52 protein-coding genes and 1 tRNA gene (1 of these 53 only partly in view) are annotated in these 56,143 nt (G+C 69.6%); 27 read left to right on the top strand and 26 right to left on the bottom strand.

Annotated features, from left to right (window positions below):
• Positions 1–267: 267 nt before the first annotated feature.
• The 11 genes from BKK79_RS29905 to BKK79_RS29855 form a co-directional block, all read right to left on the bottom strand.
• Positions 268–2,289, bottom strand: a complete 2,022-nt coding sequence (locus BKK79_RS29905; protein ID WP_071039624.1) for a DNA topoisomerase III — start codon at positions 2,287–2,289, stop codon at positions 268–270.
• Positions 2,290–2,562: 273 nt separating this feature from the next.
• Positions 2,563–3,015 carry a single-stranded DNA-binding protein gene (locus BKK79_RS29900; RefSeq protein WP_071039623.1) on the bottom strand — a complete coding sequence of 151 codons (453 nt, stop codon included), beginning with the start codon at positions 3,013–3,015 and terminating at the stop codon, positions 2,563–2,565.
• A 73-nt stretch (positions 3,016–3,088) separates the two neighbouring features.
• Positions 3,089–3,622, bottom strand: coding sequence for a DUF3158 family protein (locus tag BKK79_RS29895; protein ID WP_071039622.1), 534 nt, complete (start codon positions 3,620–3,622; stop codon positions 3,089–3,091).
• On the bottom strand, positions 3,619–4,401 hold the full coding sequence (locus tag BKK79_RS29890; protein WP_071039621.1) for a PFL_4669 family integrating conjugative element protein: 783 nt from the start codon (positions 4,399–4,401) through the stop codon (positions 3,619–3,621). Before BKK79_RS29890 ends, BKK79_RS29895 begins: the two co-directional genes overlap by 4 nt.
• Before the next feature lie 318 nt (positions 4,402–4,719).
• The gene (locus BKK79_RS29885) at positions 4,720–5,967 is read right to left on the bottom strand and encodes an STY4528 family pathogenicity island replication protein (RefSeq protein ID WP_071039620.1); all 1,248 of its coding nucleotides are present in this window, start codon (positions 5,965–5,967) and stop codon (positions 4,720–4,722) included.
• A gap of 2 nt (positions 5,968–5,969) precedes the next feature.
• Entirely contained in the window at positions 5,970–6,530 is a 561-nt protein-coding gene (locus BKK79_RS29880; RefSeq protein WP_071039619.1) for a DUF2857 domain-containing protein, read from the bottom strand.
• A 15-nt stretch (positions 6,531–6,545) separates the two neighbouring features.
• Positions 6,546–8,201, bottom strand: a complete 1,656-nt coding sequence (locus BKK79_RS29875; RefSeq protein WP_071039618.1) for a ParB family protein — start codon at positions 8,199–8,201, stop codon at positions 6,546–6,548.
• A complete protein-coding gene (locus BKK79_RS29870; RefSeq protein ID WP_071039617.1) occupies positions 8,194–8,442 on the bottom strand; it encodes a hypothetical protein in 249 nt (82 codons plus the stop codon). Before BKK79_RS29870 ends, BKK79_RS29875 begins: the two co-directional genes overlap by 8 nt.
• On the bottom strand, positions 8,426–9,301 hold the full coding sequence (locus tag BKK79_RS29865) for a ParA family protein (RefSeq protein ID WP_071039616.1): 876 nt from the start codon (positions 9,299–9,301) through the stop codon (positions 8,426–8,428). The genes BKK79_RS29870 and BKK79_RS29865 overlap by 17 nt, the downstream gene beginning before the upstream one ends.
• 42 nt (positions 9,302–9,343) lie before the next feature.
• Positions 9,344–9,556, bottom strand: coding sequence for an AlpA family transcriptional regulator (locus BKK79_RS29860; protein ID WP_071039615.1), 213 nt, complete (start codon positions 9,554–9,556; stop codon positions 9,344–9,346).
• 119 nt (positions 9,557–9,675) lie between these two features.
• Positions 9,676–10,431: a hypothetical protein gene (locus BKK79_RS29855; RefSeq protein WP_071039614.1), complete on the bottom strand. Its 756-nt coding sequence runs from the start codon at positions 10,429–10,431 to the stop codon at positions 9,676–9,678.
• 29 nt (positions 10,432–10,460) lie between these two features.
• Here BKK79_RS29855 and BKK79_RS41270 point away from each other — a divergent pair, with 29 nt between their 5' ends.
• From BKK79_RS41270 to BKK79_RS29830, 6 genes are all read left to right on the top strand, one after another.
• Entirely contained in the window at positions 10,461–10,601 is a 141-nt protein-coding gene (locus tag BKK79_RS41270) for a hypothetical protein (protein WP_198173343.1), read from the top strand.
• A 651-nt stretch (positions 10,602–11,252) separates the two neighbouring features.
• Positions 11,253–11,327 (top strand) — tRNA-Thr (locus tag BKK79_RS29850).
• Positions 11,328–11,589: 262 nt separating this feature from the next.
• The gene (gene pdhA / locus BKK79_RS29845) at positions 11,590–12,672 is read left to right on the top strand and encodes a pyruvate dehydrogenase (acetyl-transferring) E1 component subunit alpha (RefSeq protein ID WP_071021300.1); all 1,083 of its coding nucleotides are present in this window, start codon (positions 11,590–11,592) and stop codon (positions 12,670–12,672) included.
• Positions 12,673–12,781: 109 nt separating this feature from the next.
• Complete coding sequence (locus BKK79_RS29840; RefSeq protein ID WP_071039613.1) at positions 12,782–13,759, top strand: alpha-ketoacid dehydrogenase subunit beta; 978 nt, start codon at positions 12,782–12,784, stop codon at positions 13,757–13,759.
• A 79-nt stretch (positions 13,760–13,838) separates the two neighbouring features.
• Positions 13,839–14,942: a dihydrolipoamide acetyltransferase family protein gene (locus BKK79_RS29835; RefSeq protein ID WP_071039612.1), complete on the top strand. Its 1,104-nt coding sequence runs from the start codon at positions 13,839–13,841 to the stop codon at positions 14,940–14,942.
• A gap of 858 nt (positions 14,943–15,800) precedes the next feature.
• Positions 15,801–16,004: a CopG family transcriptional regulator gene (locus tag BKK79_RS29830; protein WP_071021308.1), complete on the top strand. Its 204-nt coding sequence runs from the start codon at positions 15,801–15,803 to the stop codon at positions 16,002–16,004.
• A gap of 54 nt (positions 16,005–16,058) precedes the next feature.
• Here BKK79_RS29830 and BKK79_RS29825 read toward each other — a convergent pair whose 3' ends face one another.
• The 4 genes from BKK79_RS29825 to BKK79_RS29810 form a co-directional block, all read right to left on the bottom strand.
• The gene (locus tag BKK79_RS29825) at positions 16,059–17,708 is read right to left on the bottom strand and encodes a SulP family inorganic anion transporter (protein ID WP_071021310.1); all 1,650 of its coding nucleotides are present in this window, start codon (positions 17,706–17,708) and stop codon (positions 16,059–16,061) included.
• A 570-nt stretch (positions 17,709–18,278) separates the two neighbouring features.
• Positions 18,279–19,247 carry a chemotaxis protein gene (locus BKK79_RS29820; RefSeq protein WP_071021312.1) on the bottom strand — a complete coding sequence of 323 codons (969 nt, stop codon included), beginning with the start codon at positions 19,245–19,247 and terminating at the stop codon, positions 18,279–18,281.
• A gap of 189 nt (positions 19,248–19,436) precedes the next feature.
• Positions 19,437–19,697, bottom strand: a complete 261-nt coding sequence (locus tag BKK79_RS29815) for a MoaD/ThiS family protein (RefSeq protein ID WP_071021315.1) — start codon at positions 19,695–19,697, stop codon at positions 19,437–19,439.
• Between the two features lie 41 nt (positions 19,698–19,738).
• Complete coding sequence (locus BKK79_RS29810) at positions 19,739–20,902, bottom strand: glycosyl hydrolase (RefSeq protein ID WP_071039611.1); 1,164 nt, start codon at positions 20,900–20,902, stop codon at positions 19,739–19,741.
• Positions 20,903–21,268: 366 nt separating this feature from the next.
• On the opposite strand from BKK79_RS29810, the gene BKK79_RS40675 reads away from it, so the two are divergent.
• From BKK79_RS40675 to BKK79_RS29800, 3 genes are all read left to right on the top strand, one after another.
• Complete coding sequence (locus BKK79_RS40675) at positions 21,269–21,412, top strand: hypothetical protein (protein WP_157128552.1); 144 nt, start codon at positions 21,269–21,271, stop codon at positions 21,410–21,412.
• Between the two features lie 268 nt (positions 21,413–21,680).
• Positions 21,681–22,544, top strand: coding sequence for a hypothetical protein (locus BKK79_RS29805; protein WP_071039610.1), 864 nt, complete (start codon positions 21,681–21,683; stop codon positions 22,542–22,544).
• A gap of 125 nt (positions 22,545–22,669) precedes the next feature.
• A complete protein-coding gene (locus tag BKK79_RS29800) occupies positions 22,670–23,263 on the top strand; it encodes an N-acetyltransferase (protein ID WP_071040448.1) in 594 nt (197 codons plus the stop codon).
• Positions 23,264–23,399: 136 nt separating this feature from the next.
• On the opposite strand, the gene BKK79_RS29795 is transcribed toward BKK79_RS29800, so the two are convergent.
• Positions 23,400–23,918 carry a multidrug/biocide efflux PACE transporter gene (locus BKK79_RS29795; RefSeq protein ID WP_071040446.1) on the bottom strand — a complete coding sequence of 173 codons (519 nt, stop codon included), beginning with the start codon at positions 23,916–23,918 and terminating at the stop codon, positions 23,400–23,402.
• 202 nt (positions 23,919–24,120) lie between these two features.
• Here BKK79_RS29795 and BKK79_RS29790 point away from each other — a divergent pair, with 202 nt between their 5' ends.
• Positions 24,121–25,005, top strand: a complete 885-nt coding sequence (locus tag BKK79_RS29790) for a LysR family transcriptional regulator (protein WP_071021324.1) — start codon at positions 24,121–24,123, stop codon at positions 25,003–25,005.
• 34 nt (positions 25,006–25,039) lie between these two features.
• Here BKK79_RS29790 and BKK79_RS29785 read toward each other — a convergent pair whose 3' ends face one another.
• Complete coding sequence (locus BKK79_RS29785; RefSeq protein ID WP_071039609.1) at positions 25,040–26,398, bottom strand: MFS transporter; 1,359 nt, start codon at positions 26,396–26,398, stop codon at positions 25,040–25,042.
• Between the two features lie 314 nt (positions 26,399–26,712).
• Between BKK79_RS29785 and BKK79_RS29780 the strand changes: the two genes are divergently transcribed.
• Positions 26,713–27,609, top strand: coding sequence for a LysR family transcriptional regulator (locus tag BKK79_RS29780; RefSeq protein WP_232346351.1), 897 nt, complete (start codon positions 26,713–26,715; stop codon positions 27,607–27,609).
• Positions 27,610–27,713: 104 nt separating this feature from the next.
• Here BKK79_RS29780 and BKK79_RS40670 read toward each other — a convergent pair whose 3' ends face one another.
• Positions 27,714–27,884, bottom strand: coding sequence for a hypothetical protein (locus BKK79_RS40670; RefSeq protein WP_157128550.1), 171 nt, complete (start codon positions 27,882–27,884; stop codon positions 27,714–27,716).
• Positions 27,885–28,316: 432 nt separating this feature from the next.
• Between BKK79_RS40670 and BKK79_RS29775 the strand changes: the two genes are divergently transcribed.
• Both BKK79_RS29775 and BKK79_RS29770 read left to right on the top strand, forming a co-directional pair.
• On the top strand, positions 28,317–29,699 hold the full coding sequence (locus BKK79_RS29775) for an NCS2 family permease (RefSeq protein ID WP_071039608.1): 1,383 nt from the start codon (positions 28,317–28,319) through the stop codon (positions 29,697–29,699).
• A gap of 167 nt (positions 29,700–29,866) precedes the next feature.
• The gene (locus BKK79_RS29770) at positions 29,867–30,448 is read left to right on the top strand and encodes a class I SAM-dependent methyltransferase (protein ID WP_071021333.1); all 582 of its coding nucleotides are present in this window, start codon (positions 29,867–29,869) and stop codon (positions 30,446–30,448) included.
• 127 nt (positions 30,449–30,575) lie between these two features.
• Here BKK79_RS29770 and BKK79_RS29765 read toward each other — a convergent pair whose 3' ends face one another.
• The gene (locus tag BKK79_RS29765; protein ID WP_071039607.1) at positions 30,576–32,093 is read right to left on the bottom strand and encodes a CoA-acylating methylmalonate-semialdehyde dehydrogenase; all 1,518 of its coding nucleotides are present in this window, start codon (positions 32,091–32,093) and stop codon (positions 30,576–30,578) included.
• Between the two features lie 107 nt (positions 32,094–32,200).
• Here BKK79_RS29765 and BKK79_RS29760 point away from each other — a divergent pair, with 107 nt between their 5' ends.
• On the top strand, positions 32,201–33,169 hold the full coding sequence (locus BKK79_RS29760; RefSeq protein ID WP_071039606.1) for a LysR family transcriptional regulator: 969 nt from the start codon (positions 32,201–32,203) through the stop codon (positions 33,167–33,169).
• 27 nt (positions 33,170–33,196) lie between these two features.
• On the opposite strand, the gene BKK79_RS29755 is transcribed toward BKK79_RS29760, so the two are convergent.
• The 6 genes from BKK79_RS29755 to BKK79_RS29730 form a co-directional block, all read right to left on the bottom strand.
• Positions 33,197–34,273, bottom strand: a complete 1,077-nt coding sequence (locus BKK79_RS29755) for a porin (RefSeq protein WP_071021341.1) — start codon at positions 34,271–34,273, stop codon at positions 33,197–33,199.
• Between the two features lie 114 nt (positions 34,274–34,387).
• The gene (locus BKK79_RS29750; RefSeq protein WP_071021344.1) at positions 34,388–35,365 is read right to left on the bottom strand and encodes a PDR/VanB family oxidoreductase; all 978 of its coding nucleotides are present in this window, start codon (positions 35,363–35,365) and stop codon (positions 34,388–34,390) included.
• Between the two features lie 106 nt (positions 35,366–35,471).
• Positions 35,472–36,923: an NAD-dependent succinate-semialdehyde dehydrogenase gene (locus tag BKK79_RS29745; RefSeq protein WP_418235912.1), complete on the bottom strand. Its 1,452-nt coding sequence runs from the start codon at positions 36,921–36,923 to the stop codon at positions 35,472–35,474.
• Between the two features lie 18 nt (positions 36,924–36,941).
• A complete protein-coding gene (locus tag BKK79_RS29740) occupies positions 36,942–38,063 on the bottom strand; it encodes an aromatic ring-hydroxylating oxygenase subunit alpha (RefSeq protein WP_071039605.1) in 1,122 nt (373 codons plus the stop codon).
• Positions 38,064–38,168: 105 nt separating this feature from the next.
• Positions 38,169–39,785 carry a BCCT family transporter gene (locus tag BKK79_RS29735; RefSeq protein ID WP_269466358.1) on the bottom strand — a complete coding sequence of 539 codons (1,617 nt, stop codon included), beginning with the start codon at positions 39,783–39,785 and terminating at the stop codon, positions 38,169–38,171.
• Between the two features lie 294 nt (positions 39,786–40,079).
• Positions 40,080–41,153, bottom strand: coding sequence for a tartrate dehydrogenase (locus tag BKK79_RS29730; RefSeq protein WP_071021353.1), 1,074 nt, complete (start codon positions 41,151–41,153; stop codon positions 40,080–40,082).
• Positions 41,154–41,254: 101 nt separating this feature from the next.
• On the opposite strand from BKK79_RS29730, the gene BKK79_RS29725 reads away from it, so the two are divergent.
• A complete protein-coding gene (locus BKK79_RS29725; RefSeq protein ID WP_071021355.1) occupies positions 41,255–42,172 on the top strand; it encodes a LysR substrate-binding domain-containing protein in 918 nt (305 codons plus the stop codon).
• Entirely contained in the window at positions 42,169–43,176 is a 1,008-nt protein-coding gene (locus BKK79_RS29720; protein WP_071039603.1) for a PAS domain-containing protein, read from the top strand. The genes BKK79_RS29725 and BKK79_RS29720 overlap by 4 nt, the downstream gene beginning before the upstream one ends.
• A gap of 39 nt (positions 43,177–43,215) precedes the next feature.
• On the opposite strand, the gene BKK79_RS29715 is transcribed toward BKK79_RS29720, so the two are convergent.
• Positions 43,216–43,890: a TetR/AcrR family transcriptional regulator gene (locus BKK79_RS29715; protein WP_071021359.1), complete on the bottom strand. Its 675-nt coding sequence runs from the start codon at positions 43,888–43,890 to the stop codon at positions 43,216–43,218.
• Between the two features lie 182 nt (positions 43,891–44,072).
• On the opposite strand from BKK79_RS29715, the gene BKK79_RS29710 reads away from it, so the two are divergent.
• The 11 genes from BKK79_RS29710 to BKK79_RS29660 form a co-directional block, all read left to right on the top strand.
• On the top strand, positions 44,073–45,347 hold the full coding sequence (locus BKK79_RS29710) for an MFS transporter (RefSeq protein WP_071039602.1): 1,275 nt from the start codon (positions 44,073–44,075) through the stop codon (positions 45,345–45,347).
• A gap of 43 nt (positions 45,348–45,390) precedes the next feature.
• On the top strand, positions 45,391–46,221 hold the full coding sequence (locus BKK79_RS29705) for a cyclase family protein (protein ID WP_071021364.1): 831 nt from the start codon (positions 45,391–45,393) through the stop codon (positions 46,219–46,221).
• 14 nt (positions 46,222–46,235) lie between these two features.
• On the top strand, positions 46,236–47,555 hold the full coding sequence (gene fahA, locus BKK79_RS29700) for a fumarylacetoacetase (protein ID WP_084085667.1): 1,320 nt from the start codon (positions 46,236–46,238) through the stop codon (positions 47,553–47,555).
• A 100-nt stretch (positions 47,556–47,655) separates the two neighbouring features.
• Positions 47,656–48,588, top strand: coding sequence for a LysR family transcriptional regulator (locus BKK79_RS29695; protein ID WP_071039600.1), 933 nt, complete (start codon positions 47,656–47,658; stop codon positions 48,586–48,588).
• Positions 48,589–48,727: 139 nt separating this feature from the next.
• On the top strand, positions 48,728–49,981 hold the full coding sequence (locus BKK79_RS29690; RefSeq protein WP_071039599.1) for a D-amino acid dehydrogenase: 1,254 nt from the start codon (positions 48,728–48,730) through the stop codon (positions 49,979–49,981).
• Between the two features lie 73 nt (positions 49,982–50,054).
• Positions 50,055–50,429: a RidA family protein gene (locus BKK79_RS29685; protein ID WP_071021375.1), complete on the top strand. Its 375-nt coding sequence runs from the start codon at positions 50,055–50,057 to the stop codon at positions 50,427–50,429.
• 62 nt (positions 50,430–50,491) lie between these two features.
• The gene (locus tag BKK79_RS29680) at positions 50,492–51,925 is read left to right on the top strand and encodes an N-acyl-D-amino-acid deacylase family protein (protein WP_071039598.1); all 1,434 of its coding nucleotides are present in this window, start codon (positions 50,492–50,494) and stop codon (positions 51,923–51,925) included.
• Between the two features lie 105 nt (positions 51,926–52,030).
• Positions 52,031–53,005 carry a Bug family tripartite tricarboxylate transporter substrate binding protein gene (locus tag BKK79_RS29675; protein ID WP_071039597.1) on the top strand — a complete coding sequence of 325 codons (975 nt, stop codon included), beginning with the start codon at positions 52,031–52,033 and terminating at the stop codon, positions 53,003–53,005.
• Between the two features lie 67 nt (positions 53,006–53,072).
• Positions 53,073–54,518 (top strand): gluconate:proton symporter, encoded by a 1,446-nt coding sequence (locus BKK79_RS29670; protein WP_071021384.1) that lies wholly within the window; start codon positions 53,073–53,075, stop codon positions 54,516–54,518.
• Between the two features lie 14 nt (positions 54,519–54,532).
• Positions 54,533–55,531, top strand: coding sequence for a serine hydrolase (locus tag BKK79_RS29665; RefSeq protein WP_198173342.1), 999 nt, complete (start codon positions 54,533–54,535; stop codon positions 55,529–55,531).
• Positions 55,528–56,143: the 5' portion of a carbon-nitrogen hydrolase family protein gene (locus BKK79_RS29660; RefSeq protein ID WP_084085325.1), read on the top strand. 221 nt of this gene lie beyond the right edge of the window; the window shows 616 of its 837 coding nt (coding positions 1–616); it begins with the start codon at positions 55,528–55,530; its stop codon lies off the right edge, out of view. The genes BKK79_RS29665 and BKK79_RS29660 overlap by 4 nt, the downstream gene beginning before the upstream one ends.

Here is a 56,143-nt window from a genome sequence, read left to right as displayed (position 1 = left end):
GACCGCGAAGGGTCTCCGGGTAGCTCGCGGGCTGGCAAGCCATCGGGGGACCCTTCGCAGAGGCGGAAAAATGCAGATCAGCAGAACACGCCGGGAAACCCCGGACATGGTTCGCGGAGAAGCTACCTTCAGGCCCCGCAGCCGGGGACGGCTGGGCGGGACGCGCACACGGACAGAGAAGGCGTTGCGCGCTGGGCGTCCCGCAGGGCGTGCGGGACATGGGCCACGCCGCCGATGGCGGGCACGGCTCTCGGGGAGCAGGATCGGTCAGGAGCCTTTGCGGTCGCTGCTGTTCTTGCGTGGGGGGCGCGAGGCACCACGCTTGGACGTGCCGGTTTCGACCGGCAGCGTACCTTTGCAGTCAGGGTAACGACTGCACGACCAGAAGGGGCCGGTCTTGCCGGTGCGCTGGCGCGTGGGTGCGCCGCACTGCGGGCAAGCGGGTCCCTGGGGAACCTTGATGGACAGCGAGGTGCTGCCATACTGCGCGATCAGTTGCGAAATCCATGCGGCCTGCTTGCTGATGAACACGTCCAGGGTGAGCTGTCCGGTCTCGATCATGTCGAGCGCCTGTTCCCAGACAGCGGTAGTGCCTGGGTCGGCAATCGCCGCAGGTACGGCGTCGATCACAGTAAATGCTACATCCGATGCACGGACGGCGCGCCCCTTCTTGACGAGGTAGCCGCGGACGATCAGTCCACTGATGATGTTGGCCCGTGTCGCCTCGGTGCCGATGCCGACCGTATCCTTGAGCTTCTGCTTCAGGCGCGGGTCCGTCACCAGCTTGGCGACCCCCTTCATGGCTTTGACCAGCTCGCCTTGCGTGTACGGCCTGGGCGGCAACGTCTTGAGTGCCTTCAGATCGAGGTCGGCCACCTGGCACGCCAGGCCTTCGTGCAGTGCGGGAAGCACCTGGCTGCGTGTCGTGGCATCGCCGTCCTCGTCGGGCTGATCTTCTGCGAACACCAAGCGCCAGCCCTTGACGACAACCTGCTTGCCCGTCGCAGTCAGCGTTTGCTGGCCGCAGGCGAGTTTCGCCACGGTGCGATCGAACTCGTGATGCGGCAGGAACTGAGCCAGGTAGTGCGCCCGGATAAGCCCGTACACCGCCAGTTCCTTCTCGCTCATGGCCGAGAGGTTCGCCGGTTCGAGTGTTGGGATGATGCCGTGGTGCGCCGAGACCTTGCCATCGTTCCATGCACGCGAGCGCTGGGAGGGGTCGAGTTGGCTCATGATCGGGCACAGCGAGGGATCGGTCTTGAGCAGGCTGTCGAGAACCGTGGGTGCCTCTGCGAACATGCTCTCGGGCAGGTAGCCGGAGTCAGAGCGTGGGTAGGTCGTTGCCTTGTGCGTTTCGTAGAGTGCCTGGGCGATCTCAAGTGTCTCTTGCACGTCCAGCCCGAACTGCTTGGAACAAACCTCTTGGAGCGTCCCCAGGTCGAACAGCAGTGGCGGGCCTTCACGCACGCGCTCGGTCTCGACAGAAGCCACCTGGGCGCTGCCCACAGCGCGGATCTGCTGCGCAGCCTGCTGTGCAACCGGCTGCCGCAGGCAGCGGCTCGCGTCGTCGGTGCTGGATTCGGGCGGAACCCACTGCGCGGTGAAAGCTTGGCCGCTGGCCGACAGGGACACGTCGATGGCCCAGTAGGGCACGGACACGAAAGCCGCGATTTCTCGGTCGCGGTCCACCACGAGCTTCAGCGTAGGTGTCTGGACTCGACCGACCGACAACACGCCGCCATAGCCTGCCAGCCGCCCTAACACTGTGAACAGTTGAGTGAGGTTCACGCCCACGAGCCAGTCGGCGTGAGAGCGCGCTAGTGCCGCGTAGTACATCGGCAGCGTCTCGGCCGAGGGCCGTAGCTTGCCGAGCGCGGCGCGGATTGACGCATCGTTGAGCGCCGACAGCCACAGGCGTTCAATTGGGCCGCGGTAGTCGCATAGCTCGATGATCTCGCGAGCGATCAACTCGCCCTCGCGGTCGGCGTCGGTAGCGATGACAAGGTGGGTAGCCTTCGCCAGCAACGCTTGGACGACCTTGAACTGCTTGGCGGTCTTCGGTTTGACCTCGACCTGCCAGTGCTGAGGAATGATGGGTAGATTCTCGATGGCCCAGCGCTTCAACCGCTTGTCGTAGGCTTCGGGTGGAGCAGCCTCTACGAGGTGACCGATGCACCAGGTGACGATGACACCGGAGCCGCTGAGACAGCCTTCACCGCGCTGCGTCGCGCCGAGAATCCGGCCAATGTCTTTGCCCTGGGAGGGCTTCTCGCACAAGAACAGCCGCATGTCCGTCCATCCGATTTCCGTGGTTCATTGAGTTGCTGGAATCGAGGATGCCGAGCACCGCCAGGGGCGGCAGCAAACAAGCCGCATGCGGTGGCGACCACTTTCACGGGATGGAATGGCGGGGACGGGAGTGGCGTGCGACCGGGGATGCGCGGGTCGGAAGCCGCGATTTTCGGGCGCGTGTGGAAGCCGGTGGAGGTTGATGGAGCTATCCCCTGGGGATAGCTCGCGAGGGTATGGGGCGACGGACGACTGCGGCCGCCCCATGCCGGGTCACTTCCTGCGCTTAGGTTCCTTCGGCGCGGTAGGCTCCTGGGCGGTCTGGGGTTTCGGCTGCGCGTCCTGCGCGGTCTCCTGCTGCCTCGGGCTGAGGGTCACGGATTCGATGCGGAACGGCAGGATGCCGACGCTGCGCGCGTTGATCTGCCAGGTCTCGCGCGGCTGATCTTCGTTGTCCGTCCAGGGTTCGCGCTCCATGCGGCCGACGACCAGCACGCGCATGCCTTTCTGGTACAGGTCTTTCCAGTGCGCCGCGTCGCGGTGCCAGATTTCCACTGGTGCCCAGAAGCCGCCGCGATCCTCAAAGTCCCCGCCCTTGGTGGGGACTGGGTTGTCGAAGTACACATTCAGCCGCAGCAAGCGCCGCGGCTCATCATTGCCGTTGGGAAACTCCCGGTACTCGGGGGGAGAGCCGATGTTGCCCTCGCCAGAAAAATGCGTGCTCATGTTGCAATCTCCGTGGTGGTTGAAATACCCGCACCTGGTTGGCGGCGGGCGCGTGCTGGGATGCCCTGCGCGATCACCGATCGCGAAGGGTGGGCGGTGTGGACTTGAGCCGGCGCAGGTAGGCGTCTTCCGCCTCGGCGGCCTTGCTGGCGCACTCCTGCGCCTGCCTGCCCAAGGTGTGCAACAGACTGATCTGCATGTTGAGCGTGATGCGCTGAAGCTCGATGGCGTGCAGGTCGGCGAGCAGGTTGACTGGCGTGCTGGTGCTGGCCATTAGCTCCTGCCACAGCGCCACGCCCATGGCCGAGCGGTCGTGCTTGCGCCAGCGCAAAAATGCCGTTCCCGCGCCAGTGGTCTGCAGGGCCAGTTCGATGGGGAGCAGGTGGAAGGGATGCCCGACTGCCTGTTGCAGCACCTGTCGCTGTGCCAAGCCAATCAACTCGTCGCGCATGGCAAAGCACTGGCTGGCCCAGTCCTCCAGACTCCCCTTACCTTTAAAAGGAAAAGGTCTTAAAAAGCCTTTTAGAGAGCCTGCGTGTTCCAGCCGCATGAAGGCTGTCTGGTGCAGTGGGCGGAAGTAGCGGGTGTCGGGTGTCGGGTCGCTCATGTCTGCTCGTCCTCGCCAACCGCCGCTTCGGGGGCCTCGGGGGCGGCAGCCTCGTCGGTGGGCGATGCGGCTGCGGCAGGGCCGTCACCGCGCTGCTGCAGGCCACGGCGCACGATGGGCGGCGCGAACTTCGAGCGGCGCGTGCCTTCCAGCACGTCCTGCGGCAACTCGCCGAACTTCTCCAGCGCCGCCCGTGCTGCGGCATTCTTGGCGGCGAAGTCGTCGCGGGTGCAGCCCGAGTAGCGGTATTGCTGGGCCAGCGAGAACAGGCTGCGCAGCGCATGTGCGCCTTCGTTGAGCCAGCGTTCGAGCGTCGAGCGATCGATCAGCGCCGTATGGTGCGCGAGGATCAGCTTGCGGGCGATGTCGTCGTAGTCGGCGAGCAGATACACGGCGGCAAAGCCGAGCTGCGCATTGACGAACAGCGGCAGCTTGACGGGCTGTACGTTGAGGTTCTCGCCCAGTGTGAGTGCCGGCGGCACGCTCGCCAGGGCCTGGTCCACCTGCTCGCGCAGCGATTGCAGCGTGGCCTTGGTCTGGTCGAGCTTGTCTTCGATGCGCAGCATCCAGAAGTCGCTGTACGGGTCATCCTGCTCCGAGCCACGCCGCATCTTGTTCATCTGGGCGATGTAGCCGTTCAGGCCGACGATGCCGGGTCGCCCCTCGACGGCGGCGCGGCCGTGCCAGATGCGCGAGGCGTGGTGCGTGTGCAGCGTCAGCGACATCGCGCTGCGCAAGGAGCCGAGATTCAGTTGCAAGGGTTCGTTGGTCGTTGCCATGGTGTCCGCTCGTTGTTTGGAAAAAGAGCGGCCAGCATCCGCGTGCAGCGGAAGGCGGTCAGTCAACAAACCGAAACCCGCCAGTCCCCGGTTCACGGCGCGGCGGGTGCATGCGGCGCGAGCTATCCCCAGGGGATAGCTCCATGGAGCGCCAAGGAACGCTGCACGCCCGGGTCAGCGTGGATAAGGCCGATCCCGGGGCAGGCGATCGAGGCCTGGCGTGCAGCGGTTCGACGTCGTAGCTGTCAGTGGAACTATCCCCAGGGGATAGTTCTGCTGACAGCTACCTGCATCCACTTCACCGCCTTGCACACCTGATCACTTGCTGGCGAGCAGATTGCGCAGTCGCTCGATGTGCTGCTTGGCGACTTCTGGCGGCACAGGCTTGCCCTGCGGCTGGGATGGTGGCGGTGCTGGTGGTGGCCGCTCATTGGGTGGAGCAGGTGCCGACGGCGCGTCTTTCTTGGCCCAGGCGTTGAACTCACCATGGATGGCCCGCTGGATGATGCCGAACAGATACCCCGCAGGATTGCGGATGCCGTGGCTGCTGCATCGCATGGCCCATTCGTCCAGCACGGCCTGCCTCAGCGAGGCATCGACTTGCTGCAACGCCACCCTGGCACCTGTCTGCTGCTCTGCCTTCAGTTCCGCGAAGCGATTGGGCCATTGCAGATCGCCCAGCGCGCGCGCCTGCGCGGTAGTACGTACTTCATTAATACGACTACTACGTACTGTACGGGCCTGCTTCGGATTCCGAAGAGAGGCGTCTGACGCGGGTTTCGGGCCTGCTTCGGATTCCGAAGTGGGGTCATCGCGATTCCGAAGAAGGCTCGTCGGCCCTTCTTCGGAATCGTGAGTGGCATCCTCTTGTGGATAACTTTCGATCGGCGCGATGCCTTGGCTGGTGAGGCGTTCGGCCAGGACCTGCAGCCGTGACGGCAGCGTGCGGCCGGACAGCAGCGGGTCTTCCGCGATTTCCTTGAGCGTGTTCAGGCCGACCATCTGCACGGCCTTGGCCGAGTGGCCGAGGGACTGGCTGACCAGCGCCAGGTAGTCGGCGTCGAGCTGCATCGCTTCAAAGGGCATCAGCGGCTCGTCGTGCAGGACATAGAGGTTGCCGAGGATGCGGCCGGTCTTGGGGTCGCGGCGGCGCCGCACCAGGCTCAACCATCGGGTGAGGCGCAGCAGCGTCAGGGCTCGCGCCACGGTTTCGTGCGAGGCTTGCCCGGCGCACGGCATCGACGCCAGCCAGGGCCGAAGCTGTTCATACGTCGGGAACGCCGTCACGCCATCGTCGTTGAGCATCAGCCGGAAGACCTGCCAGGCGTTGCGCTCCAATGGCGTCAGGCGACGGTCGAGGAAGAGCCGCCGCGGTACGGTCTCGTGCCGGTTGCCGCTGAACAGGAAGGCATCGCCAGACGCCGGGCCCGTGGGCATCGCGACAGGCGTGGGTGTGGGCGGGGGCGCATCGGCGTTGGGCTTGGGCACAAGGTCTTTCAGCGCAGCGTCGAACAGGTCTGCGAGTGCGATGGGGCCACGACGTGGTGCGGTGTCGTCCACGGCCATGGTCAACCCAATCCCTGATCGACCCAGCTCTTGATCGAGGCCCAGACCACTGACAGAGGCAGTGCCATGCCTTCGGCCAAGTCCATGGCGGCATCGAGGATGGAGGTCTCGTCTTCGAGATCGACGTTCCTGCTGCTGGTCACGGCCTTCCATTGCCGCCACAGCTCCGTGTCCTGTTTCTCGTCCAGCACGGGGTGGCGGCCCTTGCGCTTGGGCAGGCCGAGGATTTCGCGGCGAAGCGCCACTTCCTGGTGGGTCAGGCCGTAGAAGCGGCTCACCATTTCGGTGCTCGCGCCCAGCCTGAGCATGCGATCGACCGTGGCGATCTCCTTCTCCACATCCTGCGCCTGCCTGAGCAGACGCCGGAGTACTTCGCGGTTGACCGTCACCGAGCACCACGAGACGTTGGCGTTGGCCAAGACGCTAATCAGCGCGGGATGCTTGAGGGCGTCCAGCTCTTCCTCGCCAAACCCCATAAGTTTGCAGCGGCGCAGTTGCCCATTGCGTAGGTCATAGAGGGCCTGGGCGATGACGGCCTGATTGAGTGGGTGCGGTGCGGACATGCTGGTCTCCCTCGGTCACGTTCCAGGGTCAGCAGCGCCGGCATCCAGGTCGAGCAGGCGGCGGGCCAGCCGCAGCAGCCGGAACAGCTTGACCAGTGCGGTGTCGCTCAGTCGCCGGGTTGCGTCGCCTTGTCCGTGCAGCAGCGCCGACAGGTCGATGACGAATTGCCCGTTATCCAGGCCGACGTCGGCGGGCTGCTGACCGGCCAGGCATGCCAGCAGCGCCAGGACGGCACGGCCCAGCGGCCCCGGGTCTTGGGCGTGGGCACGGCAGGCGAAACCGATGCCGTCTGGACGGTCATCAATGCACTCGTCCAGGCGGGCCTCGCCCGCGATCTCGCGGGCGAACTGCGCGACATGGATGCGCAGGCGCTCGGGTGTGTCCAAGCTCGCGTCGATGTACCAGACATCAGAGATCGGATAGAGCCCGCCGGCCTGTACGGGGATGGACTGCAAGACGTTCGCCGAGAAGTCAGGCGGCAGCGCATCGCCCAACTGGTCGGCGACCATGCGCTGGATGGACTGGAGCCGTTCGGTCGTTGGCGCCGGTGAGACGATGTGCTTCTGAAGCAGGTGGTCGTCCGCTGTCGGACTGGCCGTGCCCGCCTCGTTGGCGTCTGCGTCGCTCTCGCGCGTTGAGGTGGGAGACGCAGGGCCTGCAGGCTGCGCTGCCGGTGCTGGCCCTGTGGTGGGCGGCGAGGCGTTGGCAGGTGGGCGCGCGATAACCCCAGGCTCCGGCAAGGCGGGCGGTGTCGAGGATGGCGTCGGATCGCTGACCAGAGCGCGCTGGCGGCTCTCGGATTCGGTCATGTCCAGCGCGAGCACGTCGTAATTGACGCCCAGAAGCTCTGCCATCTGACCGATCAGTTCGTCCTGTACGCGCTGCGCGGAGAACTCGTCGGCCTGCACATCGAACTGCGACAAGACTTCCTGGAAGAACTCGTCGAAGTCCTGGGTCAGCGTGCGGCCCTTGGCGTAGCGCTCCCACGCGAGCATGCAGGCCTTGCGCATGACCGACAGGCGTTCGACCTGGTGGCGGCCGAGGCCGCCATAGAGAACGGAGGGGATCGCGGGCAGGAGGTAGCGCACCGCGTCGTTCATGCGGCTGATGTGCGACTGCTGCACTGGGAAGCCATCGGCGGCCAAGCGGCGGGCCAGTTCGGACTGGCTCAGGGCGGTGCCGCTTTCCTGCTCGTAGAACTCGCGCGCTTTCTCGACGCCGAGGGCGCGCTCAATGAAGGTGAGGCCGCCGCGCAGTTCGTTCTCGGCCAGGTGGCCGGTCAGCATGACGATTTCGCCGCGGCTGGGCCACGGCCGGAACAGGCACGATATGCGGAAGAACTGCTCGTCCTTGGTCTCCGACCACAGTTCGCGTAGGATCGCCAGCCGCGTGTTGCCGCCGTTGCGGATGATGTAGTGGTCCTCGCCAGGCCGTCGGGTGATGGCCGGTGCCGCATCCAGGCCGCGCTCGCGGATGGATGCCTTGATCTCCTCATAGGCCGAATTGCGCTTCTTGCGCGGGTCATGGTCGTAGGGGCGTAGCTGGTCCAGGGTCACGACCATGGGGGTGTCGGCGATGGGGTCGCTCAGGGTCGAGGCGGACGGACCGCTGCGCTCGAACCCGGCCGCGAGCAGCTTGCCAGCCATCTGCTGGGAGGTGATCTCAGCCATGGCGGCCTCCCTGCGCTTGGAATCGGGCCTCGCGCTCGGCGCGGCGGATCTGCGCACGGGCGTTGAGGGCGGCCCGGTGGTCGCTGGCGGTCGAACTGGTGTAGATCGCGGCGCAGCCTGCCTTGGTGAATTTGAGATGGCCGCCCGGCGTGCGCTTGACGTGCCAGCCCTCGCCGACGGCGAACTCGATCAGGGCGCGCAGCCGTTTGTGGCCTCGGGCCAGTTCATGCGCGTTCGCCATGGTGCCTCCCGGTATCAAGAGGGAATGGCGGGCGGCCGGACACCGTGGCAAATCGGTGCTGCCATTGCGGGAACAGTTCGCCAGCGAGGCCGCGCATGGTGTCGAGCGCGGCGGGGGCGACTCTGCCCGGTGGCTGGCGGTACTCGACCCGATGCACCGGCAGGCCGCGCGTCGCGGCGCGCGGATAGGCTTCGATGGCCGGCACGTCGGTGGCCAGCACGCGGATGCCTGCGTTGTCCTGGAACAGGTCGCGCAACGCCTGCTGAATCAGCCGAGCGTTCGCCGACACCGGGTGGACGCGGTTGATGAGCAGGTGCAGCGGCGGTGGTTCGATGCCCAGGTGCCGGTACGGCGCGATGTCCTCCAGCAATTGCATGGTGCCGCGCCGCAACTCGCGGGCCGCGAGGATTTCCGGGGTCACGGGTGACAGCGCGAGATCAGAGGCGAGCACCGCCATCTCCAGCGTCACCGAACGCGCGCCTTGGGTGTCGATCAGCACCAGGTCGTAGAGGGGAGCCAGTGCGGGAAGCAGGTGCCGCAGCCGCAAGCGTCCGTCCGGCGCATGCAGCAATAAGGTGTTCAGCTCGCCCCGGTGGTCGTTGGACAACACCAGATCCAGGCCTGTGATGTTCGTGCGGGACACGAGCTGGCCGAGGTCGCGCTCGTTGAAGGCCAGCAGTTCATAGATGCCGCCAGGCGCACGGTGGCCCAATTCGTAGTAGGACGACAAGGTGGGCTGCACGTCGAGATCGAGCAGCAGCACGCGCAGCCCCGCGTCGGCGACGAGCCCGCCCAGGTTCGCGGCCGTGGTGGTCTTGCCGACGCCACCTTTCGTTGAAATGATGGATACAACCTGCATGGCGTTCTCCGTGTGAGGATGGAAGGTCCGCGGGAGAACGGGTCAGGCCCGGTTGTTGACGCGCTCGGCGATCCACTGATCGATTTCGATGGAATCCCAGCCGACGGCGCGCACGCCCAGGCGCAGCGCCTGCGGGAACTGGCGCTTCTTCATCAGGTTGTAGATGTGGGCGCGCTTGAAGCCGGACTTCGCTTCGACTTCTTCCAGGCGCAGGATGCGGCGCTCGCTGGGTGGTAGTACAGGTGTTTGCGACATGGCGGTCACTCCTGAACGCTCAGTGGCGTTTGTTGGCGTGACCTCTATTCAATAGACATGGCTGCGGAAAGACATTGCAAATGCAATCTCCGCGACTGCACATACAAGCTGGAAAACCATCAGAGGATGGCGCTATGCAGCCGGCGCCTGGCCGTGGCGAACTTGCCGTTCAATGTCCGCTCGGCGATCCCCATGACGCCGTGGTGATGGGCGACCAGTGCGCTGACCACGGCCTCCTGCGTCTTGAAGCTGGAGTACGGTGCGCCCGAGGGCGACTGGCCGAGCATCAGCTCCAGCATGCCCCCGATGATGTTCAGGTAGGTGGCCTCGGCCCGATCGCTGATCGGGCACTGCGCGCAGGCGGGAATCACCGTGGACTGCTTGAGCAGCGCGTCGTGCTTGTCCTGCAGCTCGCGAAGTTGGCGCTTGGACTGCTCCAAGGCGGATCTCAGGGCGAGCTGTTCAACCAGCATGGCCTGCCCTGTCTCCAGCGAAATGAAGGGATGGGTGATGCGCTCGCTACGGGAGAAGAGAAAGCCCGGTCGCTGCTCGGGGTAGTGCTGGCGCATCCAGCGCTTCAGATCGACATGGCGGATGGTGAGATCGAAAGAGTCGATCAGTTCGGTGTCGTGCGTCGTGATGCCGTCCCGTCCGAAGGGCAGCTCCCCATTGAGGATGCCGTCATAGATGCGTTCGGTGTATAGCCGCAGTTCGCCCCAGCGTGGGCAGTCCAGCGAAAGTGGCAGGTTCCGGGGCGACGAAATCGAGGCCAGGATCACCTGCTCGTACCGCAGCAGCCCGGCCCAGCGGATGGACGCTTCGATCGGGCGGTAGAACACCTTTGATGTGGGTGCATCATTCTTGTTCTCGTGCATGCTCCGTCTCCTTCCAGGAGAAGAACTACATGGCCGACTCCTTTGCCTCCGACCTCATGATCGGCGTGTTGTCTGTGCAGGAAGCGAGCCCCGAGGGCGGCTTCGTCATTGGGCTTGAGTACCTCTTACCAGTCGGCGCTACTGGTAGCCGTCGTGTGCTCGATGTGTAAAAATTCATCGAATAGAAGGTCGAGCATCAGGACGCAGGCTCGACAGTGACGCTCACGCTATCAGGGTCGTAAGAAGTTACGGCCTCTGCAAAACCGTCTGGGTATGGCCTGATATGCCCACGGTCTCATGGGGTGCCAAGGGGATGGCAATCGTCATCCAACGTCCAGCAGGACGCGGCGAATCCGCGCCTGTCATGCTCATCCCGGCATGCTGATATATCCATAAAGAATCGTGCGCCTACGCATCATGGCGAGGGTGCGCATTCTTCCGGTGTGGCTTGCGCAGATGGGCGCCGCGATGCGCGGTGCGCCTTTCCACGGAGGCATCCGAACTGCCCCGACATCGGAAGCCTGCTGCCTAGTCGGCATCGCGATGAAGATGGGGAAGCAGAGAGCGGGAGATGGGGGGCGAGTTCGAGGGCGTGCGGATGGCGATGTGCCGGGTGCGGGTCCGGTGCGCTGAGTGTGTGTCTCTGGACGTCGATGGACTTCTTTGGACGAACTCGTTGCCGGGGACGAAAAATTAGGCTACAATTCAGGTCTTCGCTGGGTACCTCGGCGAAGAAAGTGTTCGGGAAACAACGACTTACGCGCCTAGTAAATGTCTCGTTTCCCGCTCCAGAGTTTTTTTGCATTGCCTTCACGGCAGATGCCCATGTGGCTCAGTGGTAGAGCACTCCCTTGGTAAGGGAGAGGTCGGCAGTTCGATCCTGCCCATGGGCACCACCCCCCCCCTTCTGCATCCCCCTCCTCGCCGGTATCCGGCAAACCCACCCGCCATCGCTGTCACGCCGCCGCGTCCGCACGCGCACGGTCTCCGCTTCGCCCAGGCGCACCGATGGCATGGCGCTCTGCCGTACATTGGCCGCGCGCGCACCACGACGCTTTTCCACGCTTGCCCTACACTCGAAACAGCATCGCACCGCTCCGCCGTGGCGGCGTGGCTGGTGCTGCGGTGCGCAAGCGGCAATGCGACAGGGGGCTCGGCATGGGCACGGTGGCAAGCTTTGAGATCGGCTACACGCAGTACCTCGATGCACGCGGTGAACCCAAGCAGGATCTTCCCGCCTTCGCGCGCGACCCCGCGGCGCTGCTGCCGCTCTACCGCGCGATGGTGCTGGCGCGGCAGTTCGACCTGAAGGCCATCGCCCTGCAGCGTACCGGCAAGATCGGCACCTTCGCCTCGGCCATCGGCCAGGAAGCGATCGGGGTCGGCGTGGCCAGCGCGATGCGGCCCGAGGACGTGCTGGTGCCCTCCTACCGCGACCATGCCGCGCAATTCGTGCGCGGCGTCACCATGACGGAGAGCCTGCTGTACTGGGGCGGCGACGAGCGCGGCAGCCATTTCGCCGCGGCGCCCCACGACTTTCCCAACAACGTGCCGATCGCCACCCAGGTATGCCACGCCGCGGGCGCGGCCTACGCCTTCCGCCTGCGCGGCGAGGCGCGCGCCGCGGTCTGCCTGCTCGGCGACGGCGGCACCTCCAAGGGCGATTTCTACGAGGGCATGAACCTGGCCGGCGCCTGGCGCGTGCCGATGGTGCTGGTGGTCAGCAACAACCAATGGGCCATCTCGATGCCGCGCGCGGCGCAGACGGCGGCGCAGACGCTGGCGCAGAAGGCCATCGCCGCCGGTGTGCCCGGCCGCCAGGTCGACGGCAACGACATCGTCGCCGTGCGCCAGGCCGCCGCGCAAGCGCTGGAACGCGCGCGCGCGGGCGATGGCCCCTCGCTGATCGAGGCCATCACCTACCGGCTGGGCGACCACACCACCGCCGACGACGCCAGCCGCTACCGCGACGAAGCCAGCGTGAAAGCGCACTGGGCACAGGAACCGGTGCTGCGCCTGCGCAACTATCTGGCCAGCCTCGGCGCGTGGGATGCGGCGCGCGAAGAAGCGCTCATCAAGGACTGCGCGCAGCAGGTGGCGCAGGCGGTCGAAGCCTACCTGGCCACGCCCATGCCCGCGCCGGCGGCCATGTTCGAGCATCTCTACGCCACGCTGCCGGCGGCGCTGGCCGGCCAGCTCGCCATGGCGCAGCGTTTCGCGGGCACGGACACGCCGCCTTGAGGCGGACGCCGGACTTCCCGTACCGCCGATGAGCGCACGGCATGCAAGGCACCGGGCAAACGACGCCAGCAAGCGGAAACGGCGCCAACCTTAGCGAGGCAAGCACACCATGGCCGAGATCCATCTGGTAGAAGCCGTCAACCAGGCCCTGGCCCACGAACTGGCACGCGACCCGAGCGTCGTGCTGCTGGGTGAGGACATCGGGGTCAACGGCGGCGTGTTCCGCGCCACCGTGGGCCTGCAGGCCCGCTTCGGCGCGCAGCGCGTGATCGACACCCCGCTCGCGGAATCCGGCATCGCCGGCGCCGCGGTCGGCATGGCGGCCATGGGGCTGAAGCCGGTGGCGGAGATCCAGTTCACCGGCTTCATCTATCCGGCGATCGACCACATCATCAACCACGCGGGCCGCCTGCGCCATCGCAGCCGCGGGCGCCTGAGCTGTCCGATGGTGCTGCGCTCCCCGTTCGGCGCCGGCATCCACGCGCCCGAGCACCATTCTGAAAGTCCCGAGGCCATGTTCGCCCACATGCCGGGCATCCGCGTGGTGATCCCCTCCTCGCCGGCACGCGCCTACGGCCTGCTGCTGGCCGCCATCCGCGACCCCGACCCGGTGATCTTCCTCGAGCCGACCCGCCTGTACCGGCTGTTCCGCCAGGAGGTCGCCGACGATGGCCAGGCGCTGCCGCTGGATGCCTGCTTCACCCTGCGCGACGGCAGCGACCTGACACTGGTGAGCTGGGGCGCGATGCTGCAGGAGACGCTGGCCGCGGCCGGCCAGCTCGAACAGGAAGGCATCTCGGCCGCGGTCATCGATGTGGCCACGCTCAAGCCGCTCGATCTCGACACCATCCTGGCGTCGGTGGCACGCACCGGCCGCTGCGTGATCGTGCACGAGGCGCCGCGCACGGCCGGCTTCGGCGCGGAGATCGCCGCCGGCCTGGCCGATGCCGGCCTCTACTCGCTGGCCGCGCCGGTGCTGCGCGTGACCGGCTACGACACCGTGGTGCCGCTGGCGCGGCAGGAGGCGCTCTACATGCCGAGCGTGGCCCGCATCGTCGATGCGGCGCGCCGCGCGATGGCGGCGTGATCGACCCCGCCGCGGGCCGGCAAACGATGGTTCGCGCCCGCGCCGCGCCGCGCAGGCGATGACCGCAAGGAGCAATGCGATGCGTATCTTCAAGCTGCCCGATCTCGGCGAAGGCCTGCAGGAAGCGGAAATCGTCGCCTGGCACGTCGCCGAAGGCGAGACAGTCGCGGCCGACCAGCCGCTGTTGTCGGTGGAAACCGCCAAGGCCATCGTCGAGATCCCCTCGCCCTTCGCCGCGCGCCTGGCCAGGCATTACGCCGCGCCGGGCGACATCGTCCACCTGGGCGCGCCGCTGGCAGGCTTCGAAGGCGCAGGCGAGGACGATGCCGGCACCGTGGTCGGCACCGTCGCGGTCGGCAGCCAGGTGGTGGCGGAAGCCCCGGCGCCGCTGGCCGGCGGCGGCGCCGGCGCGGTGCGGGCCGCGCCGGCGGTGCGGGCGCTGGCGCGCAAGCTGTCGGTCGACCTGGCCATGGTCACGCCTTCGGGCGCGGAGGGGGTCATCACGGCCGCCGACGTCGAGCGCGTGGCCAAGGCCCTGGCCGAGACCGGCCCGGCCGAAGTGCTGCGCGGGGTGCGCCGCGCCATGGCGCAGAACATGGCGCGCGCGCAGAGCGAGGTGGCCGCCGCCACGGTGATGGACGACGCCGACGTCCAGGCGTGGCCGCCGGGCACCGACGCGACCATGCGCCTGGTGCGCGCGCTGGTGGCGGGCTGCCGTGCCGAACCCGGCCTCAATGCCTGGTACGAAGGCGGCAGCGGGCGCCGCCACGTGCTGCAGAAGATCGATGTCGGCATCGCCGCCGACCTGCCCGAGGGCCTCTTCGTGCCGGTGCTGCGCGACGCGGGACGACGCGATGCCGCCGACCTGCGCCAGGGGCTGGAACGCATGCGCGCCGACATCCGCGCGCGCACCATCGCGCCGGAAGAAATGCGTGGAAACACGATCACGCTGTCGAACTTCGGCATGATCGGCGGCAAGTACGCCGCACCCATCGTGGTGCCGCCCACGGTCGCCATCCTCGGCGCGGGCCGCATGCATGATGCCGTGGTCGCGGCCGCGGGGGCCGTCGCCATCCATCGCCTGCTGCCGCTGAGCCTGACCTTCGACCACCGGGTCGTCACCGGCGGCGAAGCCGCGCGCTTTCTCGCCGCGGTGATCGCCGACCTGGCCCTGCCGGATTGAAACCGACGGCGGGCGGCCCGCGGCCGCCCGCGCCGGATCAGCCCGGCATCTGCTGGAACGCCTGCGACAGCGCCGCGATGGCCACCATGAACAGCACCAGGATCAGCATCAGCTTGTAGAACATGGCAATCTCCTTGCCGGCAGCGCTTGGCATGCACGGCCGGGACGCGGGCGCGCCGCCGCCTGGCCCCGTCCCGGCCGCATGGCTCAAAGGTTGATCAGCAGATAGAGGGCCGCGACCGTGCCGATCGCGTAGAGCGTCTTGTGATAGATGGCTGGCATCTCGGATTCTCCCGGTTGCATGTTGGAAAGGGCGGCAGGATGCCGCCTCCAGACAGGCTGCCGTGCGGGAGAATCAGGCCGGGGAAACCGGCCCGCGGACTCCCCGCACGGCGGGGAGAAGCACGGCCGGGGAGCCGTGGCGGGCCACGGAGGCAAGGCGCGCGGCATGGGCAGGACGTGCCATGCCGGCGCCGGGGACGGTCGGAACGGCCACGGCAGCGCGGCGGACCGTCGCCGCGCGATGCGACGCCGCGACCGCGCACGCCCACCCGCACGGCAGGTGCCGGCGGCGGGAAACATGGCGGGGGGAGGCGTCAGGCATCGTCATGCGCGATCCGTGTATATCCTTCGTGTCTTGGCGCTGGTCCGCCGGCATGCGCCGGCGCGACAGGTGGTCGATCATGTGCCCCGCCGGCCTGGCCTCTGCGCCTTTGGCGCGGGCCATGACCGCTGCGCAGCATGGCGAACGGGGTGTGGTCCCTTATGCCACAGACCCGCGCCGAAGTCCAGCCGCCGCCCGTGTTCCTTGTGTATATAATGATAATTTGATTAACATCACAGCGCGCCGAGCCCCTCATGGAATCCAAGACCGCCCGCCTGACCGTGCTGATCGACCCGGTCAAGAAAAAGGCCTTCGAGACGCTGTGTGCGTCCCAGGACCTGACACCGTCGCAGGTCGTGCGCCAGCTGATCCGCGACTATCTGCAGCACCACGGCGTCGAGTACGCCACCAAGGCCCGCGCCCCCGCCGCCTCCACCGGGCGCAAGCGCGCCGGCTGAACGTCCGCCGCCGGGCGCCGTGCACGGCCTGGGTGCCGCGGCGCGGCGCGGCACTCAGGCCGCTGCGGCGCGCAACACCCGGCAACGTTCCAGCGCCGCTTCCAGGCTGTCCACGTAATTGCCCTCGCCCAGCGCGGACATCACCCCCGCGCGCGCCAGCTTGCCACGCACCCGCGCATTGGCTTCGCACAGCACCACCGCCACGCCGCGCCGCCGCAGCTTGCCGACCACCTCGATCAGCGTCTGCAGTCCGGTGATGTCCATGAAGGGTACGCGGCGCAGGCGGATCACTAGGCAGCGCGGATCGGTGTGCGTCTGCACCAGGGCACGCTCGAAGTTCTCGACCGCGCCGAAGAAGAACGGGCCCTCGATGGCGTATACCAGCGTGCCCGGCGGCAGCGCCGGCACCGCGCCCAGTTCCCTGCCGAGCGCGCCATGGTCCTGCCGCGCGATCTCGACCGAGGCGGCCATGCGCCGCAGGAACTGCATCATCGCCAGGATCACGCCGATATTGACCGCCACCACGAGGTCGGCGAAGACGGTCAGCACGAAGGTGATCAGCAGGATGGCGACGTCGGCGCGCGGCGCGCGCACCACCATGGCGGCGAAGTGCCGCACTTCGCTCATGTTGTAGGCCACCACGAAGAGGATGGCGGCGAGCGCGGCCAGCGGCACGCTGGCCGCCAGCGGTGCCAGCAGCACGAGCACCAGCATCAGCACCACCGCGTGCGTGATGCCGGCCAGCGGACTGTTGCCGCCATTGCGGATATTGGTGGCGGTGCGCGCGATGGCGCCGGTGGCGGCGAAGCCGCCGAACAGCGGCGCGACGATATTGGCGATGCCCTGCCCGATCAGTTCCTGGTTGGAATCGTGCCGCGTACCGGCCATGCCGTCCGCCACCACCGCCGACAGCAGCGATTCGATCGCCCCCAGCATGGCGATGGTGAAGGCTGGCCCGATCAGCTCTACCACGCGCGCAGGCGTGACCTCCGGCAGCGCGAAGGCCGGCAGGCCACGGGAGATACCACCGAAGGCGCTGCCGATGGTAGCCACGCCATCGAAGCCGAACGCGGCCTGCAGGGCGGTCGCCACCACCAGCGCCACCAGGGGGCCGGGCACGCGCCGCAGCGGGGCGATGTGCGGCGTGGCCACCACCAGGGCCAGGCTGAGCAGTGCGATGCCGGTGGTGGCAGGATGCCACTGCGGCAGGACCTGCAGCAGGTGCCAGACCTTGTCATGGAAATGCTCGCCCGGCACCGCCGGCAGGCCGAAGAAGTCGCGCCACTGGCCCACCCAGATGATGACCGCGATGCCGGTGGTGAAGCCGACGATCACCGGCGCCGGGATGTACTTGATGACCACGCCCAGCCGGGCCAGCCCCATGGCCAGCAGCATGATGCCGGCCATCAGCGTGGCGATCTGCAGTCCCTCGATGCCGTGGCGCGCCGTGATGCCCGACAGGATCACGATGAAGGCGCCGGTCGGGCCGGCGATCTGCACGCGGCTGCCGCCGCAGGCCGACACCAGCAGGCCGGCGATGATGGCCGTGTAGAGGCCCTGCGCAGGCCTGGCGCCGGAAGCGATGGCGAAGGCCATCGCCAGCGGCAGCGCGACGACGCCGACGATCAGCCCGGAGACGATGTTCGGCAACCAGTTCCCGCGCCGGAACAGGCCGGCGCGCCAGGCTTCCCGCAATGCCGTCATGGCGCACGCTCCATTCGTATCGCATCACATTTCATGATAATAGGATGCGCTTCGAGCCAGGAGCAAGGCGGCCGGCCACATGCGCGGGAACGCTGACGGACTTATCCAAGGTATCCACAGGAACGGTGGATATCCAAGCCACCTGCCTCCCGCAAAGCCGCGCCAGTACTCAAAAAAGCTGGACTGCACAAATAATAGGCAAACACATGCTTGAGGCGGGGAAGGCAGGAATGCTTCGTGCAGTCAAGCCCTGCCGGGCAGGTCGCAGGCCAGTGGAAGGGAACACGGTGGCAGGCACGCGGCGCGGGCATCGTCCGTATCCGCGCTCCCTGTCCGCAGTCCCGGTCCGATGGACTGGCCGACAGGACGCAGGCAGGCAAGCTACGCGCGCGTCGGGCGCCTCGCGCCCGGCAGGGTCGATCGCCGCAGCGATGGCGCGCCCGGCGGCTGCGTGGCAGAGCCTCGGGCAAGCGCGCCGCGCCGGGCGCGGCAGCGAAGAAGAGAGGGAAGGCGCGGCGGGGCGGAAGCGCGATCGGGGCCGCGCCCGCGAGCCCGTCCGGCAGCGAGGCCTCAGGCGTGGCGCGCCAGCACGCCGCGGATGGTCTCGGCGAGATCCTTGGCCAGGAACTTGGAGACGTAGGCGTCGGCCCCGACCTTGCGCACGTGTTCCTCGCTGGCCTCGCCCGACAGCGAGGAGTGGATCACCACCGGCAGCGACTTCAGGCGGGCATCGCCCTTGATCTTGCGCGTGAGCGTGAAGCCATCCATCTCGGGCATCTCGAGATCGGTCAGCACCAGCGCGATCTCGTCCTGCACCGACTTGCCGCTGCCGGCGGCCTGGTCGGCGATCTCGCCCAGCACGTCCCAGGCTTCCTGGCCGGTCTTGGTCATCACCACCTGCACGCCCATGGCTTGCAGGCCCTGTTCGATCAGGCTGCGCGCGAAGGCGGAATCGTCGGCGGCGAGGATGCGGGCACCGGGACGCAGCGAAAGCCTGGGCCCCACGGTGGCGGGATCGACGTCGGGCTGGCGCGTCGGCAGCACGTCGCGCAGGATCTGCTCCACGTCCAGCACCTGGACCAGGCGCGGATTGTCGGACTCGGCGTCGAGCTTGGCGATGCTGGTCACCAGGTCGCCCTTGACGCTGGTCTCGGCCGACACCACCTGGCTCCATTCGAGGCGCACGATCTCCTCGACCGCCTCCACCGCGAAGCCCTGGGTGGAACGCGCATACTCGGTCACCAGCAGGATGTTCAGCCCGCTGCGCGGGGTGCAGCCGACCAGCTTGGGCAGGTCGATCACGGGGATCACCTGGCCGCGGATATCGGCCATGCCGAGCACCGCCGGCGCAGCGCCCACCACCGTGGTCACGGTGGGCATGACCAGGATCTCCCGCACCTTGAACACATTGATGCCGAACCATTCGGACTGGCCGGAGTGGTTCGAATCGCCGAGACGGAACAGCAATAACTCGAACTGGTTATTGTTGGTCAGATTGGTCCGTTCGTCGACCTCTCTCATCGCGCTGCTGCTGCTCATGCTTGGCTCCGCTACCTGGTGTTGTTCGGCACATCCTCGACACTGCGGTCCACCGGCGCGGCGGCACGGGCGAAGCGCATGCCTTGCGGCAAGCAGCGCGCAGGCGCGGCAGGCGCCGGCCGGCTCCGGTGATCCAGTGGACTCAGGGCGGCTAACGGCAGATTCCCGCCAAGGTTTAGCGGGGCCGGCTCAGCCGCCGGCCAGTGCCTGCAGGATGTGCACTTCGTCCGACTCGCCGAGCGGCGCGTCCAGCCGCATGGCCTGGCTGCGGTTGACGAAGACGCGCATATAGGGGCGCAGCCCGCCCTGCTCGTCGACGATGCGGAAACGCATGCCCGGATAGCGCCGCTCGAGGTCGTCCAGCAGCGCCGCCACGCTCGTGCCGGCCGCCTCCACCACCGGCTGCCCGCCGGTGTAGGAATGCAGGACGGAACAGATCATCACCTTCATGCTGCCTCCACGATGACGTTGCCGATGCCGATGCCGCCACCTCAGGCGAAGACCGCCGTCTCCAGCGCGTAGATCTCGGGCAGGTGCTGCGCCAGGCAGGACCAGTTGCCGCCCTCGTCGGCGCTGGCCCAGATCTCGCCCCCGGTGGTGCCGACGTAGAGGCCGACCGGATCGCAGGCATCGGTCGCCATGGCCTGCCGCTTCACCGTGAACCAGGCCTGCTGTGCCGGCAGGCCGCGGTCCTGGCGCTGCCAGCTGCGGCCGGCATCGTGCGTGACGTAGGCAGCCGGGCGGCCCTGCGGGCTGACACGCGGCCATACGTCGGTACCGTCCATGGGAAACACCCAGACCGTGTCGGCATCGCGCGGATGCGCCACGATGGGCAGGCCGATGTCGCCCACCTCCGCCGGCATGGCCTCGCCGATGCGCCGCCAGATCCCCTCGCGCCGGTCCATGCGGTAGATGCCGCAGTGGTTCTGCTGGTACAGGATGTCGGGCGCGGCCGGGTGCAGCAGCACGCGATGCGGATCGTGGCCGAATTCGGGCGGGGGCGGCGGCAGGAAGTCCGCCGCGCAGCCCGCGTTCAGCGGCGCCCAGCCGGCGCCGCCATCCGTGCTCTCGAACACGCCGCCGCTGGACATGCCGATATAGAGATGCCGCGCATCGCGCGGATCGACCAGGATGGAGTGCAGCTTGGGCCCGTCCGGCGTGCCGTCCTGCGCGCCCCCGGTCCAGGCCGGCCGCATCGGATGGTCGTTGAAGCCGGACACCGGCGCCCAGGTGTCGCCGCCGTCCTCGCTGCGGAACAGGCCCTGGGGCGAGGTGCCTGCATACCAGGTGCCAGTCTCGTCCGCGTGGCCCGGCGCCAGCCAGAACACATGGTCGACCACGCGCGCCTCCTGCCCGGCTTCGGCCCGGGCAAAGGCCGGTGGCCGCGTGGCCTCGCGCCAGTGGCGGCCGCCGTCGGTGGAACGGAATACGGTGGGTCCGAGATGGCCGGTGCGGGCGGCGGCCAGCAGGGTGCGGCGGTCGCGCGGGTCGAGCACCAGGTGATGCACGATATGGCCCAGGAAGTGCGGCCCGTCGGGCACCCACTGTTGCCGCGCGGCATCCGCGCGGTACAGCCAGGCGCCCTTGCGCGTCGCCACGAGGAGGGTCGTCTTCCCGTCATGCGGCGCGGCACTGCCGGCAATGGATGAAGCCATGGACTTTGTCTCCTTGCGGGGCCGGTCGGCACGTGCCGCCTGGGCGGCATGCATGACGCGCCAGCGGGCGCGTGAGGGTGGCATCAGGGCGGCACAGGCGCGGCACCGGCGCCGGCATGGGTACGCGGTCGGGGGACGCACTCACGATGCCGACCTTTCCGATTCTAGGATATCCCCTGCCCCATCCTCCGCGGCCCGGTGCCGCGCCCCCTTGAGAAACCGCCCAACACATCACTTCTCGGTGGACAAGCGCCGCCGGCTATGGCATACAGCGTAATCCGCCCTGCCGCCCGCCACGCCATGCCTCGCGCATCGCGCGGCCGCCGGCAGGTTGACCTCCCCTCCTCGGATACCAAGAAACCGGCCATGCGCGCCCACCCGTACCGCACCGCCCCGACCCGGCAGCCGCTGCCGGGCGTGCGCGCCTGCGCGGGCGGCCGCGCCGCGGGCCGCGGGCAGCGCACGCCTGCCCGCGCCGGCCGGCATTTCCTCCTCGCCGTGCTTTCCTGAGCCGTGCGGGACGGCACCGGCCCAGGCCGGCACGCCGCCCCGCACGGCCGCTCCCTCCGGGTACCAGGGCCCGGCCGCGGCGCCAAGCCGCAGCGGCCGCCCGCCCGTGCCGGCCATCGGCCGCGCGCGGCGCGTCCTGCCACCCGCACCCGAGCGGCGGCTGCCCCGAGGCGGCCGCCATGCCCACAGGCGGCCGCGCGGACTTCCGCGGCGGCCGGCACCGGTCCGCCACGCGTGCAGGCGGGCCGGCGCATGCACATCGAGATTCATGGAAATCAGCCAGAACTTCGTCAAGGCCAAGCGCCCCTGCGCCGACGGCTATCGCTGGTACCTGCGCAACCGCGACGGCGGCACCGACTATCAAGACCTGCTGGACACCCTGGTGCGGCAGCACCGCGTGAGCGACGCCTGCTGGCTGCTCGATCAGTTCGGCCCGACCGACACCGTGCTCGAAGCCGATGCCATCGCCGCGCAGGCGCTGGTCTTCGCCGGCTCGCTCATCGTGCGCGGCGACGTGCATGTCGACACGGTCCTGCGCGCCGGCGGCGCCATCCGGGCCGGGGCCGGCCTGCGCGCCGGCGAGGCCATCCAGGCGGGAGACGCCATCGAGACCGACGGTGCCATCCATTGCGGCGGCATCCTGCAGGCTGGCGCCGACGTGCGCGCCGGCTGGAGCGCCGACGTCGCCGGCTCGCTGCAATGCGCGGGCATCCTGCGCGTGCGCGGCGCCCTGCACTGCGGCGACAGGCTCTCCGCCGGCTCGGGCCTGCTGGTCGGCGCGGACCTGCACGCGCGCGGCGCCCTGCACTGCGGCAAGGGGTTGCGCACCGGCGGCAGCCTGTACGCGGAGGACCTGGTGCGCGTCGCCTGCGGCATCGAATCCGGCGCGGACATCGAAGCCGGCCTGCACCTGGAGGCCGGCTGGGGCATCAAGGCCGGCGGCGATATCCGCGCCCACGGCGCCATCCGCGCGGGCGAGGGCATCGAGGCCACGGGCGAGATCCTGCCCGGCGCCGGCTACGGCGTGCATGCCGGGCTCAGCGTGCGGCTGGAAGACTGGCCGCACAGCGCGCGCGTGCGCGCCAGCGCCCGTCCCGCCGCCCTGCTCAGCGGCCACTGGGAGGCGCCATGAGCCTCGCCCTGCCCGCCTGTGCCCTGCCCTTCGCCTTGCCGTCACCGTCCTGGCCGCCCTGGCCGCCCTGGGGCGAGCGGCTGCTGACAGCCCGGCGCACGCCCGCGCGCGGCGCGCAAGCCGCCATGCAGCCGCCGCCGCGCCCGCTCGAGTTGCGCATCGACGTCAGCCACGGCCCGGCGGAGACCGAGCGCGACATCGACGCCGTGCACGACCGCCTGTGCCGGCCCGATGGCGCCCTGCACGGCATGCCGTCGCTGGCCTGCGGCGTGCCCGGGCTGCGCCTGCGCTACCGCGAGGCCGATGGCGAGTACTACATCTACGTCGAGGACGTGGCGCGCGGGCGGCTGGCCGGCTACACGGTGTTCAACCGGCTGGTCGAGGTGGACCGCCGCGCCGACCGCCACCTGCGCGCGCCGCACTCGAAATACGCGCTGGACTACCAGCGGCGCGGCCTGGCCTCGGCGATCTACCGCTGGGCCCTCGACGGCGGCCTGTGCCTGATCACCGGCGCGCGCCAGTCGGCCGCCGCGCATGCCCTGTGGATGCGGCTGGCCGCGCACTACCCGCTCGGCTACGTCGAGTTGCGCGACAAGGCGCTGCGCTACCTGGGGCCGGCCGTCACGCCGGTGGTGCTGGACGACCTGCACACGCGCATGATCCTGCTGGGGCGGGGCTGGACGCTGGATACGCTGGCCGGCGCCACCGGCATGCGCTAGCCGGCGCGGCAACGCCTGCGCCGGAAACGACGAAGCCGGCGCAAGGCCGGCTTCGGGTCGAAATGGAACGATCGGAAGGCTCGGAGCGATCGGAACGATCGCGCTGGCCGGGATGCGGCATGGGGCCCGGGCATGGTCAGGTCCGCGCTTCCCCAGCCTTCCATGCCTTCCGCGCCTTCCGCGCCTTCCGCTCGATGCGGCGGGCACGCAGGCGGTCGTACACCAGGTTGAAGAAGAAGGTGTACGGCAGGAAGAACAGCAGGATGCCGAGGTCCAGCAACAAGGCCTCGAGCAGGCTGATCTCCAGCCACCAGGACGCCAGCGGCAGCACCAGCGCGATCAGGCCCAGTTCGAAGGCAATCGCATGGACGATCCGCACGGCCACGTTGCGCACCAGTCCGAAGCGCCGTTCGATGCGCTCGAACACCGCGTTGAAGGCCACGTTCCAGGCCATGGCGATCAGCGACACCAGCGCGGTCAGCGCGCCGACGTGGACCAGCGACAGGCCCAGCACCCAGCTCACGACCGGCGCGCACAGGACGATGGCCGTCAGCTCGAAGCTCAGCGCGTGCGCCAGGCGTTCGGCCAGCGTCTTGGGGGTGTCCGGCCGCGGCCGGGACGGCGACGCGCGATGCTTCGGCTGGGCCTGCTGCATCCCATGCGCCGCGTGGTTCGAAGACTTCCATTGCTTCGATTGCTTCGATTGCTCAGATTGCTTCGGATACTGCTGTGGATACGTCACTTGCGCCGTCATAGGCAACTCCTTGAAATCAGCGATGCCGCCATTTTGATCGGATTTTCCGTTTCAACATAGTTTGTTAATATCGGTTTTTCCGATATATAGAGCAATCCCCCTGATGCGCCATTCGCCTGAAGCCCTGCTCGCCTTCGCCGAGGCCGCCTCCCTGGGTTCGTTCTCCGCCGCCGCGCGCAAGCTCGGCAAGCGGCAGTCGACCATCAGCGAGGCCATCGCCAACCTGGAGATCGACCTGGGCGTGCAACTGTTCGACCGCACCGCGCGCCAGCCCCGGCTCACCGATGCGGCGCGCGCGCTGCTGCCGGAGGTGCTGCGGGTACTGGAAGCCAGCGAAGCGATCGACCAGCTCGCCGCCCGCCTGGCCGGTGGCGAGGAAGCGCGGCTGACGCTGGTGGTGTCCGACACCTACCAGTCCAGCCGCTACGAGGAAACGCTGGCCGAGCTGGAGCGGCGCTTTCCCACGCTCGAACTCGAATGCCAGAACGCCGAGCACGACGATGTGATCGACCTGATCCAGCAGGGCCGCGCCCAGCTCGGCCTGATGGCGGCACGCAGCAGCTACCCGCCCGACATCGGCGCGGCGACGGTGGCCGAGCAGGCGGAGATCGGCCTCTACGTCGGCCTGCAGCATCCCTTCGCCGCCTATGGCGATGGCGAGGTGCCGCTCGCCGCGCTGCACGAGGCGCGCGAGCTGCGCCTGCACACCTATGTGGCGCCGCGCGGCGCTCCGCTCGAGACCGGGCTGGTCGCGGGCCGGCGCTGGTGGTCGGCGCCGAGCTACCTGATGCTGATGGAGATGGCGCTGGCCGGCTTCGGCTGGACCGAGCTGCCGCGCCGCATGGTCGAGCATTTCGCGCGCGGGCGCCTGCTCGAACTGCACGCACGCGGCTGGCCGCGCCGCATGCCGGTGGACGCGGTATGGTCGCGCGAGCGTCCGCTGGGCCCGGCCGGCTCCTGGGTGCTGGAACGCATGCTGGCGCCCTGAACCTCCACCCGCTCCTGGGGCGGCGCGCCCTCGCTCAGTGCGGCCGCGCCCCGATGCGCAAGGCCCCGGCGATTCCCGCCACGCTCAGCAGGGCCGCGGCGCAGGCGCCCAGCCGCATCGCCGCACCGGCATCGCCACCCGCCCCGATGGCGATGGCCAGGATCGCCGCCGCGCCGGCGGTACCCGCCAGCGCGCCCACCTGCCGCGTGGCATTGAGCACCGCCGAGGCGGTACCGGCCAGGTCGGACGGCGCCCGCTCCAGCACGGTGGCCGTCATCGGCGCGATCGCCAGGGCCGTGCCGGCCGCCAGCGGCAGCATTGCCGCCAGCAAGGCAGCCAGGCCGCCATGCAGGGTGGCCAGCGCGCACAGCAGGTAGCCCAGCGCGGCCAGCGCCAAGCCGGCGGCGATCTGGCGCCGCGCGCCCAGGCGCGGCAGCAGGCGGCCGGCGATGACGTTGCCGGCGGTCAGGCACAGCGCCAGCGGCAGCAGCGACAGTCCCGTGTGCAGCGGCGTCATGCACAGGCCCTGCTGCAGGTAGAGGCTGAGCAGGAACAGGCAGCCGAAGTAGGCCGCGCCGATCACGAAGCCGACCCAGTTGGCACCGCCCAGCGCCGGATCGGCGAACAGGCGCGCGGGAATCATCGGCGCCGCGCCGCGCCGCTCGACCTGCACGAAAGCCAGGGCGGACACCAGCGCCGCCAGCGCGGCGAGGCCGACCGCCGGCGACAGCCAGCCGCGCGCCGGCCCCTCGATCAGTGCGAAACTGGCCGCGCCCAGGGCGGCCATCCCCAGCAACTGGCCGGCCCGGTCGGCGCCGCGCCCGGGCCGCGCCGGCAGCGCCGCCAGCACGCGCGGGCCGGCCAGCAGGGCCAGCAGCCCGGCCGGCAGGTTGACCAGGAAGGCGCCGCGCCAGCCCAGCGGCGCCAGCACGATACCGCCCAGCACCGGCCCGGCGGCCGCCGCGGTCGCCACCAGCCCGCCGAATACGCCGACCGCGCGCGCCCGCGCCGCGGCGTCGGGGTAAGCCGCGCGCAGCAGGGCCAGCGAACTCGGCAGGAACAAGGCCGCGCCGGCTCCCTGCAGCGCGCGCGCGCCGACCAGCGCCGCGACGGTGGGCGCCAGGCCGCACAGCGCCGACGCGAGCAGGAACAGCGCCAGGCCGCCGAGGAAGACCCGGCGCGCGCCGAGGCGGTCGGCCAGCAGCCCGGCGCTCAGCATCAGGCCGGCGAAGCTGAGGTTGTACACGTCGACGATCCAGGCCAGTTCCGACAGGCTCGCGCCCAGGCCGGCGCGCATCGCGGGCATCGCCACGTTGACGATATTGGTGTCGAGGATGGCCATGAACATGCCGGCGGACAGCACCCACAGCGTGGCGGTGCCGCGCGGCGCCACAGCCGGTCCGGGCGCCTCGCGCAAAAGCGGCGGGGGCGCAGGAGACGCAGGAGACGCGGGAGACGCGGGAGACGCGGGAGACGCGGGAGACGCGGGAGACGCGGGAGACGCGGGATAAAGGGTGGTGCCGGCGCAGGCCGGCAGGCAAGCGCGGGAACGGAAGGAATCAGGCATGGAGTCGGCGGCCGTCGGTAGGATCGGCCTGGCAGCAAGGAAGACCCCGCCATGCTAAGGATCCCGACCCATGCAATAAAGCAGCACTTTCGCAGTGCTATGATGCATTTCTGCATTCATCCGAGAGCACCGCAGCGGCCATGGACACCCGTCTGCGGCACGCCGCCGCCGATATGAACTGGGACAACACCCGCTACTTCCTCGCCATCGCCCGCAGCGGCTCGCTGCGCGGCGCCGCCGCCAGCCTGGAGGTCGACCAGGCCACCGTGGGCCGGCGCCTGGCCGCCTTCGAAGAGGAACTGGGCGCCACCCTGTTCCTGCGCACGCCGCAAGGCTACGTGCTGAGCCAGGCCGGCGAGATGATGCTGGCGGATGCGGAGCAGATGGAAAGCGCGGCCGAAGCGATCGGACGCAAGTCGGCGCTGGCCGACCGCCTGCTCGCCGGCCCGGTGCGCATCGCCACCACCGACACCCTGGCCGAGGGCTTCGTGCTGCCGGCGCTGGCGGCGCTGCAGCGCCGCCACCCTGAGCTGGAGTACACCCTGCTGACCGCGACCGAGCTGGTCGACGTGGCGGCGCGCGAGGCCGACCTCGCCGTGCGCGGCCTGCGCCCGCAGGCGGGCAACGTCATCATCAAGAAGCTGGGCGTGGTGGAGATGGGGCTCTACGCCGCGCCGGACTACCTGGCACGGCGCGGCAAGCCCCGGCGCGGCGCGGGCCTGTCGGGGCACGACCTGCTGATGTTCCCGCGCGATACGGTGCCGCGCCACTGGCAGGAGCTCGGCGGCGAAAGCCTGCGCGGCGCGCACGTGGCGCTGCAATCGAACTCGCAGATGGCGCTGCGTTCCGCCGCGCTGCGTGGCATGGGCATCGCGCTGCTGTCGGCCTTCCTGGCCGAGCGCGACAGCGGACTGGTGCGGATCTTTCCCGATCGCCGCGACTGGGTCGACATCTGGCTGGTGCTGCACCCGGACCTGCGCCGCGTGGCGCGCGTGCGCGCGGTGATCGAGGCGCTGGCCGGCGCCTTCAAGCGCTGAGCGCGCGCAGCGCGTGCCGGATGCAACTGGAGTACTGAGTGAGCGGCTGGCTTCAGCAGCCTGCTTCAGCGGCTGATTTCAGCGGTTGGTTTCAGCGGTTGGTTTCAGCGGTTGGCGTACACGCGCGCCAGCGCCTGCGCATGGTGCAGATTGCGCTGCCAGCCGGCATCGAGGAAGGCTTGCAGGCGCGCCAGCAGCGGACGGGTGGGACGGGCGGCGCTGGTGCGCGCAACGGCGGGGGTCTTGCGCAAGTGGGTTTCGAGGTAGATCTGCATCGGTTTCTCCTGGTGGGTTCCACGGCGGGGTGCGCTGGTGGCGAAGCGCCCGCATTCCGTGCCGGGGTCCGGCACCATCACAGCCGCCGGCCCCGCATAAGGGTTTTCCCGAGTATACCGAATCCGGCACATCGGAACCTGGGATAGATCGGATTGCGAAGATTCACACACCGTGATACTGGCTCCGCCGCCGGCAGCCACGCGGCCGGGCAGCGTCGCAATGGCCAGGCATTCCGGTATTTCCACGCCGGCATACCGTGCATTCCGACCCGCTTATGAATTTCGCGGGCAACTCCCCTAGCCTTGAGCCTCGCCCGAACTTGCATGCCGCGCAGACCGGCGCAGGCGGGCCAGCATCCGACACCACAAAAGACCAGGCCGGCCACGACCGCCGTTGGCGGCGCCCGGCGCCCCGCTAGGAGACAGCCAATCATGATGGACCAATCCATTCCGTCGCCGACGGAACTCGATGCCGCGTCGGCGCCGCCGCAGCGCAAGCTCGACCGCTACTTCGAGATCAGCGCGCGCGGCAGCAATACGCGCCAGGAAGTGGTGGCCGGCATCACCACCTTCATGGCGATGGTCTACGCCGTCTTCGTCGTTCCCGGCATGCTCGGCAAGGCCGGCTTCGACACCAGCGCAGTGTTCGTGGCGGTCTGCCTGACCACGGCCTTCGGCTCGCTGCTGATGGGCATGTGGGCACGCCTGCCGATCGCCATCGGCTGCGCCATCTCGCTGACCGCCTTCGTCGCCTTCGGCCTGGTGCTCGGCCAGAAGCTGACGCCCAGCGTGGCGCTCGGCGCGGTCTTCCTGATGGGCGTGGTGTTCACCGCCATCTCCGTCACCGGCGTGCGCTCCTGGATCCTGCGCAACCTGCCGGCCGGCGTGGCGCACGGCGCCGGCATCGGCATCGGCCTGTTCCTGCTGCTGATCGCCTCCAACGACGTCGGCCTGGTGGTCAAGAACAGCGGCGCCGGCCTGCCGGTCACGCTGGGCAAGATCACCGCCTTCCCGGTGGTGATGTCGGTGCTGGGCCTGGCCGCCATCTTCGGCCTGGAGCGCCGCCGCGTGCCCGGCGGCATCCTGCTGGTGATCGTCGGCATCTCGGCGCTGGGCCTGGCCTTCGACCCCGCGGTGAAGTTCACCGGCGTGTTCGCCCTGCCCTCGCTGAGCGCCCCCGGCCACGCCGCGCTGATCGGCGCCATGGATGTGCGCGGCGCGCTCTCCGCCGCCGTGCTGCCGAGCGTGTTCGCGCTCGTGATGACCGCCGTGTTCGACGCTACCGGCACCATCCGCGCGGTAGCCGGGCAGGCCGGCCAGCTCGATGCCAGCGGCCACATCCGCAACGGCGGCCGCGCGCTGACCGCCGACTCCGTCAGCTCCATCTTCTCCGCCTTCTTCGGCGGCGCCCCGGCGGCGGCCTACATCGAATCGACGGTCGGCGTGGCCGCCGGCGCCAAGACCGGCCTGGCCGCGGTGGTGGTCGGCCTGCTCTTCCTCGCCGTGATGTTCTTCTCGCCGCTGGCGGGCCTGGTGCCCTCCTACGCCACCGCGCCGGCGCTGATGTACGTCGGCCTGCTGATGCTCTCCAGCGTCAGCCGCCTGCACATGGAAGACACCGTCGACGCCCTCGCCGGGCTGGTGTGCGCCGTCTTCATCGTGCTGACCTGCAATATCGTCACCGGCATCATGCTCGGCTTCTGCACCCTGGTGGTGGGCCGCATCGTCGCCGGCGAATGGCGCAAGCTGAACGTCGGCACGGTGGCCATCGCCGTGGTGCTGGCCGCCTTCTACGCCGGCGGCTGGGCGATCTGAGGCCGCCCGCCCGCGATAAGGAACGATGTCTCCTCCAGCCGCTTCGGCGCTGGCTTACCGCACCGGGCCTGTCGGCCCGGTTTTTTTCGCCCGGCGAGCGCCGCGGTGGTGGCGTGCGGTGGTGGCACAATGCGCGATCGACCACTTCCCCTGTCCGGGTCCGCAACATGCCTTCCTTTTCCGATCCCTGGCTGCATCCCTGGCTGCCGGCGATCTCCGCCCGCAGCACCACCTCGCCCGTGCTCGAGATCGGCTGCGGCCATGGCGACGACACCGCCGTGCTGGCGGACGCCGGCCTGCGCGTGATCGCCTTCGACCTGTCGCGGGCAGCCGTCGCCGCGGCCCGGCTGCGCGTACCGTCGGCACAGATCGAGTGCCGCGACATCCGCGCGCCGTTTCCGCCGCAGGCAAGCGAGCTCGGCGCGGTCATCGCCAGCCTGTCCCTGCACTACTTCCCCTGGGACGAGACCGTGTCGATCGTCCAGCGCATCCGGGACGCCATGAGGCCTGGCGGATGGTTGCTATGCCGCCTGAATTCCACCGAGGACCACAATTTCGGCGCCGGCCAGGGGGTGCGGATCGAAGAGAACTACTACTCGGTCGATGGGCAGCCGAAGCGCTTCTTCGACGAGGAGGCGGTCTGCCGCCTGTTCGACGGCCAGTGGCAACGCGTGTCCATGACGCACCAGCGCACGCGCAAGTACGTCCGCAGCAAGGCCCTGTGGGAGGTGGTGGTGGAGAGGGTCTAGGGTCCTGCGTCCTGCGTCCGGGATTCGGTGACGCGGCACGCCGGATGCCGCGCCCGGCGGGACCGGACCCGCACCGGGCGGCGGCGCTGCCGCGCGGCGCGCGGCAGCGCATGCAGGCGTGCTGCGCTTACTTCGCCGTCGGCATGACGAACTCGGCGCCCTTCTCGATGCTCTCCGGCCAGCGCTGCATGATCGACTTCTGCTTGGTGTAGAAACGCACGCCCTCCTCGCCGTAGGCATGCATGTCGCCGAACAGCGAGCGCTTCCAGCCGCCGAAGCCGTGCCAGGCCATCGGCACCGGGATGGGCACGTTGATGCCGACCATGCCGACCTCGATCTGCTGGCCGAATTCGCGCGCCGCATTGCCGTCGCGGGTGAAGCAGCTCACGCCGTTGCCGAACTCATGGGCATTGATCAGGCGCACGGCCTCGGCCATGTCCTTGACCCGCACGCAGGACAGCACCGGCCCGAAGATCTCTTCCTTGTAGATGGTCATCTCGGGCGTGACGTGGTCGAACAGCGTGCCGCCCATCCAGAAGCCCCCGGCGCAGCCCGGTCCGGCCGAGGCGGGGTCGAAGTCGCGGCCATCGACCAGCAGCTTGGCCCCCTCGGCCACGCCGCGCTCGATGTAGCCGGTGATGCGCGCATGCGCCGCGCGCGTCACGATCGGCCCCATCTCGGCGGCGAGGTTCTCGCCGTCCAGCACCTTGAGCGAGCGGGCGCGCTCCACCAGGCGCGGCATCAGCCGCTCGGCGACATCGCCGACCAGCACGGCCACGCTGATCGCCATGCAGCGCTCGCCGGCCGAGCCGTAGGCCGCGCCGATCAGCGCGTCGACGGCCTGTTCGATGTCGGCGTCCGGCATCACCACCATATGGTTCTTGGCACCGCCCAGCGCCTGCACGCGCTTGCCGTGGTGCGCGCCGGTCTCGTAGATATAGCTGGCGATCGGGGTGGAGCCGACGAAGCTGAGCGCGCGCACGTCGGGGTGCTCGACCAGCGCGTCGACCGCCACCTTGTCGCCCTGCACGACGTTGAAGACGCCGTCGGGCAGGCCGGCTTCCTTGAGCAGGTCGGCGATCATCAGCGACGGGCCGGGATCGGTCGGGCTCGGCTTCAGCACGAAGGTATTGCCGGTGGCCAGCGCCACCGGGAACATCCACATCGGCACCATCACCGGGAAGTTGAACGGCGTGATGCCGGCCACCACGCCCAGCGGCTGGCGCAGCGTCCAGTTGTCCATGCCGGTGGAGACCTGGGCGGTGTAGTCGCCCTTCAGCAGTTGCGGCACGCCGCAGGCGAACTCGACGATGTCGATGCCGCGCGCGACTTCGCCCTGGGCGTCGGTGAACACCTTGCCGTGCTCGGCGGTGATGGCGTGGGCCAGCGCGTCCTTGTCGCGGTTCAGCAGTTCGAGGAAGCGGAACAGCACGCGCGCGCGGCGGATCGGCGGCGTGCCGGCCCAGGCCGGGAACGCCGCGGCCGCGGCGGCGACGGCGGCATTCACTTCGGCTACGCCGGCCAGCGCGACATGGCCGGTCACCTGCCCGCTGGCGGGATTGGTCACTTCCTGGCTGCGGCCCGAGGCGCCGACGGTGCGGCGGCCGCCGATATAGTGTTCGATGGCGTGCTGGATGCTGGACATGGTTTGTGCTCCGATGGACTGTCTCTGCATCCAGTCTAAGAATCCTCCGCGCACGCGCCAAGCCCCGCCGTGGCAAACTGCTTGTTTATTTTTCTAAACAATTCATCGTGAAAGCCAAGAACAAAGAAGAGATCTGGGGCCATCTCCACTGGCTCACGGTGCTGGCGCAGCAAGGCAGCTATACCGCCGCCGCGGCCTACCTGAACGTCACCAAGGGCGCGGTCAGCCAGCGCATCGCCGACCTGGAGCGCGCCGCCGGCGTGCCGCTGGTGCAGCGCACCACGCGCAGCGTGCGGCTCACCGACGCGGGACAGCGGCTGGTCGAGGAGGTCGGCGCGCCGTTCGAGCAGATCGCGCGCAGCTTCGCCGGCGTGCGCGACACCGCCGGCGAGCCGCGCGGCGTGCTGCGCGTCACCGCGCCGGTCGCCTTCTCGCGCCAGCAGCTGGTGCCGCGCCTGGCCGGCTTCTTCGAGCGCTATCCGGACATCCGGCTCGAACTGGAACTGTCGGACAAGCTGCGCGCGCTGGCGCTGGAGGGCTTTGACCTCGCCATCCGCCACACCATGGCGCCGCCCGACACCCATGTGGCCTGGGCGCTGTGCCCCACCCGCAACGTGCTGGTGGCGAGCCGGGCCTACCTGCGCCGGCGCGGCCATCCCGCCACCCCGGCGGACCTGGCCGGCCACGACTGCCTGTACTACCCGCGCACGCGCGAAACCCCGGCCTGGCATTTCGTCGAGGCCCGGCCCGGCGCGGGCCAGGCCAGGCCGCGCGTCACCGTGCCGGTCTCCGGGCCCTTCTGCGCCACCAACAGCGAAGCACTGCGCGACGCCGCGCTGGCCGGCCTCGGCATCGCCCTGGTGCCGGACTTCACCGCGCAGTCGGCGCTGCAGGGCAACAAGCTGGTCGAGGTGCTGGACGAATGGCTGCCGGTCGGCGCCTTCCCGGACCAGATCTTCGCCATCCGGCCGTACGCGGCACATGTGCCGCGGGCGGTGTCGGTGTTCGTCGAATGGCTGCGGACGGCCTTGCAGGGGGGCTTCGCCCCGGCCGCGCGGGTGCGGCGGGAAGCCTGACGCACCCGTCCCCGCCGGCTGCGGTGCTCAGAACAGGTGCCGGATGCCGGCCATCACGCCGACCCGCGTGGTGCTGTCCACCCCCGACAGCGGCTGACCGCCCCAGTACTCGGTCTCGCGCCCGACCGCCCCGCCACGCGCGCGCGTGGCGTCGGCCTCCAGGAACAGGCTGGTGCGCTTCGACAACGCGTAGTCGAGCACCGCGGCGACGCTGTCGGCCCGGCCGCCGCCCAGCCACACCGGCGTGGCCTGGAACTGCGTGGTGACGTCGCCGCGCTGCCGGTAGTGGTAGTACGCACCGGATACGTGGAGCGCCGGAGTGAGCTGGTAGCCCACGCCGACGAAGCCGATGCCGAAGCGGGCGTCGCCGGCGGCTTCCCGCCGCCCCATGTGCCCGGCGTAGAAGGTGGCCTTGCCCAGCACATAGGAGGCGCCGGCCGAGTAGTTGTGCAGCGTGTTGCCGCCGCCCGCCACGCGGCGCTGGTCGTAGGCGACGCCGACCGACAGCGCTCCCTGCTGGAACATCAGCCCGCCACCGAAGGTGCTGCCGCGCGCCAGGCTGCCGGGCTGTCCGCCCAGGCCGTAGTCGAGCTGGACCGACACCGGCCCCAGCGTGTGCTTGTAGACCACGCTATGGTTGATGCGGTAGTCCTGGAAGAAGATGTCGCCGCCGGTATAGAGCGGGTCCGACCAGAAGTTGCCCCAGCTCTGGTCGAGCGGGTTGAAGGCCCAGCCGATATTGTTCAGCGCGTTGTACTGCCGGCCGAAGGTCAGGCTGCCCCAGGTGCCTGTCAGCCCGGCATAGGCCTGGCGCCCGAACAGGGCGTTGTAGGCGGTCCTGCCATCGTCGGTGCCGAAGCCGTTCTCCAGCAGGAAGACGGCCTGGTTGCCGCCGCCCAGTTCTTCCGTCCCCTTCAGGCCCCAGCGGCTGCCGCCGATGCCGCTGGACACCAGTTCGGCCTGGTTGTCGTGCCTGCCGTCGAGGTTCGAGGTATAGCGCACGGCGGTGCTGATGACGCCGTACAGTGTGACGCCGGGCTCCGCTTGCGCGGCGGCAGGCAGCAGCGTGCCCGCCAGCAGCCACAGGCTGGCTCTGTGTTTCATCGGTGATCTCCTCCGGATGCCGGCGGCCCGCGGGCTCGCATGCCATGGGGCGCCGGCTGTCTCTTCTGGTTCTTGGGTCCTGCCCCGCCGGCGCGATGGCCCGGCTCGCCGGCCTTACAGGTCGAGCACGATCCGCTGGCCCTTGGCCCGCGACACGCAGATCATCAGGCTCCGCTGCGCGCGCTTTTCCGCCTCGCTCAGGTACTGGTCGAAATGCTCGGCCTCGCCGTCGAGAATGCGGGTCTCGCAGGTACCGCAGACGCCCTCGCGGCACAGGCACTCCACCTCGGCGGCGTTGTCGCGCTCGATCGCCTTGAGGATCGATTCTCCCGGCGCCACCTCCACGGTCCGCCCCGAGCGCGCCAGCACCACCGAGAAGGCGTCGCCCGCCTGCGGCGGCGCCGCGAACTGCTCCCAGTGCACGCGTTCCGGCGCAATGCCGGCTGCCTGCGCCGCCGCGCGCACCGCATCGATCAGCGGCGCCGGTCCGCACACATAGATGTGCGCCCCGGCCTGCAGGCCGCGCGCCAGGCCATCCAGGTCCAGCTTCTGGCCCAGGCTGTCGACGTAGAAGCGGGCCGTGCCCGCGCCGGCCTGCCGCGACTGCGCGACGATCTCGTCGCGGAACGCCCCGTGCTCTTCGGCGCGATAGGCATAGTGCAGCTCGTGCGACGCGCCACGCTTGCGCAACTCATGCATCTGCGACAGGAACGGCGTGATGCCGATGCCGCCGGCGACCAGCACGTGGTGGCTGGCCTGCGCGCTCAGCGCGAACAGGTTGTTCGGCGTGGTGATGGCGAGGCCGTCGCCTTCCGCCACCTTGTCATGGAGGAAGGCCGAACCGCCCTTGGACGCCTCTTCGCGGCGCACGCCGATCTGGTAGTGGCCCAGCTCGTCGGGGGATCCCATCAGCGAGTAGGCGTTGCTGTAGCGGCGCGCGCCGTCCTGCATCTGCACGATGACGTGGCTGCCGCCGGTGAACGGCGGCAGCGGCCCGCCGTCCGCCGCCGCCAGGGTGAATCGCTTGATCAGGGGAGTGGCGCGCTCGATGCGCGCCACCCGGACCTGGAGGGTCTGATAAGAATTGGCCATATTGCCGCCTTTCTGCCTGTCTTGATCTCTTGCCGCCCGAGCCGCCGCACAGCGGCTTCCGGCGCTGTGCGGCGCTTTACGGCGCCTTCCGACGCCTTCCGACGCTTTACAGCGCCATGCAGAGGTACTTCATCTCCAGGTAGTCCTCGATGCCATGGCGCGAACCCTCGCGCCCCAGGCCGGACTGCTTGATGCCGCCGAAGGGCGCGACCTCGTTGGAGATCAGGCCGGTGTTGATGCCCACCATGCCGTACTCCAGTCGTTCCGCCACGCGCCACACGCGCGCGATGTCGCGGCTGTAGAAGTAGGCGGCAAGGCCGTAGATCGTGTCGTTGGCCATGCGCACGACTTCGCTCTCCGCATGGAAACGCACGATCGCCGCGACCGGCCCGAAGATCTCCTCGTCCAGCACGCGCATGCCGGGGCTGACCCCGGTGAGCACGGTCGGCTGGAAGAACTGCCCGCCGGCGGCGTGCAAGCCGCCGCCCAGCGCCACGGTGGCGCCTTTGGCCACTGCGTCCGCCACCAGTTCGCTCACCTTGCCGACCGCGCGCCCGCTGATCAGGGGTCCGATCTCGCTGTCCGGCTCCAGGCCGCTGCCGACACGCAACGCCGCCACCTTGGCCACGAAGCGGTCGACGAAGCGGTCATAGACGGTGTCGTGCACGTAGAAGCGGTTCACGCAGACACAGGTCTGGCCCGCGTTGCGGTACTTGGCCTGCAACGCGCCTTCGACCGCCGCGTCGACGTCCGCATCCTCGAAGACGATGAAGGGCGCATTGCCGCCCAGTTCGAGCGAAACCTTCTTCACCGTGCCCGCGCATTGCTGCATCAGCAGCCGCCCGACCGGCGTGGAGCCGGTGAAGGAGAGCTTGCGCACATGGGCATGGCCGCTCAGCTGGCTGCCGATGGCGACGGCGTCCCCGGTGATGACATTCAGCACGCCGGCCGGCACGCCTGCGCGCAGCGCCAGCTCGGCCAGCGCCAGCGCGCTGAAGGGTGTCTCGTTGGCTGGCTTGACCACCATCGTGCAGCCGGCGGCAAGTGCCGGCGCGGCCTTGCGCGCGATCATCGCGGCGGGGAAGTTCCACGGCGTGATGGCGGCGCACACGCCGATCGGCTCGCGCACCACCACCAGCCGCTTGTCGGCCGCCGGCGACGGGATCACCTCGCCGTAGAGACGCTTGGCCTCCTCGCCGAACCACTCGACGAAGGAGGCGGCATAGCGCACTTCCCCGCGCGCCTCGTGCAAGGGCTTGCCCTGCTCGCGCGTCATGATGAGCGCCAGGTCTTCCTCGTGCTGCAGGATCAGTTCGAACCAGCGGCGCAGCACGGCCGCCCGTTCCCTGGCGGTGCGCCCCTTCCAGCCCGGCAGCGCGGCGTGGGCGGCTTCGATGGCCGCCACGGCGTCGCCCGCGCCCATGCCGGGCACCGTGCCGAGCAGCGCCCCCGAGGCCGGATCGTGCACCGCCACGGTGGCACCGTCCGCGGCATCGGTCCACTCGCCACCCAGCATCGCCTGCTGGCGGAACAGGGCTTTGTCATTGAGTTGCATCATGCTCTCCCTCGACACCGCTCAGCCCGCCTCGTATTCCTTGGCCACCTTGCGGTGGAAATGCACGATGCCGTGCTCGCTGATGCCGCTGCGCTGCCGGTCGACCATGATCCGGCCCTGGCCGCGATAGCCGCGCGACTTGAGGCCGCGCTGCACGCTTTCCACCAGGCGCAGGTCCTCGGGGCGGAACACGTCGCGGTACCACTCGACCAGCTTCTGCTGGGCCTCGGTCAGCTCCTTATTGAGGAAGTAGATCTCGTAGTGCTGCAGCGTGACTTCCGCGCTGGCCGGAAACTCGTAGATCACGGTCATGAAGTCGCCGCCCGGCGGCACGTTGAACATGGTGCACGGCCACGCCCAGAAACCGCTGAAGCTGGGGTCCTTGATCGAGTCGTCGAGCTTGAACGACTTCTCCGACGACTTGGCCAGGCCGAACTGCAGCGTCCAGTTGCCGTGCAGGGTATGGGTGTACTTGTCCACCTGCACCGAATCGGAGAAGCCCGGGTGCGCCGGGCCGCAGTGGTAGCACTCCATGTAGTTGTCGACGATGCTCTTCCAGTTGGCCGGCGTCTCCGTGACAAAGCGGGCACCCAGGTGCAGGCGGTCGACCACCGGGCAGGCGGCGCGCAGGCGGGCCTCCAGGCCGGGCAGCTGCGCCTCGACGGTGCCGGCCTCCGGGTTCATGTTGATGAAGACGAAGCCGGCGTACTCCTCCACCTTGACCGGCACCAGGCTGGCCTTGCTCTTGTCGAAGTTGGGCACGTTGTCGCAATTGCGGGCCAGCGCCAGTTCTCCGTCGAGCTTGAAGGTCCAGGCGTGGTACGGGCAGGTGATCACGTTGCGCGCGCGGCCGCTGCCCGACAGCAGTTGGTGGCCGCGGTGCGGGCAGACGTTGTAGAAGGCGCGCAGCACGCCCTCGCGGTCGCGCAGGACGACGATGCTCTCGCCGATGATCTCGCGCGTCACATAGTCGTTGGGCTCGGCCAGCTCGCTGCGATGGGCCACGCAGATCCAGCTGTCGGCGAAGATCTTCTCCTTCTCGTAGGCGAAGACCGACGGCTGGGTGTAGTACGAGGCCGGCAGGGTCCACGCGTTCTCCTCGTCCGCGCAGAAATTCTCGGGCAACTGTTCGATCGGCTTCATCAGTTCACTCCTCGGGTTAACCGTTAAATATTGTTTAACTTTCTTGCGTAAAAAAAATGCCTGGGCGGGCAGCGTCGCTTGCAGGTGCGGCGCGGATGCCAGCACTCATCCGTTGGCGATGGCGGTCTGCCGTTCGCCCGCGCCGGCCGGCTCGCGGCCATCGGCCGTGGCGGCGGACTCCAGCGGGGGCACGCTCTCGATCAGGTGCGCCGGCACATCGGCATAGTCCTGCAGCAGCCAGCGGAACAGGCCGAACAGCTTGACGGCCAGGATGGCCAGGAAGGGGATGGCCGTCAGCACCACCGCGGTCTTCATGGTTTCCAGCGAGGCCTTGGTGAACAGCATGGCCAGCGGCACCAGGGTCAGCATCACGCACCAGAACACGCGGCTGCCCGGCGCCGGGTCCTGCCCTTCGGCGAGATTGCGGGTCGTGGTGGCGGCCACCGCATAGGCCACTGCATCGACGTGGGCGGCGAGGAAGACGATCATGATGGCCAGGTAGACGGCGAGGAACAGCTTGCCGGCCGGCAGCGCCGACAGCAGCATCTCGACCGCGGTCTCGCCGCCGAACTGCTTCAGGATGGCGGGCACGTCGATGGTTCCCGTGAGGAACTGGTGCATGCTGTAGCTTTCCAGCGCACCGAAGAAGAACCAGCAGCCCACGCTGCCGCCGAGCAGCAGCGCATAGATGACCTCCTTGATCTTGCGCCCCTTCGACACACGTGCCACGAACATCGCCACGCCGGGCGAATAGGACACCCACCAGAGCCAGTAGAACACCGTCCAGCCGCGGCTGAAGGCGCCGTCGCCGGTGGGATCGGTGAACAGGCTCATGTGCACGTAGTTCTGCAGCATCAGGCCGAGGCCGTTGACGATGTTGTTGCCGGTGAACAGCGTCGGGCCGATGGCGAACACCACCGCGGCCAGCAGCAGCGCCCCCCAGCACACCATGTGGCTGAGGCGCTGCATGCCGCCATCGATGCCGATGTAGGAACTCATCGAGAACAGCACCGACACGCCGACGATGACGATCAGCTGCATGGTGAAGGTGTCCGGCAGGCCGAACAGGCCGGACAGGCCGCGGGTGAAGGTCGACGCCGTCAGGGCGATCGACACCGTGAGCGCACCGAACATGGTCAGCAGGAAGATCAGGTCGACCAGGCGGCCCACCGCGCCGGTGGCGCGGAAGCCGGTGACAGCCTCGACGACGGCGGCGAGGTTCAGGCCCTTGTTCTTGCGCACATGGAAGTGATAGGCCATGGCCAGCGACGGCAGCGCGTACACCGCCCAGGCGCTCAGGCCCCAGTGGAAGAATGAATAGCTGATGCTGTATTCCAGCGCCTCGCGCGATCCCTTGGGCAGGTTGAGGCCGGGCGACTGGTAGTAGTAGACCCATTCCATCACGCCCCAGTACATGGTCGACGAGCCCATGCCGGCACAGATGAACATGAACACCCACGACAGCGTGGAGTACTCGGGCTTGCCTTCGCCGAGGCGGATGTTGCCGTACTTGCTGAAGGCCAGCGCGATACAGGCGATCACGCAGCCGAACACGAAGACCTGGACCAGCGAGCCGAAGGAACGCGTGGACCAGTCGAACAGCACGGCAGCGGTGGCGGCCGCTTGCGCGGGCCAGTAGGTCATGGCGACGACGGTGACCAGCACGGCGGCGAGCGTGCAGGCGGTCAGGAACCCGTCGCGGCGGGGCATGGATGTTTTCAAGTGGATCTCCTCCGGTGCGTCTTGGCGCACGAGTGTTCTGTAGCGGGCTTGCCTGCCGGTGGCCGCGGGTGGGACGGAATCGCGGCTTTCTGCTTCTGTCGATGCTTTCCTTGCTTTTTGTAAACCATTGGTTTACCGTAACCTTTGGTTTACGAAGCTAATGTAAGCACTTTTCCCGGCATGCACAAGTACCGATGGGGTATTCCCTGTGTTGGTGGCAGACGTGGTGATCCGTCGATGCCGCACGCCCGTTGGCGTGCGGCACCTCCGGCTCGCCGTGATGAGGCTATGGCGTCAGAGCGCCTCGGCGATCGCCTTGCCGACGTCGCTGGTGCCGGCGCGGCCGCCGGCATCTGGCGTCAGCGGCCCCTCGCGCAGCACGGTCTCGATGGCGGCAAGGATGGCATCGTGCGCCTGGCGGCCCGGCGCACCGCCAAGGAAGTCGAGCATCATGGCACCCGACCAGATCATGCCGATCGGGTTGGCGATGCGCTTGCCGTAGATGTCCGGAGCCGATCCGTGCACCGGCTCGAACAGCGAGGGGAAACGCCGTTCCGGGTTCAGGTTGGCCGAAGCCGCCAGCCCGATGGTGCCGGTACAGGCCGGGCCCAGGTCCGACAGCAGGTCGCCGAACAGGTTGGAAGCGACCACCACGTCGAAGCGCTCCGGCTGCAGCACGAAGCGCGCGCACAGGATGTCGATGTGCTGGCTGTCCCAGGCCACCTCAGGGTAGTGCGCGCCGACCGCGGCGGTCCGCTCGTCCCACCAGGGCATGCTGACAGCGATGCCGTTCGACTTGGTGGCCGAGGTCAGCCTGCGGCGCGGGCGCGCGCGTGCCAGTTCGAAGGCATAGCGCAGGATGCGGTCGGTGCCGTGGCGGCTGAACACCGACTGCTGCATCACCACTTCACGCTCGGTGCCCTCGTACATGCGCCCGCCCACCGCGCTGTACTCACCCTCGGTGTTCTCGCGCACCACCAGGAAGTCGATATCGCCCGGCTGCTTTCCCGCCAGCGGGCAGGGCACGCCCGGCAGCAGGCGCACCGGGCGCAGGTTGACATACTGGTCGAACTCGCGGCGGAACTTGAGCAGCGAGCCCCACAGCGAGACGTGGTCGGGCACCTTCTCCGGCCAGCCTACGGCGCCGAAGTAGATGGCGTCGAAGCCGTCGAGTTGGGCCTTCCAGTCGTCCGGCATCATGCGGCCGTGGCGCAGGTAGTAGTCGCAGTTGGCCCAGCCGAAGTGACGGACCTCGATGGGCAGGTCGAACTTGCGCGCGGCGGCCTCGACGACGCGCAGCCCCTCGGGCAGCACCTCGTTGCCGATGCCATCGCCGGCGATGGCGGCAATGCGGAATGGTGTGGTCATGTTGGCTTGTGCTCTCTGTCTCTGTGCAAGGAACACAGCAAGCTTGCCAACAAACCGCTCGCGGCACAGCCGCCCCTCCGTGGATACCAGGAGTACGAATCGTGAACAATCTCCCGCCGCTCGACGACCTGCGCGTGTTCCTGCTGGTGGCGCAGCGCGCCAGCTTCATCGCCGCCGCGCAGGAGCTGGGCAGCTCGCCGGCCTATGTCAGCAAGCGCATCAAGCTGCTGGAACAGGTGATGGGGGCGAAGCTCCTGCACCGCAGCACCCGGCAGGTCTCGCTCACCGAGAACGGCGAACGCGTGCGGCGCTGGGCGCTGCGCATGCTCGACGAAGTCGGACAACTGCTCGACGATGTCTCCGCCGCCGGCGGCACGCCGCGCGGCCTGGTGCGCATCGGCAGCAGCGTGGGCTTCGGCCGCCGCCATGTGGCGCCCCTGCTGTCCAGCCTGAGCGCGGCCCATCCCGGCCTGGAGATCCGCTTCGACGTCTTCGACAAGCTGGTCGACCTGATCGCCGAGGGCATCGACCTGGACATCCGCATCGGCAACGAGATCGCCCCGCACCTGATCGCGCGCCGGCTGGCGCGCAACTGGCGCGTGTTGTGCGCGGCGCCGGCCTACCTGGCCGTCCACGGCCGGCCGCGGACGCTGGAAGACCTGTCCACGCACAACTGCCTGGTGACCAAGGAGCGTGACCATCCCTTCGGCGTCTGGCGCCTGGGCGGACCGGACGGCCAGCGCAACGTCAAGGTGCGCGGCACGCTGTCCTCCAACCATGGCGAGATCGTGCACGGCTGGGCCCTGGGCGGCCGGGGCATCATGCTGCGCTCGCTGTGGGACGTGCGCGCCAGCCTGGCCGCCGGCACCCTCGAGCAGGTCCTGCCGGACTACCGCCAGGATGCCGATATCTGGGCGGTGTATCCTTCTCGGCTTTCGGGCTCGGCGCGGCTGCGTGCCTGCGTCGAGTTCTTCGAGAGGCATCTGCACGAGGCCTCGATCCAGAATGCCGGGCCATGACTGAGAACAGCTTTGCTTTCCGCCTGAAGGAACTCCTCGAACACAAGAAACTGACCTTGCAGGCCGTGGCGACGGCGCTGCAGGTCTCGCGGCCGGCCGTGCACAAGTGGACCAAGGGCGGCGAGATCGACTACGAGAAGCTGCGCAAGCTCGCCGCCTTCCTCGGCGTCAACTGGATCTGGCTGCGCTATGGCGAGCAGGCCCGGCGCGAACTCGACGACGCCGGCGCCGTGACACTGCCGATGACGGACGTGCGGCGCCGCTATACCGCCGAGATCATGGAAAGCGAGGCCCGCATGAAGCTGGCCCAGGAGGGCGCGCGCATCGTCACCTGGGAATGGAACCTGGTCACCGACGACGTGGCCTACTCCGCCAATGTCGAGTCGGTCTACGGCTGGCATATCGACAGCAACGCCAGCTTCTGGAAGCACGTGCATGCCGACGACATCGCCATGATGAACGCGGCCTACGAGGAGTCGCTGCGTACCGGGCATGCGCACGAGTTCGACTTCCGGCTGATCCAGCCGGACGGCAGCATCCGCTGGATCTCCTCGCGCGCCACGCCGATGCGCGAATTCGACGGCCGCATCGTCAAGATCGTCGGCATCAGCATGGACAACACCGCGCGCAAGCTGACCGAGCAGTCCCTGCGTGACCAGCAGCAGCGTTTCCAGGTGATGTTCGACCTGGCGGCGGAAGGCATGGCGATCCTGGACACCGGCCTGCGCTGCGAGTCAGCCAACCTCGCCCTGGCGGCCATGCTGGGCACGGACCGCGAGGCGCTGCTGGGCGCCGGACTGGCAAGTGCCTTCGCCGATGGCGGCGGGCGGCTGCGGCGCATGCTGCGCGGCAGGCCCCAGGCCGATTTCCAGGCCGAACTGCTCGCACCCGACGGCACCGCGCTGGCCGTCGGCATCCGTGCCACCCTGGTACGGAACGCGGACAGCGACACCACCGGCGATCACGCCAGCGGGTACTTCGCCGTCGCCATCCGCCCCGCCTGAAGCGGCGCTGCCGCCCTCCCCGGGGGCCGGGGAATCCGCTCAGTCCTGCCGCGCCCCGGCGCGGATGCCCGCCATGATGAAGGTGACCAGGTAGGCGGTCTTGCGCCGCAGGTCGCCCGCCTTGACCTTGCCGGCGGAGATGCGCTCGATGCGGCTGTCGAACACGCTCGTGACCAGCGCGCCGACGGAGAACAGGTAGGCCCAGTGGGCGTAGCCGGCAGGATGGCCGGGCAGGACCTTGCGGATCGCGCGCACGAACTCCTTGGCGAAGGGGTCGAAGTAGTCGGTCACGATGCCGCGCTCGGACTCACGCGGATCCGAGGCTTCGCGCGCGACCAGCTTGGCGTAGGCGATGCCGGGCGCGCTGTCCTGGATCCGCATCACCGGTTCCACGAAGGCCCGCACGATGTGTTCGAGCGGGTCCTCCCCTTCCGCTACAGGCGCGTGCAAGGCGGCCAGGCGCGCTTCCAGCACGGTCTTGCGGCGCTCGAACAGCGCCCGGTACAGCTTGGCCTTGGTCTCGAAGTGATAGACGATCAGCGGCAGCCCGACTTCGGCCGCGGCAGCGATGTCGCGCATCGATACGCCGTCGAAGCCGCCTTCGGCGAACAGCCGCTCGGCGGCGTCCAGCACCCGCTCCCGCTTGCTTGCCTCCGGCGGTGCCGGCACCGCGCCCGGCCCGGCTGCCGCCCTTGGCGCTTTCTTGCCTTGCATGCTGTCTCCGCGAAAAGAAGTCCCGATTGTAGCGAACGATGCCGCCGCCGCGGCCGGCTCCGCTCCCGCCCCCTCCGCTTCCTTCCTCCCCCGGTTAACCCTAGTACATAAACTGACTGTACGATCGTACAGTGCGTGCACCGAATGCGCCGGCACACAGCCGGACCTGACGAGGAGAGATCGTGGCCCCCACCCCGGCATCCCTGAAGTGGCGCGTGTTGATCGGCTGCTTCCTCAGCTACCTGTTCGACGCGGTCGACATCATCATCCTGACCATCGCCATGCCGGCCATCACGGCCTCGCTGCAGATCACGCAGGCCCAGGCCGGCCTGCTGGTCACGGCCACGCTGCTGGGCATCGGCCTGAGCAGCGTGGTGATGGGGCGGCTGGCCGACACGCTGGGCCGCCGCACCGCCCTGTTGCTGTCGCTGGCGAGCTTCGGCGTGCTGACCATGGCCATCGCCGGCGCCACCGACTGGCGCCAGATCCTGGTGCTGCGCTTCCTCTCCGGGCTGGGGCTCGGCGGGGTCTGGAGCACCGCCGCCGCCCATGTCAACGAGACCTGGCCGGCACACCAGCGCGGGCGCGCCACGGCTTTCGTGCTCAGTTCCTTCTCGGTCGGGGCCAGCGTGGCCGCGGCCGCCTCGGCCTGGCTGCTGCCGGCGCACGGCTGGCGCGTGCTGTTCTTCGCCTGCGGCGCCGCGGTGGCCATCGCCATCGCCTATGTCTGGCTGCGCGTGCCGGAATCGGAGGTCTGGCTGGCGCAGCGCCGCATGAGGGTATCCACCACGGCGTCCGCCGCGGGCGCCCCGGCCGGCGCCAGCCTCGCCGAGCTGTTCGACCCGGCCTTGCGCCGCATCACCGTGCTCGGCACCGCCACCTCGGCGCTGGCCCTTGCCGCCTACTGGGGCGCGACCACCTGGCTGCCCACCTTCCTGGTCAAGGAGCGCGGCCTGGACGTGGCCACCATGGCCGGCTTCGTGGCGGTCCTCAATCTCGGCATGTTCCTCGGCTACAACGCCTTCGGGCTGCTGGCCGACCGCATCGGCAAGCAGCGCGCCATCATCGTGTCGCTGCTCGGCACCGGTCTCACGCTGCCCCTGTATGCGATGACCACCGGCCACGGCGCGCTGCTGCTGCTCGGCCCGGTGTTCGCCTTCTTCATGGCCTTCGCCGGCCTGGTCGGCGCCTATTTCGCCGAGCTGTTCCCGACCCGGCTGCGCGCCACCGGGGCCGGCTTCTGCTTCAACGTCGGCCGCGGCATCTCGGCCTTCGCGCCGCTGACGCTGGGCTCGGTGGCCGGCGTGCTCGGCTTCGCCAACAGCATCGCACTGTGCGGCGCGCTGTTCCTGCTGGCCGCCGCCGTGGTGGCCCTGCTGCCGCGCGATGCCGCCGGCGCGGGTTCCCGCCCCCGCAGCGCTGCCGGCGCACCGGCCGATGCCTCGCTCGATTCCTGATCCCCCCGACACCCTCTCCCGCCATCGCCAAGGAGCACCGCCCATGACCCGCCGCTTCGTCGACCTGTCGATCTACCTGGAAAACGATGTCGTCTCCGATCCCCCGGGCTTCGGCCCCCGGATCGAATACCTGTCGCACCGCTCCACCGCCGAGCAGGTAGCGTCCTTCTTTCCCGGGCTGCGGCCGGCCGACCTGCCCGACGGCGAAGGCTGGGCCATCGAGCAGATCCAGCTCAGCACCCACAACGGCACCCACCTCGACGCGCCGTATCACTTCCACAGCACCATGAACGAGGCGCTCGGCGAACGCGAGCGCTCGACCACCATCGACGAGGTACCGCTGGAGTGGTGCTTCCAGCCGGGCGTCAAGCTGGATTTCCGCGCCTTCGACGACGGCTACGTGGTCACCGCCGCCGACGTCGAGGCCGAGCTGGCCCGCATCGGCCACGTGCTGGCGCCGCTGGAGATCGTCGTGGTCAACACCCGCGCGGGGCAGCGCTACGGGCATCCCGACTACGTCGCGGCCGGTTGCGGCATGGGACTGGAAGCCACCATGTACCTGCTGGAGCGCGGCGTGCGCCTGACCGGCACCGATGCCTGGAGCTGGGACGCGCCCTTCGTGCACACGGCGAAGAAGTACGCGCAGTCCCACGATGCCGCGCTGATCTGGGAAGGCCACAAGGCGGGGCGCAATATCGGCTACTGCCACCTGGAGAAGCTGCACAACCTCGAGGCGCTGCCGCCGCACGGCTTCTACATCTCCTGCTTCCCGCACAAGATCCGCGGCGCCTCGGCGGGCTGGACGCGCGCCGTCGCCATCTTCGACGACGCGCTGAACGCGGCGGGCGGGTTGAGCGCGCCACGACAGGCATGACGACAGGCATGAACATGGAACTGAACCACACCCACGACGCCTCCCGCCGCAGCTGGCTGGACGAGGCCAATGCGAGCGATACCGACTTCCCGCTGCAGAACCTGCCGTTCTGCGTGTTCCGGCGCGGCAACAGCGCTGAAGCCTGGCGCGGCGGCGTCGGCATCGGCGACCGCATCGTCGACCTCGCCGCCCTGCTGCAGGCAGGCTGCCTGCGCGACCGCGCCGCCGAGGCCGCCGCCGCCGCGGCCGGGACCACGCTCAATGCCCTGCTGGAGCTGGGCCCCGCCGCCTGGCAGGCACTGCGCCACGAACTGTTCGCCCTGCTGCTGGCCGGCAGCGCCCGCGAACAGGCCGTGCAGGCCGTGCGTGCGGCGCTGGTGCCGCAGGCGCAGGCCGAGTATGCGGTGCCGGTGCGCATCGGCGACTACACGGATTTCTATACTTCGCTCGACCACGCGGTGAACTGCAGCCGCCAGCTGGGCCTGGAGGTCAGCGCCAACTTCGACTGGCTGCCGATCGCTTACCACGGCCGGGTCTCGTCGATCGGCGTCAGCGGCCAGCAGGTGTTCCGGCCGCTCGGGCAGACCCGCGCCAGGCCGGGCGCCGCCCCCGTCCACGAGCCGTGCCGCCGGCTCGACTACGAGCTGGAACTGGGCGCGGTGATCGGCACCGGCAACGCGCGCGGCACGCCGATCCCGCTGGCGAACGCCCAGCAGCACCTGTTCGGCCTGTGCCTGCTCAACGACTGGTCGGCACGCGACATCCAGGCCTGGGAGATGCAGCCGCTCGGCCCCTTCCTGGCCAAGAACTTCGCCACCACGGTCTCGCCCTGGCTGGTCACGCTGGAAGCCCTGCTGCCCTACCGTACCGGCTGGTCGCGCGCGCCGCAGCGACCGCAGCCGCTCGACTACCTGCGCTCCGAAGACAACGCCCGCGCCGGCGCCTTCGACATCCAGCTCGAAGTGTCGATCCAGAGCGCGCGCCAGCGCGCACGCGGCGGCCAGCCGCATGCGCTGACCCGCACCAGCTTCCGCCACCAGTACTGGACGCTCGGGCAGATGATCGCGCACCACACCATGGGCGGCTGCAACCTGCAGCCGGGCGACCTGCTTGGCAGCGGCACCATCTCCGGTCCCACCGCCGGCGAGGCCGGCGCGCTGATCGAGCTGACCGTGTCGGGCACGCAGCCGGTCGAGATCGGCGACGGCGAGCGGCGCGGCTTCCTGGAGGACGGCGACACCGTCGTCTTGCGCGGCTGGTGCGAACGCCCCGGCTTCGCGCGCATCGGCTTCGGCACCTGCCACGGCACCGTGGCGGCGCCACCGGCGGCCTGACAGCACGGCGCCCCCTCCGCTCCGACCGGAGGGGAACCTCCGGCGCCGCGGCCGCCATCCGCTACACTGCGGCCAGACCGACCGCCCTCCCCGCCGCGCCATGCGCCTCCGCCACCTCGAGATCTTCCATGCCGTGATGCGCACCGGCTCGCTGAGCCGTGCCGCCGAGCTCCTCTTCATCTCCCAGCCCGCCGCCAGCAAGGTGCTGGCCCACGCCGAGCGCGACCTCGGCTTCAAGCTGTTCACGCGCGCCCACGGCCGCCTGCTGCCCACGCGCGAGGCGGAACTGCTGCACGCCGAGACGGCGCACCTGTTCGCCAACCTGGAGAACGTGCGGCGGCTGGCGCGCAACCTGAAGCGGCATCCGGAGGGACACCTGCGCATCGGCTGCCTGCCCAGCCTGGGGCTGAGCCTGATCCCGCAGGCGGTGCGCGAGTTCCGCCAGCGCTGCCCCGGCGTGTCGCTGGAAGTGCAGACCCGCCACGGTGACGAACTGCTGGCACTGGTGCTGTCGCGCGAACTGGACATCGCCGTGGTATTCGATCCGCCGGCCCGCGCGGGCGTGCACGCCGCCGAGCTGGGCCGGGCGGCGGTGGTCTACCTGGGGCCGCCGGCCAGCGCGCCGGCACAGGGGCCGGTGGCGCTGGCCGGGCTCGACGACCAGCACTGGATCGGCATCGGCAACAGCGACCCGCTCGGCGGCCTGATCGCGCAGGCCTGCCACGACCTGGGGCTGGAGGAGCGCACGCCGATGGTGGAGGCGCGCACCTACTACGTGGCCGCGGCCCTGGCCGAGTGCGGCGTGGGCTACGCCCTGGTCGACCAGTTCACGGCCCAGTTCGCGCTGCGCGCCAGCAAGGAGGAACTGCTGATCCGGCCGCTGGCGCCGCCGCTGTCGGTAGGAGTGGCGGCCATCTATCCGGACGGGGCCGCTTCGTCGCACGCGCTGGACACCCTGCTGGACGTGCTGCGGACCCGCTTCGCCGAGGCGCCGGGCGACGGTGCCGGCGCGGCGTCCGCGCCGACTGCATAACCCCAGGTTATAGGGTATGCGCTAATCGTCATTTGAATCGCGGCGCCGCCTCGTCAACACTGTCGTCCTGCGTGGCCGCCCCGGCGGCCGCTGCATCGGAATGGGATTGGCACTGGTATCTAGAGGCGGGAGGCAAGACATGCGGGTATGCGTTCTGGGCGGCGGCGTGGTCGGCGTCGCCAGCGCCTATTTCCTGGCGCGCGAGGGGCATGCCGTCACCTTGCTCGAGGCGCGCGACGGGCTGGGGCTGGAGACCAGCCTTGCCAACGGCGCCCAGCTCAGCTACAGCTACGTGGCGCCGCTGGCCGATCCGTCCGTGCTGCCCAAGCTGCCCGGCTGGCTGCTCGACCCGGATTCCGCGCTGCGCTTCGTGCCCCGCCTGGACTGGCAGCAATGGCGCTGGTGCCTGGCCTTCCTGCGCGCCTGCCGCGGCAGCGTAGCCAGGCGCGTCACAGCCGAACTGCTCGGCCTGGGCCAGCTGAGCCGTGCCCGCGTGCACGAGCTGGTCGAGCGCGAGGCGCTCGCCTTCGACTACCAGCGCAATGGCAAGCTGGTGGTCTACCGCGATCCCGAGGCCTTCGCCGCCGCGCGCCGGCAACTGGCCTACCAGGCCACCCTGGGCAGCCATCAGCAAGCGCTCGACAGCGCCGCCTGCGTGGCGCTGGAGCCCGCGCTGGCCGCCCTGCGCGACAAGCTCGCGGGCGGCATCCACACACCGAGCGAGGAAGCCGGCGACTGCCATGCCTTCACCGTCGGCCTGGCCGACGCGGCCGCACGCCGCTTCGGCGCGCGCATACGCTGCGGCGTGCGTGTGGACGGGCTGCGCCGCGAAGGCCGCCGCGTGGTGGCCGCGCAGACCAGCGCGGGCGACATCGAGGCCGACGCCTTCGTGGTCTGCGCCGGCATGCGCAGCGTGTCGCTGCTGGCGCCGCTGGGCCTGCGCCTGCCGATGTATCCGCTCACCGGCTACAGCCTCACCGCGCCGGTCGACCCGGCGCGCCACCTGCCGCCCGCCCTCAGCGTGACGGACCTGCATTACAAGGTGGTCTATGCCCGCCTGGGCGGGCAACTGCGCGTGGCCGGCATGGTCGACCTGGTGGGCCGCCATGCGCGTGCCGACCAGCGCCGCATCGCCCTGCTGACGCAGCAGGCGCGCGAGACCTTCCCCGGCGGCGCTGACTTCGACGCCGCCGCCACCTGGTGCGGCGGCCGTCCGGCCACGCCGGACAGCAAACCCCTGGTCGGCGCCACGCCCTACGGCAACCTGTGGCTGAACACCGGCCACGGCGCGCTGGGTTTCACGCTGGCCTGCGGCAGCGCCACCCTGCTGGCCGATGCCATGGCCGGGCGGCCGGCCGCGCTGGACCTGTCCGCCTTCGCGCTCGGGCGCTGACGCGCTCCGCCCCTCATCGCGGTCCCATACCAGCCCCGGGCAAGCACACCAGAAACCCGCCAGCAAACCCATCATGAAACAGATCATCGACACCGCCTTGCCCCGCTCGCCCGCCCCCGTGGAATGGGCCGTGCTGGGCAACGGCATCCTGTTCACCACGCAGATCCCGCTCGGCGCCGACGGCGCCGTGGTGGCCGGCGGCATCGAGGCGCAGGCGCGCCAGACGCTGCGCAACCTGCAGCAGACCCTGGAAGCGGCCGGTGGTACCCTTGCCGACCTCACCCAGGTCGTCGTCTACGTCACCGACCGGGCCGACCTCGCCGTCTTCAACCGCGTCTATGCGGAAATGATCCCGGCCCCCTACCCCAACCGGGCCGCCATCGTCACCGCGGGCTTCGGCCGCCCGGAGATGCTGGTCGAGATCCTGGCCTACGCCGCGCCAGGCTGAAGGACCAGCGCCCACGCACCACCGCCGGCCCCCACGCCGCCCCCTCCCGGAGAGCCTCCCCCATGCCAACCTGCGACCTGCTGTTCACCCATGCCACCCTGATCGACGGCACCGGCGCCGCGCGCCGCGACGGCGCGCTCGCCGTCAGCGCGGGGCGCATCGCCGCCGTCGGCGACTGCGCCGGCTGGCAGGCCGCGCGCACCATCGACGCCGGCGGCCGCGTGCTGGCGCCGGGCTTCATCGACGTGCACACGCACGACGACAGCGCGCTGCTGGCCGATCCGGCCATGGCGGCCAAGACCAGCCAGGGCGTCACCAGCGTGATCGCCGGCAACTGCGGCATCAGCATCGCGCCGCTGGTGCCGCGCCACGGCCTGCCGCCGCCGCTGATGCTGCTGGGCGAAGCCGCCGACTACCGCTTCCCCACCGTGGCCGACTACCGGCGCGCGCTGGAAGCGGCGCCACCCAGCGTCAACGTGGGACTGCTGGTGGGCCACAGCACCCTGCGCGCCGGCGCCATGGACGACACCGCGCGCGCGGCGACAGGAGCCGAGATCGAGGCCATGGCGGCGGCGCTGGACCAGGCCCTGCGCGATGGCGGCCTGGGGCTCAGCACCGGGCTCAGCTACCCGGCCAGCCGCGCCGCGCCCACCGCCGAGGTGGTGGCGCTGGCGCGCGTGACGGCGCGCCACCCGGGCGCGCTCTACACCACCCATATGCGCAGCGAGCGCGACCAGGTCGTCGAGGCCGTGGGCGAGACGCTGGAGATCGGCCGCGAGGCGGCCATCCCGGTGGTGATCTCGCACCACAAATGCATCGGCCGCCGCAACTTCGGCAAGACCACGGTCACGCTGGGGCTGATCGACAAGGCGCTGGCCACGCAGGACGTGGCGCTCGACGTCTACCCGTACACCGCCAGCTCGACGGTGCTGCTGCCCGAGTTCGTCGGCGAGGCCGAGCGCATCATCGTGACCAGTTCGCAGCCCCATCCGGAACAGGCGCGGCGCGACCTGTCGGCGATCGCCGCCGACTGGGGCGTGTCGCTGGAGGACGCCGCCGCCCGGCTCGGCCCGGCCACCGCGATCTACTTCCAGATGGACGAGGCCGACCTGCGCCGCGTGCTGTCGCACCCGCGCACCATGATCGGTTCGGACGGCATTCCCGGCCCCTACCCGCATCCGCGCCTGTGGGGCAGCTTCCCGCGCGTGCTCGGCCACTACGCGCGCGAGCTGGGCCTGCTGACGCTGGAGGACGCGGTGCGCCGCATGACCTCGCTGCCGGCGGCGGTGTTCGGCCTGCCCGGACGCGGCGTGCTACAGGCCGGCTATGCCGCCGACCTGGTGCTGTTCGATCCCGGGCGCGTGATCGACCGGGCCGACTACGACCAGCCCTGCGAGCCCTCGGCCGGCATCGACGCCGTCTACGTCAACGGCCTGCAGGTGTGGGGGCCCGAGGGCGCGAGCGGCGCCGCCGCTGGGCAATTCCTGCACCACTGAACAGTGCGCACGGCGGGCCGCCGGGACACCCTGCACGCCCCCTGCACGCCCCCTGCGCGATACGAAACACGAAATTAGAGATTCGAGATACGAGAGGAGACTGCCTTGAAACGCCGACACTTCCTGCTGACACCCGCGCTGGGCGCCCTGGCGCTGGGCACCGCCGCCCTGGCCCACGCCGCCTATCCCGAGCGGCCCATCACGCTGGTGATCCCCTTCTCCGCCGGCGGCCCCACCGACGTGGTCGGCCGCATCGTCGCCAGCAAGGCGTCGGAGATCCTCGGCCAGCAGATCGTGGTCGATAACCGCGTGGGCGCGGCCGGCACCATCGGCATGACCGCGGTGGCACGGGCCAGGCCCGACGGCTACATGCTGGGACTGGCCACGGTCAGCACCCATGGCACCGCGCCGCACCTGCTGGCGCGGCCGCCCTATGACCCGGTCAAGGACTTCACGCCGGTGCGCAACCTGGTCAGCAGCCCCAACATCCTCAGCGTGCATCCGGGCTTTCCGGCGCACAACCTGAAGGAGTTCGTCGCCTACGTGAAGGCGCACCCCGGCAAGGAAAGCTACGCCAACGCCGGCGCGGGCGGCATCAACGACCTGGGCATGGCCTGGTTCCTGCAGCTCAGCGAAGCCAGCATGATCAGCGTGCCCTACAAGGGCTCGGCGCCGGCGCTGAACGACGCCATCGGCGGCAACGTCAAGGTGATCTTCGACAACTTCCCCTCCTCGCTGCCCTTCATCAAGGCCGGCAAGCTGCGCGCGCTGGCCATCACCGGCACCCAGCGCAACGACAAGCTGCCCGAGGTGCCGACCTTCGCCGAGCAGGGCTTCAAGGACTACGACGTCAGCGCCTGGTACGGCGTGGTGGCCCCGGCCAGGCTGCCGGCCGAGGTGCGCGCGCGGCTGGCGGACGCCTTCCAGGCCGCGCTCGACGATCCTGCCACGCGCCAGCGCCTGGTCGATGCCGGCGCCTTCCCGGTCGCCTCCGGGCCGGACGCCTTCGCGCGCCAGATCCGCCAGGAATACGAGCGCTGGGGCAGCGTGATCCGCAAGGCCGGCATCGCGCCGCAATAAGACGCGGGCCGCCGCAGCCCTATCCGGCCCCCCCCCCAGGCAACACCACAGCAAGCAGGAGCCCCCAATGACATCCGCAGCAAGCCCGGCCGCGCCCGCCAGCGCGGCTTCCCCCGGACTCCAGCCAGGCAAGCGCAACGCGGCCATCGCCGTGTTCCTCGCCGGACTGGCCATCGCCCTCTACGCCCACTTCGCCATGCCCGGCGAGACCAGCCTGTGGGGACTGGCCCCCGTGCTCGTCTTCGCCATCATCGCGCTGCTGGGGGTGGACATCGTGCTGTCCACCATTGCCGCCATCGTGCTGGGCGCGATCATGACCGGCACCACGCCGGTGGCGATGGGCAAGCTGCTGGCGGATTCGCTGGGCTCCTTCATCGCGGTGGTGGGCCTGATCATCGTGCTGGGGGCCGGCGTGGGCGAGGTGGCCGCGCGCACCGGCGCCGCCGAGCAGCTGGTGCGCGCCATCGTGCGCCGCATCGGCCTGTCCAACCAGGTGCGCGTGCGCCTGGGCATCATGGTGACGTCGACGCTGATCTGCGGCGCGCTGGGCACGCTGGCGGGCGGCAACGCCATCATCGCCGCGGTGGTGATCCCGATCGCGGCCGCGGTGCGCCTGTCGCCGCCGGCGGTCGCCGCGCTGTTCCAGACCGCGGGCTCGGCCGGCCTGGTGCTGGGACCGTTCACGCCCAACGTGGTCACGGTACTGGGCCTGACCGGCCTGAGCTACCCCGAGTACCTGATGGTGGCCGGCCTGCCGATGGCCGCCGCCACGCTGGCCAGCGGCTGGTTCATGTCCGGCCGCATCCAGAAGATGACCGAGGCGCAGCACCAGTACGAGGAAGCCGCCGACGGCAGCCGCGCCGCCTTCGACCTGTCCGCCGAGCCGCCGCGCCAGGCCGTGCGCGCCGCCTGGGCCTTCTGCCTGACCATCGTCGGCCTGGCCGCCGCCGGCGTGGTCGCCAAGGCCGGCTTCGCCTTCGCCATCATCGTCATGGTCTCCCTGGCCGCCACCACCGGCCTGGCCGGCGGCATGGGCCCGCGCGCCATCCTGCAGGCCATGTATGCCGGCGCCGGCAAGCTGATCTGGATCTTCTTCCTGTTCTGGCTGTTCAACCCGGTGCTGGTGCTGGTCGACAAGCTCAACGCCTACCATGCGCTGCTCGACCTCGCCAGCCCGCACCTGGCCGGCATCGGCGGCGCCATGCTGTGCGTGATCATCCTGTGGTTCAACGTGATCGGCCACATCCCCGGCGCGGCGGTGGCGCAGATGACTTTCACCGCCAAGATCTTCGGCCCGCTGCTGGCGGCGGCCGGCGTCGGCCCCGCGGCCACCACGGCGGTGATCCTGGGCAGCTCGCAGATCGACTGGTTCGGCCCCTTCCCCACCTCGGACATGTTCGGCCAGATGGGCCTGGCGCGCTCGACCCAGCTCAAGTACATGCTCTACAACGGCTGGGCGGTGATCGTGGTCAACCTGGCCATGTTCTCCGGGCTGTTCTTCCTGCTGGTCTGAACGGAGGAGCGGCGATGATCGATGCCATCGATGCGAACGAGGTGAAGGGTGTGAATGACGTGAACGACGTAAACGACGTGGACAACGTGGACGGCGACGCTTTCCCGCTCGGCGCGCGCCTGCCCGGGCGCGCCATGCTGCGCGCGCGCGTGGAGGCCGGCCTGGCCCCGCTGCTGGCCGCCACGCCGGCGCGCGTGGCGCTGAGCCTGCGCCTGCGCGACGGTTCGATCGTGCTGGAGCGCGCGGCGTCCTGCGCCATGCCCTCGGCCAGCCTGGTCAAGGTGCCCATCCTGCTGGCCATGCTCGAACAGGTCGGCCAGGACCGCCTGCGCCTGGCGCAGGAGATGTCCCTGGCGGGCATCGAGCGGGTCGGCGGCACCGGCATCCTGGCGCAGCTGCCGAGCGTGCGGCAGCTGACGCTGGCCGAGCTGGCACGGCTGATGATCGTGCTGAGCGACAACGTCGCCACCAATGCGCTGATCGCCCTGCTCGGCTTCGACGCCGTGAACGGCTGGTGCGAACGGGCCGGACTGGCGCAGACGCGGCTGCAGCGCCGCATGATGGATGCCGCCGCGCGCGCGGCCGGCAGCGACAACTTCACCAGCGCCGGCGACACGGCCGCGGCGCTGGGCTGGCTGCTGCGCGGCGACACGCTGCCGGCGCCGCTGCGTGCCTTCGGGCTCGCGCTGCTGGCCGACCAGCGCGAGCGCGCCCACTTCGGCGCCGCGCTGCCGGCGGCGGCGCGGCTGGCCAACAAGACCGGGCAATTGCCCGGCCTGCGCCACGATGCCGGCATCCTGACGGTGGGCGACCAGAGCGTCGTGCTGGCGGTGCTGGCCGACGGCTTCACCGACCCGCGCACCGCCCGCGAACTGCAGGGCGGCGACGGCGCCGCCCTGCTCGCCGGCGTGGCGCGCGCGGTCGCGCTGGCGCTGGAGGCAGAGCCGGAGGGCGATCCCTGCGATCCCTGCGACACGGGCAACGCAGACAACGCAGGCCAGGGGGGAAGATGATGGGTATCAAGGTAGCCGCGCTCCAGCTCGACAGCCGGCAGGATCGCCAAGCCAACCTGGCCGCGCTGGAACAGGGGATCCTGGCCGCCGCCGCCGATGGCGCCAGGTTGATCGTGACCCCCGAATACAGCGACGTGCGTGGCGATTCCGCCGCCCTGCAGGCCGCGGCCAGCACGGTGCCGGGCCCGGTCTCCGAGCGCATCGCGGCGCTGGCGCGGCGCACCGGCTGCTGGATCCACCTCGGCTCGATGCATGAACGCCTGCCGGGCGAAGCACGTCTCGGCAACAGCGGCCTGACCTTCGCGCCGGACGGCAGCCTGGCCGCGCGCTACCGCAAGGTCCATCTCTACGATGCCGTGGTCGACGGCCTGCCCTACCGCGAATCGGCCGACTTCGCGCCGGGCGACAGCCTGCAGACGGTGGCCGCGGAAGGCCTGACGCTGGGTCTCAGCATCTGCTACGACCTGCGCTTCGGCGAGCTCTACCGCACGCTGCGCGCGCGCGGCGCCGACGTGCTGCTGGTGCCGGCCGCGTTCAACGTGCACACCGGCCGCGACCACTGGGAGACGCTGCTGCGCGCCCGTGCCATCGAGAACCAGTGCTATGTGATCG

Source organism: Cupriavidus sp. USMAA2-4, from assembly GCF_001854305.1.
GTDB classification, from domain to species: domain Bacteria; phylum Pseudomonadota; class Gammaproteobacteria; order Burkholderiales; family Burkholderiaceae; genus Cupriavidus; species Cupriavidus malaysiensis.
Note: the sequence above shows the minus strand (reverse complement) of the source record. Positions and strands in the feature narration are given on the sequence as shown.

Coding starts and splice junctions, on each gene's coding strand:
- BKK79_RS29905 (WP_071039624.1), bottom strand. CDS start 2,289: ATGCGGCTGTTCTTGTGCGAGAAGCCCTCCCAGGGCAAAGACATTGGC.
- BKK79_RS29900 (WP_071039623.1), bottom strand. CDS start 3,015: ATGAGCACGCATTTTTCTGGCGAGGGCAACATCGGCTCTCCCCCCGAG.
- BKK79_RS29895 (WP_071039622.1), bottom strand. CDS start 3,622: ATGAGCGACCCGACACCCGACACCCGCTACTTCCGCCCACTGCACCAG.
- BKK79_RS29890 (WP_071039621.1), bottom strand. CDS start 4,401: ATGGCAACGACCAACGAACCCTTGCAACTGAATCTCGGCTCCTTGCGC.
- BKK79_RS29885 (WP_071039620.1), bottom strand. CDS start 5,967: ATGGCCGTGGACGACACCGCACCACGTCGTGGCCCCATCGCACTCGCA.
- BKK79_RS29880 (WP_071039619.1), bottom strand. CDS start 6,530: ATGTCCGCACCGCACCCACTCAATCAGGCCGTCATCGCCCAGGCCCTC.
- BKK79_RS29875 (WP_071039618.1), bottom strand. CDS start 8,201: ATGGCTGAGATCACCTCCCAGCAGATGGCTGGCAAGCTGCTCGCGGCC.
- BKK79_RS29870 (WP_071039617.1), bottom strand. CDS start 8,442: ATGGCGAACGCGCATGAACTGGCCCGAGGCCACAAACGGCTGCGCGCC.
- BKK79_RS29865 (WP_071039616.1), bottom strand. CDS start 9,301: ATGCAGGTTGTATCCATCATTTCAACGAAAGGTGGCGTCGGCAAGACC.
- BKK79_RS29860 (WP_071039615.1), bottom strand. CDS start 9,556: ATGTCGCAAACACCTGTACTACCACCCAGCGAGCGCCGCATCCTGCGC.
- BKK79_RS29855 (WP_071039614.1), bottom strand. CDS start 10,431: ATGCACGAGAACAAGAATGATGCACCCACATCAAAGGTGTTCTACCGC.
- BKK79_RS41270 (WP_198173343.1), top strand. CDS start 10,461: ATGGCCGACTCCTTTGCCTCCGACCTCATGATCGGCGTGTTGTCTGTG.
- pdhA (WP_071021300.1), top strand. CDS start 11,590: ATGGGCACGGTGGCAAGCTTTGAGATCGGCTACACGCAGTACCTCGAT.
- BKK79_RS29840 (WP_071039613.1), top strand. CDS start 12,782: ATGGCCGAGATCCATCTGGTAGAAGCCGTCAACCAGGCCCTGGCCCAC.
- BKK79_RS29835 (WP_071039612.1), top strand. CDS start 13,839: ATGCGTATCTTCAAGCTGCCCGATCTCGGCGAAGGCCTGCAGGAAGCG.
- BKK79_RS29830 (WP_071021308.1), top strand. CDS start 15,801: ATGGAATCCAAGACCGCCCGCCTGACCGTGCTGATCGACCCGGTCAAG.
- BKK79_RS29825 (WP_071021310.1), bottom strand. CDS start 17,708: ATGACGGCATTGCGGGAAGCCTGGCGCGCCGGCCTGTTCCGGCGCGGG.
- BKK79_RS29820 (WP_071021312.1), bottom strand. CDS start 19,247: ATGAGCAGCAGCAGCGCGATGAGAGAGGTCGACGAACGGACCAATCTG.
- BKK79_RS29815 (WP_071021315.1), bottom strand. CDS start 19,697: ATGAAGGTGATGATCTGTTCCGTCCTGCATTCCTACACCGGCGGGCAG.
- BKK79_RS29810 (WP_071039611.1), bottom strand. CDS start 20,902: ATGGCTTCATCCATTGCCGGCAGTGCCGCGCCGCATGACGGGAAGACG.
- BKK79_RS40675 (WP_157128552.1), top strand. CDS start 21,269: ATGCGCGCCCACCCGTACCGCACCGCCCCGACCCGGCAGCCGCTGCCG.
- BKK79_RS29805 (WP_071039610.1), top strand. CDS start 21,681: ATGGAAATCAGCCAGAACTTCGTCAAGGCCAAGCGCCCCTGCGCCGAC.
- BKK79_RS29800 (WP_071040448.1), top strand. CDS start 22,670: ATGCAGCCGCCGCCGCGCCCGCTCGAGTTGCGCATCGACGTCAGCCAC.
- BKK79_RS29795 (WP_071040446.1), bottom strand. CDS start 23,918: ATGCAGCAGGCCCAGCCGAAGCATCGCGCGTCGCCGTCCCGGCCGCGG.
- BKK79_RS29790 (WP_071021324.1), top strand. CDS start 24,121: ATGCGCCATTCGCCTGAAGCCCTGCTCGCCTTCGCCGAGGCCGCCTCC.
- BKK79_RS29780 (WP_232346351.1), top strand. CDS start 26,713: ATGGACACCCGTCTGCGGCACGCCGCCGCCGATATGAACTGGGACAAC.
- BKK79_RS40670 (WP_157128550.1), bottom strand. CDS start 27,884: ATGCAGATCTACCTCGAAACCCACTTGCGCAAGACCCCCGCCGTTGCG.
- BKK79_RS29775 (WP_071039608.1), top strand. CDS start 28,317: ATGATGGACCAATCCATTCCGTCGCCGACGGAACTCGATGCCGCGTCG.
- BKK79_RS29770 (WP_071021333.1), top strand. CDS start 29,867: ATGCCTTCCTTTTCCGATCCCTGGCTGCATCCCTGGCTGCCGGCGATC.
- BKK79_RS29765 (WP_071039607.1), bottom strand. CDS start 32,093: ATGTCCAGCATCCAGCACGCCATCGAACACTATATCGGCGGCCGCCGC.
- BKK79_RS29755 (WP_071021341.1), bottom strand. CDS start 34,273: ATGAAACACAGAGCCAGCCTGTGGCTGCTGGCGGGCACGCTGCTGCCT.
- BKK79_RS29750 (WP_071021344.1), bottom strand. CDS start 35,365: ATGGCCAATTCTTATCAGACCCTCCAGGTCCGGGTGGCGCGCATCGAG.
- BKK79_RS29745 (WP_418235912.1), bottom strand. CDS start 36,923: ATGATGCAACTCAATGACAAAGCCCTGTTCCGCCAGCAGGCGATGCTG.
- BKK79_RS29740 (WP_071039605.1), bottom strand. CDS start 38,063: ATGAAGCCGATCGAACAGTTGCCCGAGAATTTCTGCGCGGACGAGGAG.
- BKK79_RS29730 (WP_071021353.1), bottom strand. CDS start 41,153: ATGACCACACCATTCCGCATTGCCGCCATCGCCGGCGATGGCATCGGC.
- BKK79_RS29720 (WP_071039603.1), top strand. CDS start 42,169: ATGACTGAGAACAGCTTTGCTTTCCGCCTGAAGGAACTCCTCGAACAC.
- BKK79_RS29715 (WP_071021359.1), bottom strand. CDS start 43,890: ATGCAAGGCAAGAAAGCGCCAAGGGCGGCAGCCGGGCCGGGCGCGGTG.
- BKK79_RS29705 (WP_071021364.1), top strand. CDS start 45,391: ATGACCCGCCGCTTCGTCGACCTGTCGATCTACCTGGAAAACGATGTC.
- fahA (WP_084085667.1), top strand. CDS start 46,236: ATGGAACTGAACCACACCCACGACGCCTCCCGCCGCAGCTGGCTGGAC.
- BKK79_RS29695 (WP_071039600.1), top strand. CDS start 47,656: ATGCGCCTCCGCCACCTCGAGATCTTCCATGCCGTGATGCGCACCGGC.
- BKK79_RS29690 (WP_071039599.1), top strand. CDS start 48,728: ATGCGGGTATGCGTTCTGGGCGGCGGCGTGGTCGGCGTCGCCAGCGCC.
- BKK79_RS29685 (WP_071021375.1), top strand. CDS start 50,055: ATGAAACAGATCATCGACACCGCCTTGCCCCGCTCGCCCGCCCCCGTG.
- BKK79_RS29680 (WP_071039598.1), top strand. CDS start 50,492: ATGCCAACCTGCGACCTGCTGTTCACCCATGCCACCCTGATCGACGGC.
- BKK79_RS29670 (WP_071021384.1), top strand. CDS start 53,073: ATGACATCCGCAGCAAGCCCGGCCGCGCCCGCCAGCGCGGCTTCCCCC.
- BKK79_RS29665 (WP_198173342.1), top strand. CDS start 54,533: ATGATCGATGCCATCGATGCGAACGAGGTGAAGGGTGTGAATGACGTG.